At 69.8% G+C, this 56,531-nt stretch carries 50 protein-coding genes (2 of these 50 running past the window's edge); 29 read left to right on the top strand and 21 right to left on the bottom strand.

The annotated features are described in order from the left end of the window. Both menD and AC1DB1_RS03460 read left to right on the top strand, forming a co-directional pair. Positions 1-919, top strand: partial view of a 2-succinyl-5-enolpyruvyl-6-hydroxy-3-cyclohexene-1-carboxylic-acid synthase gene (menD, locus tag AC1DB1_RS03465; protein WP_477199796.1) — the 3' portion only. It extends 896 nt beyond the left edge of the window; 919 of the gene's 1,815 nt are visible here — the last part of the coding sequence; its start codon lies off the left edge, out of view; it ends in the stop codon at positions 917-919. 118 nt (positions 920-1,037) lie between these two features. Next, a complete protein-coding gene (locus AC1DB1_RS03460; RefSeq protein WP_477200078.1) occupies positions 1,038-1,583 on the top strand; it encodes a thioesterase family protein in 546 nt (181 codons plus the stop codon). 76 nt (positions 1,584-1,659) lie between these two features. Here the strand turns inward: AC1DB1_RS03460 and AC1DB1_RS03455 are convergent, their stop codons facing one another. Then, complete coding sequence (locus AC1DB1_RS03455) at positions 1,660-3,030, bottom strand: FAD-binding oxidoreductase (RefSeq protein WP_477199795.1); 1,371 nt, start codon at positions 3,028-3,030, stop codon at positions 1,660-1,662. Positions 3,031-3,107: 77 nt separating this feature from the next. Between AC1DB1_RS03455 and AC1DB1_RS03450 the strand changes: the two genes are divergently transcribed. Beyond that, on the top strand, positions 3,108-4,088 hold the full coding sequence (locus AC1DB1_RS03450) for a DNA-3-methyladenine glycosylase family protein (RefSeq protein WP_477199794.1): 981 nt from the start codon (positions 3,108-3,110) through the stop codon (positions 4,086-4,088). Between the two features lie 106 nt (positions 4,089-4,194). Here AC1DB1_RS03450 and AC1DB1_RS03445 read toward each other — a convergent pair whose 3' ends face one another. The 3 genes from AC1DB1_RS03445 to AC1DB1_RS03435 all read right to left on the bottom strand — a co-directional run bounded on the left by AC1DB1_RS03445 (position 4,195) and on the right by AC1DB1_RS03435 (position 7,405). Beyond that, positions 4,195-4,761, bottom strand: a complete 567-nt coding sequence (locus AC1DB1_RS03445; protein ID WP_271176712.1) for an SRPBCC family protein — start codon at positions 4,759-4,761, stop codon at positions 4,195-4,197. A gap of 128 nt (positions 4,762-4,889) precedes the next feature. Continuing rightward, positions 4,890-6,491 (bottom strand): phytoene desaturase family protein, encoded by a 1,602-nt coding sequence (locus tag AC1DB1_RS03440; RefSeq protein ID WP_477199793.1) that lies wholly within the window; start codon positions 6,489-6,491, stop codon positions 4,890-4,892. Continuing rightward, positions 6,488-7,405 (bottom strand): LysR family transcriptional regulator, encoded by a 918-nt coding sequence (locus AC1DB1_RS03435; RefSeq protein ID WP_477199792.1) that lies wholly within the window; start codon positions 7,403-7,405, stop codon positions 6,488-6,490. The genes AC1DB1_RS03440 and AC1DB1_RS03435 overlap by 4 nt, the downstream gene beginning before the upstream one ends. 177 nt (positions 7,406-7,582) lie before the next feature. Between AC1DB1_RS03435 and AC1DB1_RS03430 the strand changes: the two genes are divergently transcribed. After that, complete coding sequence (locus AC1DB1_RS03430) at positions 7,583-11,284, top strand: proline dehydrogenase family protein (protein ID WP_477199791.1); 3,702 nt, start codon at positions 7,583-7,585, stop codon at positions 11,282-11,284. 35 nt (positions 11,285-11,319) lie between these two features. After that, complete coding sequence (locus AC1DB1_RS03425) at positions 11,320-12,147, top strand: aldo/keto reductase (protein ID WP_477199790.1); 828 nt, start codon at positions 11,320-11,322, stop codon at positions 12,145-12,147. Positions 12,148-12,153: 6 nt separating this feature from the next. On the opposite strand, the gene AC1DB1_RS03420 is transcribed toward AC1DB1_RS03425, so the two are convergent. The 5 genes from AC1DB1_RS03420 to AC1DB1_RS03400 all read right to left on the bottom strand — a co-directional run bounded on the left by AC1DB1_RS03420 (position 12,154) and on the right by AC1DB1_RS03400 (position 15,777). After that, complete coding sequence (locus AC1DB1_RS03420; RefSeq protein WP_373877127.1) at positions 12,154-12,528, bottom strand: GntR family transcriptional regulator; 375 nt, start codon at positions 12,526-12,528, stop codon at positions 12,154-12,156. Then, positions 12,525-14,039 carry a sensor histidine kinase gene (locus AC1DB1_RS03415; RefSeq protein WP_477199789.1) on the bottom strand — a complete coding sequence of 505 codons (1,515 nt, stop codon included), beginning with the start codon at positions 14,037-14,039 and terminating at the stop codon, positions 12,525-12,527. Before AC1DB1_RS03415 ends, AC1DB1_RS03420 begins: the two co-directional genes overlap by 4 nt. Positions 14,040-14,046: 7 nt before the next feature. Next, complete coding sequence (locus AC1DB1_RS03410; RefSeq protein ID WP_271176718.1) at positions 14,047-14,739, bottom strand: response regulator transcription factor; 693 nt, start codon at positions 14,737-14,739, stop codon at positions 14,047-14,049. A 93-nt stretch (positions 14,740-14,832) separates the two neighbouring features. Beyond that, on the bottom strand, positions 14,833-15,264 hold the full coding sequence (locus tag AC1DB1_RS03405) for an SRPBCC domain-containing protein (protein WP_477199788.1): 432 nt from the start codon (positions 15,262-15,264) through the stop codon (positions 14,833-14,835). A 75-nt stretch (positions 15,265-15,339) separates the two neighbouring features. Next, a complete protein-coding gene (locus AC1DB1_RS03400; RefSeq protein ID WP_271176720.1) occupies positions 15,340-15,777 on the bottom strand; it encodes an Lrp/AsnC family transcriptional regulator in 438 nt (145 codons plus the stop codon). Positions 15,778-15,992: 215 nt separating this feature from the next. Between AC1DB1_RS03400 and ddaH the strand changes: the two genes are divergently transcribed. The 3 genes from ddaH (at position 15,993) to AC1DB1_RS03385 (ending at position 19,815) form a co-directional block, all read left to right on the top strand. Beyond that, positions 15,993-16,853 (top strand): dimethylargininase, encoded by an 861-nt coding sequence (gene ddaH, locus AC1DB1_RS03395; protein ID WP_477199787.1) that lies wholly within the window; start codon positions 15,993-15,995, stop codon positions 16,851-16,853. 11 nt (positions 16,854-16,864) lie between these two features. Beyond that, a complete protein-coding gene (rocD, locus tag AC1DB1_RS03390; RefSeq protein WP_477199786.1) occupies positions 16,865-18,163 on the top strand; it encodes an ornithine--oxo-acid transaminase in 1,299 nt (432 codons plus the stop codon). Between the two features lie 173 nt (positions 18,164-18,336). Next, positions 18,337-19,815, top strand: a complete 1,479-nt coding sequence (locus AC1DB1_RS03385) for a peptide MFS transporter (protein ID WP_271176723.1) — start codon at positions 18,337-18,339, stop codon at positions 19,813-19,815. 12 nt (positions 19,816-19,827) lie between these two features. Here AC1DB1_RS03385 and AC1DB1_RS03380 read toward each other — a convergent pair whose 3' ends face one another. Further along, positions 19,828-20,106 (bottom strand): DUF3072 domain-containing protein, encoded by a 279-nt coding sequence (locus tag AC1DB1_RS03380; protein WP_477199785.1) that lies wholly within the window; start codon positions 20,104-20,106, stop codon positions 19,828-19,830. A gap of 106 nt (positions 20,107-20,212) precedes the next feature. Here AC1DB1_RS03380 and AC1DB1_RS03375 point away from each other — a divergent pair, with 106 nt between their 5' ends. The 12 genes from AC1DB1_RS03375 (at position 20,213) to AC1DB1_RS03320 (ending at position 32,979) form a co-directional block, all read left to right on the top strand. Beyond that, positions 20,213-20,890 (top strand): MOSC domain-containing protein, encoded by a 678-nt coding sequence (locus AC1DB1_RS03375; RefSeq protein ID WP_271176725.1) that lies wholly within the window; start codon positions 20,213-20,215, stop codon positions 20,888-20,890. 41 nt (positions 20,891-20,931) lie between these two features. Further along, positions 20,932-21,474: a hypothetical protein gene (locus AC1DB1_RS03370; RefSeq protein WP_477199784.1), complete on the top strand. Its 543-nt coding sequence runs from the start codon at positions 20,932-20,934 to the stop codon at positions 21,472-21,474. A 56-nt stretch (positions 21,475-21,530) separates the two neighbouring features. Then, entirely contained in the window at positions 21,531-22,400 is an 870-nt protein-coding gene (locus tag AC1DB1_RS03365) for a LysR family transcriptional regulator (RefSeq protein WP_271176727.1), read from the top strand. A gap of 151 nt (positions 22,401-22,551) precedes the next feature. Then, on the top strand, positions 22,552-23,841 hold the full coding sequence (locus AC1DB1_RS03360) for a sugar ABC transporter substrate-binding protein (RefSeq protein WP_477199783.1): 1,290 nt from the start codon (positions 22,552-22,554) through the stop codon (positions 23,839-23,841). A 3-nt stretch (positions 23,842-23,844) separates the two neighbouring features. Then, the gene (locus tag AC1DB1_RS03355; protein ID WP_477199782.1) at positions 23,845-24,819 is read left to right on the top strand and encodes a carbohydrate ABC transporter permease; all 975 of its coding nucleotides are present in this window, start codon (positions 23,845-23,847) and stop codon (positions 24,817-24,819) included. Beyond that, positions 24,816-25,643, top strand: coding sequence for a carbohydrate ABC transporter permease (locus AC1DB1_RS03350; protein ID WP_477199781.1), 828 nt, complete (start codon positions 24,816-24,818; stop codon positions 25,641-25,643). Before AC1DB1_RS03355 ends, AC1DB1_RS03350 begins: the two co-directional genes overlap by 4 nt. Then, complete coding sequence (locus AC1DB1_RS03345) at positions 25,640-27,187, top strand: glycoside hydrolase family 3 protein (RefSeq protein WP_477199780.1); 1,548 nt, start codon at positions 25,640-25,642, stop codon at positions 27,185-27,187. The genes AC1DB1_RS03350 and AC1DB1_RS03345 overlap by 4 nt, the downstream gene beginning before the upstream one ends. Further along, positions 27,184-28,440, top strand: coding sequence for an anhydro-N-acetylmuramic acid kinase (locus AC1DB1_RS03340; protein ID WP_477199779.1), 1,257 nt, complete (start codon positions 27,184-27,186; stop codon positions 28,438-28,440). The genes AC1DB1_RS03345 and AC1DB1_RS03340 overlap by 4 nt, the downstream gene beginning before the upstream one ends. Further along, positions 28,437-29,366: an N-acetylglucosamine kinase gene (locus AC1DB1_RS03335; RefSeq protein ID WP_477199778.1), complete on the top strand. Its 930-nt coding sequence runs from the start codon at positions 28,437-28,439 to the stop codon at positions 29,364-29,366. The genes AC1DB1_RS03340 and AC1DB1_RS03335 overlap by 4 nt, the downstream gene beginning before the upstream one ends. Beyond that, on the top strand, positions 29,359-30,330 hold the full coding sequence (gene murQ / locus AC1DB1_RS03330; protein WP_477199777.1) for an N-acetylmuramic acid 6-phosphate etherase: 972 nt from the start codon (positions 29,359-29,361) through the stop codon (positions 30,328-30,330). Before AC1DB1_RS03335 ends, murQ begins: the two co-directional genes overlap by 8 nt. Continuing rightward, positions 30,320-31,321 carry a MurR/RpiR family transcriptional regulator gene (locus AC1DB1_RS03325; protein WP_477199776.1) on the top strand — a complete coding sequence of 334 codons (1,002 nt, stop codon included), beginning with the start codon at positions 30,320-30,322 and terminating at the stop codon, positions 31,319-31,321. The genes murQ and AC1DB1_RS03325 overlap by 11 nt, the downstream gene beginning before the upstream one ends. Beyond that, a complete protein-coding gene (locus AC1DB1_RS03320; protein ID WP_477199775.1) occupies positions 31,318-32,979 on the top strand; it encodes a beta-N-acetylhexosaminidase in 1,662 nt (553 codons plus the stop codon). The genes AC1DB1_RS03325 and AC1DB1_RS03320 overlap by 4 nt, the downstream gene beginning before the upstream one ends. A 153-nt stretch (positions 32,980-33,132) precedes the next feature. Here the strand turns inward: AC1DB1_RS03320 and AC1DB1_RS03315 are convergent, their stop codons facing one another. Then, on the bottom strand, positions 33,133-33,993 hold the full coding sequence (locus AC1DB1_RS03315; RefSeq protein WP_271177135.1) for an aldo/keto reductase: 861 nt from the start codon (positions 33,991-33,993) through the stop codon (positions 33,133-33,135). Between the two features lie 26 nt (positions 33,994-34,019). Next, positions 34,020-34,991 carry an aldo/keto reductase gene (locus AC1DB1_RS03310; RefSeq protein ID WP_271176737.1) on the bottom strand — a complete coding sequence of 324 codons (972 nt, stop codon included), beginning with the start codon at positions 34,989-34,991 and terminating at the stop codon, positions 34,020-34,022. A 166-nt stretch (positions 34,992-35,157) separates the two neighbouring features. Here AC1DB1_RS03310 and AC1DB1_RS03305 point away from each other — a divergent pair, with 166 nt between their 5' ends. After that, entirely contained in the window at positions 35,158-35,790 is a 633-nt protein-coding gene (locus AC1DB1_RS03305; RefSeq protein WP_477199774.1) for an MBL fold metallo-hydrolase, read from the top strand. A gap of 101 nt (positions 35,791-35,891) precedes the next feature. On the opposite strand, the gene AC1DB1_RS03300 is transcribed toward AC1DB1_RS03305, so the two are convergent. The 5 genes from AC1DB1_RS03300 to AC1DB1_RS03280 form a co-directional block, all read right to left on the bottom strand. Then, positions 35,892-36,179 (bottom strand): hypothetical protein, encoded by a 288-nt coding sequence (locus AC1DB1_RS03300; RefSeq protein ID WP_271176739.1) that lies wholly within the window; start codon positions 36,177-36,179, stop codon positions 35,892-35,894. 72 nt (positions 36,180-36,251) lie between these two features. Beyond that, positions 36,252-36,509: a glutaredoxin family protein gene (locus AC1DB1_RS03295; protein ID WP_271176740.1), complete on the bottom strand. Its 258-nt coding sequence runs from the start codon at positions 36,507-36,509 to the stop codon at positions 36,252-36,254. A gap of 109 nt (positions 36,510-36,618) precedes the next feature. Then, the gene (locus tag AC1DB1_RS03290; protein ID WP_477199773.1) at positions 36,619-39,132 is read right to left on the bottom strand and encodes an alpha-L-rhamnosidase-related protein; all 2,514 of its coding nucleotides are present in this window, start codon (positions 39,130-39,132) and stop codon (positions 36,619-36,621) included. Positions 39,133-39,199: 67 nt separating this feature from the next. Next, positions 39,200-40,102 (bottom strand): nucleotidyltransferase domain-containing protein, encoded by a 903-nt coding sequence (locus AC1DB1_RS03285; protein WP_477199772.1) that lies wholly within the window; start codon positions 40,100-40,102, stop codon positions 39,200-39,202. Positions 40,103-40,406: 304 nt separating this feature from the next. Continuing rightward, the gene (locus AC1DB1_RS03280) at positions 40,407-41,426 is read right to left on the bottom strand and encodes a LacI family DNA-binding transcriptional regulator (RefSeq protein WP_477199771.1); all 1,020 of its coding nucleotides are present in this window, start codon (positions 41,424-41,426) and stop codon (positions 40,407-40,409) included. Between the two features lie 319 nt (positions 41,427-41,745). On the opposite strand from AC1DB1_RS03280, the gene AC1DB1_RS03275 reads away from it, so the two are divergent. From AC1DB1_RS03275 to AC1DB1_RS03245, 7 genes are all read left to right on the top strand, one after another. Next, on the top strand, positions 41,746-43,053 hold the full coding sequence (locus AC1DB1_RS03275; RefSeq protein ID WP_477199770.1) for an ABC transporter substrate-binding protein: 1,308 nt from the start codon (positions 41,746-41,748) through the stop codon (positions 43,051-43,053). 115 nt (positions 43,054-43,168) lie between these two features. Next, positions 43,169-44,113, top strand: coding sequence for a carbohydrate ABC transporter permease (locus AC1DB1_RS03270; RefSeq protein ID WP_271176745.1), 945 nt, complete (start codon positions 43,169-43,171; stop codon positions 44,111-44,113). After that, complete coding sequence (locus tag AC1DB1_RS03265; protein ID WP_271176746.1) at positions 44,110-44,943, top strand: carbohydrate ABC transporter permease; 834 nt, start codon at positions 44,110-44,112, stop codon at positions 44,941-44,943. The genes AC1DB1_RS03270 and AC1DB1_RS03265 overlap by 4 nt, the downstream gene beginning before the upstream one ends. Positions 44,944-45,011: 68 nt before the next feature. Continuing rightward, on the top strand, positions 45,012-47,282 hold the full coding sequence (locus AC1DB1_RS03260) for an alpha-L-rhamnosidase (RefSeq protein ID WP_477199769.1): 2,271 nt from the start codon (positions 45,012-45,014) through the stop codon (positions 47,280-47,282). A gap of 54 nt (positions 47,283-47,336) precedes the next feature. Then, the gene (rhaI, locus tag AC1DB1_RS03255) at positions 47,337-48,500 is read left to right on the top strand and encodes an L-rhamnose isomerase (protein ID WP_477199768.1); all 1,164 of its coding nucleotides are present in this window, start codon (positions 47,337-47,339) and stop codon (positions 48,498-48,500) included. 2 nt (positions 48,501-48,502) lie between these two features. Next, complete coding sequence (locus tag AC1DB1_RS03250; RefSeq protein WP_477199767.1) at positions 48,503-50,539, top strand: bifunctional aldolase/short-chain dehydrogenase; 2,037 nt, start codon at positions 48,503-48,505, stop codon at positions 50,537-50,539. An 11-nt stretch (positions 50,540-50,550) separates the two neighbouring features. Then, positions 50,551-52,041: a rhamnulokinase gene (locus tag AC1DB1_RS03245; protein ID WP_477199766.1), complete on the top strand. Its 1,491-nt coding sequence runs from the start codon at positions 50,551-50,553 to the stop codon at positions 52,039-52,041. Positions 52,042-52,089: 48 nt separating this feature from the next. Here AC1DB1_RS03245 and AC1DB1_RS03240 read toward each other — a convergent pair whose 3' ends face one another. The 3 genes from AC1DB1_RS03240 to AC1DB1_RS03230 all read right to left on the bottom strand — a co-directional run bounded on the left by AC1DB1_RS03240 (position 52,090) and on the right by AC1DB1_RS03230 (position 54,313). Further along, positions 52,090-52,383 (bottom strand): putative quinol monooxygenase, encoded by a 294-nt coding sequence (locus AC1DB1_RS03240; RefSeq protein WP_477199765.1) that lies wholly within the window; start codon positions 52,381-52,383, stop codon positions 52,090-52,092. Positions 52,384-52,577: 194 nt separating this feature from the next. Next, positions 52,578-53,876 (bottom strand): MFS transporter, encoded by a 1,299-nt coding sequence (locus AC1DB1_RS03235; protein ID WP_477200077.1) that lies wholly within the window; start codon positions 53,874-53,876, stop codon positions 52,578-52,580. Between the two features lie 5 nt (positions 53,877-53,881). Beyond that, positions 53,882-54,313, bottom strand: coding sequence for a MarR family winged helix-turn-helix transcriptional regulator (locus tag AC1DB1_RS03230; protein WP_271176752.1), 432 nt, complete (start codon positions 54,311-54,313; stop codon positions 53,882-53,884). Between the two features lie 72 nt (positions 54,314-54,385). Between AC1DB1_RS03230 and AC1DB1_RS03225 the strand changes: the two genes are divergently transcribed. Then, positions 54,386-55,234: an alpha/beta fold hydrolase gene (locus tag AC1DB1_RS03225; protein ID WP_477199764.1), complete on the top strand. Its 849-nt coding sequence runs from the start codon at positions 54,386-54,388 to the stop codon at positions 55,232-55,234. A 200-nt stretch (positions 55,235-55,434) separates the two neighbouring features. On the opposite strand, the gene AC1DB1_RS03220 is transcribed toward AC1DB1_RS03225, so the two are convergent. After that, positions 55,435-56,531, bottom strand: the 3' portion of a protein-coding gene (locus tag AC1DB1_RS03220) for a cation:proton antiporter (RefSeq protein WP_477199763.1). 670 nt of this gene lie beyond the right edge of the window; 1,097 of the gene's 1,767 nt are visible here — the last part of the coding sequence; its start codon lies off the right edge, out of view; the stop codon is at positions 55,435-55,437.

Genomic DNA, 56,531 nt, shown 5'->3' with positions numbered 1-56,531 from the left:
CCGCGTCGAACGCGCCGTCGTCTTCGGGCATCCGACCCTTAGCCGTGAGGTTCCGGCACTGCTCATGCGCGACGACGTCGAGGTCGTCGTCGTCGCGCCGCGCGGCGAGCAGGCGTACAACCCGGCGCACCGCGCGCAGATCGTCGGCGGTGTGACCGTTCCTCCGACGGCCGACCCGCGATCGCCGGAGGCACGTGCCTGGGTGGGGAGCTGGGTGTTCGCGAGCAGACGGCTGATCGAGGCCGCCGAGCTCGCGGCGGATCCGGGAGCCGCCGCGCCCGACGTCGACAAGGCGCGCTCGTTCGATCCTTCCGACGCGCTCGCCTTCGCCAAGGCCGAGCTCGCGGCGGTGCGCGTGCCCATCACGCGTCCGCTGCTCGCCGAGGCCCTGTGGCGCTACACCTGGCCGCACGACCGTCTCGTCTTCGGGGCATCCCGCCTCATCCGGGATGCCGACCGGATCGTCCCCGGCAAGAAGCTGCGGGTGCACGCGAACCGTGGGCTCGCCGGGATCGACGGCACGATCGCCACCGCACTCGGCGTGGCGATCGCAAGCCAGGCGTCTGCAGAACAGACGGGGACCCCCTCGGGCGTGACGCGCGTGCTGATGGGGGACCTGACGCTGCTGCACGACGTCGGCGCCCTACTCATCGGCGAGGGCGAGTGGCGCCCGCACCTGCAGGTGGTCGTGGGCAACGACGGCGGCGGAACGATCTTCGATGGGCTCGAGGTCGCGAAGAGCGCGCCCGCCACAGCCTTCGAGCGGGTGCTGTACACGCCGCAACACGTGGATGTCGCCGCGCTCGCCGCGGCGTACGGCTGGGACCACCGCGTCGTGCGCACCAAGGGCGAGCTCGACCAGGCGCTCTCCGCGCCGCCGGCCGGCGTCAGCATCGTCGAGGTGCCACTCGCGCGCTAGGTCGTGCGCCACGTCTCCGGAGCTACAACCGGCTCGCGGCCCCGCGCCGCTCGGATTGGAGGCTGTCCACAACGGAAGTGAGAGTCCGTTGGCGGCTGGCTAGCATGACCGCGTGCACATGATCTTTCGAACGATGCTTCACGCGCTGATCTCGCGGTTCGGCGCACGACTGGGACACTGGGACGTCGCGCGTACGAAGTTCCGCGTACTGCCGACGGATCTCGACATCCTGAAGCACATGAACAACGGCGTATATCTCTCCATCGCCGACATCGGACGGTTCGACCTGCTCACCCGCAACGGGGTGTGGGCGATCTTCAAGATGCGCGGCTGGTACCCCGTCGTGGCGTCGGAGACGATCTCGTTCCGCAAGTCGCTGGAGCTGTGGCAGCCGTTCGTCGTCGAGTCGCGCATCCTCGGCTTCGACGAGCGGGCGGTCTACGTCGAGCAGCGGTTCACCGTCGATGGCGAGATCTACACGCAGGCGTTCATCCGAGGCCGATTCCTCAAGCGCGGCGGCGGCATCGTCACGAACGAGGAACTGCTGGAGGCCGTCGGCACGGCACCGACGGACGTCAGCGTTCCCGCGTGGCTGCTCGAATGGGGCGGCCGTGCGGCGCTCCCGTCGACGCGCGCCGAAGCGCCCAGCGTCTGGGCGGACTGAGACCGGCGCCCGCTAGCGGACGCCTGTCCCGAAGCGGACGCCGGCCTGGAAGCGAACGCCGGTCCCGAAGGGTCGGCTACCGCGGTTCGAAGGCGAACACGCCCTGCGGATCCCACTCCGCGCGCACCGCCGCCAGCCGGTCCAGCACTGCCGGTGGCCAGGTCTTCTCGAACGCCGCCCTGTCCACGAGCCCCGCCGACCAGTTCACGTTGGTGATGGCGGAGACCCGGTCGCTCACGGCCTCCGTGATCAGGGCGGCGCGCTCGGGAGCGAGCTCGGCGAAGGTGCCGGGATCCGCCGCGAGCGTCGACAGCGTGTAGAGGCTGTCGCGGCCGCCGACGGCGGTGCCTTCCTCCGGGTCGCGGCTGGTCGCTCCGCCCAGCTGGCGGATCTCCACCGCGAGGAACGGCGAACCCGAGGCCGGAGTGACCAGCTCGAAGAGGGCCCGGCCGGTGTCCTGATCGAAGGAGTCCAGCATCAGGCCGCGGATCCAGCTGGGCGCACCCGCCTCGGGGTCGTTGTGGATGGTCGCGATCGCGGTGGTCGGCATCTCGGCCACGAAGTCGAGGTACACGGGTGCCGCCGCACGCAGCGGAGCGATGAGCCGCTCGCCTTCCGCCGGGTCGCCCGGATACGCGAACCGCACGCTGAACACGAAGTGCCCGCGCAGTGGCGGGGGCGGGCCTTCCATGTCGGGCACGTGAAGGAAGACCGCCGAGGTCGTCGCCTCGACGGGCAGCGCCGCCGACCAGTCGATCCACGACTGGAAGGCCTGCTCGACCGCGTCGCCGTCGAAGAAGAGGCTGCCCCCGTAAAGCGTGCGCAGGGGAACGAGCTCGAGCGTCATCTCCGTGACGACCCCCAGGCCGCCCTTGCCCCCGCGGAGCGCCCAGAACAGCTCCGGGTTGGTCGCGCCATCGGCCGTGACGACCTCGCCGTCGGCGGTGACCACGCGGAACGCGCGCACCCAGTCGGCGGTGAAACCGTGGCTGCGGGCGAGCGGCCCGAGGCCGCCACCGAGCGTGTAGCCGACCGCTCCCACGCTCGTGGACGATCCCGTGACCGGCACCAGGCCGAACTCGGCTGCGGCAGTGATGACCGGAGCCCAGCGCACGCCGGCGCCGATGCGGGCGAGCCGCGCATCCGGATCGATCTCGAGCGAGTCGAGTGCGCGGGTCGAGATGATGAGTCCGTCGGTGATCGGCGTCTCCGCGCCGTGCCCGGTGGCCTGGATGCGCACGCCGAGCCCGTGCTCGCGCGCGAAACGCAGAGCCTCGGCGATGTCGGCGTCGGACGTGACCGCGACCACGACATCCGGATCATGCCGGATGACCGGGTTGAAGCAGGCCACTTCGGCCGCGAGGCCCTCGTCCCCGCGCAGATAGACAGTGCCCCCGATGGCGTCGCGCAGCTGCGCGATCGATTCCTGTGTCAGTGATTTCCCCATGGGGCGAGGGTAGAGGAGGGCACCGACATGGCGGAAGAGCCCAGGGCGCGGTCGGTCGGCTGACGTACGATTCCAGCATGACCACCGTGACGCCGTCCTCTCCCGGGTTCCGGGCGACGTCGTCAGCGACGCCCGAGCCTCCGGATGCGTCCACCGTCTACGCGCCGCGCGATCCGGTGGACGTGCGGGCGACCCTCGGCATCATCGGCCGCGGTCCCTACGATCCGACGACCATCTGGGATGCGCTCGGGGTGTGGCGCACCTTCCGCACGCCGGCGGGGTCGGCGACGGTGCGCATCCGGTACCCGGCGGCCGACGGTTCCATCGCGGCGGCAGCCTGGGGTGACGGCGCGGAGTGGGCGATCGACGCGGTGCCCGGACTGCTCGGCCGCGACGACGACTGGAGCTCGCTGGACGTGCGGGGCACGCCGTTGCTGCACGACAGCCGCCGCCGCAACCCGGGCCTGCGTCTCACGCGCACCGGGCGCCTGATCGAGGCGCTCATCCCGGCGATCATCGAGCAGCGCGTGACCAGCCTCGAGGCGTACAACTCATGGGCGCGGCTGATCCGCTGGTACGGCGAGCCGGCGTCAGGACCGGCTCCCGCCGAGCTCCGCGTGGTGCCGACCGTGGCGCAGTGGCGGGGCATCCCGTCGTGGGAGTGGCACCGGGCGGGCGTCGACCCCGGCCGCGCGCGCACCGTGATGTCGGCGCTCGCCGTGTCGGGGTCACTGGAGCGGGCGGCGGATCGGGCGGCCACGCTGCCGGATGCCGCCCGAGCGCTGCGCACGGTGACGGGCATCGGCGTGTGGACGGCCGCGGAGACGCTGCAACGCACGCACGCCGACCCGGACGCGGTGAGCGTCGGCGACTACCATCTCGCACACTACGTGGGGGAGGCGCTGATCGGCCGCCGCGTCGACGACGACGGCATGCTCGAACTGCTCGAGCCCTGGGCTGGCCAGCGGCAGCGGGTGATCCGGCTGATCCTGGCGAGCGGGCATCGCTTCACGCGACGCGGGCCGCGGGTGACGCTGCAGGATCACCGCTGGCACTGACCGGAGTTCCCCACCCGCGATCGAGTCCGAACTTGTTGCGTGCGACACGCCCCTTACGAGTGCAACAAGTTCGGACTCGATCGTAGGTGGTGCCTGCGCAGGCGGGTCAGCCCGCGGTGCCGTTCCGTTCCTGCTCCACCGCATGCAGGGTCGCGTGCTCGACCCGGATGTCCTTGTCGAGCTCGCGGCACAGGTTCTGGTAGTGCTCCAGCATCGCCGGGTGGTAGTCGTTCCAGTCCGGCATCGGGCGGCCGGCGCGCGCGGCGATCAGCCGGTCGAGGTAGTAGTCCCAGCCGACGCCGACGTCCGCCTCCTCGGTGAGCGACCGGAGTCGCTGCGCGAAGGTCAGCGTCGTGTGACCGCTCGACTCGGTGAGGTGCCAGTACATCCGCCACGAGTCGCCGGCCGGACCGACGTCGGCCGCGAACTTGTGCGGCGCGACGCACTCGAGGATGGAGACGTTCTCCCACGGAGCGTCGTCGCCTTCGGCGGTCATCCGGAACCGCACGGCTCCGGTGGAGGGGAGCCCGGTGTACTCGCCCACCCATTCGGCGAGTCGCGGAGAACGGGTGAAGTACGACCACACGTCTTCGATCGGCGCCTTGAAGATCCTGTCGAGGACCACGTAGACCCCGTCGTCTTTGCGAACGAGGCGACCTGTTGGTTGCGGCATCATGATGAACCTCCCGCTGAATCCTCACACTAGTCACGTCTCCGCGATAAGGGCAGAGGGCGTGCGAGGGTTCTCAGGGGCGGATGGCCCGCACTGACCTCGCGCTCAGGATTCGGCGGGTCTCGCGCTCAGGATTCGAGCACCGCCATGGCCGCGTTGTGCCCGCCGATGCCGCTGACCGCGCCGCCCCGTCGCGCACCGGATCCGCAGAGCAGGATGCGCTCGTGCCGCGTCGCGACGCCCCAGCGCTGGGCCGGCGTCGACAGCGCGTCGTCGTCCTCGGCGAACGGCCACGACAGCGGGCCGTGGAAGATGTTGCCGCCCGGCATGTTGAGCGCCTGCTCGATGTCGCGCGTCGTCTTGGTCTCGATGCAAGGGTTGCCGTCGGCGTCGGTGAGCAGCAGCTCCTCGATCGGTTCCGCGAGCACGGAGTTGAGCGAGGCCAGCACGGCGGCCTGCAGCCGCTCGCGCGTGGCGTCGTTGTTCTCGTCGTTCAGCCAGCGGTCGGGCGTGTGCAGCCCGAACACTGTGATCGTCTGCGCGCCGCCGGCGGCCAGCTCCGGGTCCAGGATGCTCGGGTCGGTCAGCGAGTGGCAGTAGATCTCGCACGGGATGAGCTCGGGCATCACGCCGCGGACCGCACCCGCGTACGCGGTCTCGAGCTGTGTGTAGGTCTCGTTGATGTGGAAGGTTCCGCCGAATGCGGCGGCCGGATCGACCGATTCGTCCCGCAGACGCGGGAGACGCTCGAGAAGCAGATTCACCTTCACCTGGGCGCCCTCGGCGTGCGGCCGCCCGGGCTCCCGCTCGTCGCCGAGCAGCGCGTCGAGCACCTCGGGCGCGACGTTGGCCAGCACGTGGCGGCCGATCACCCGCCGCTCGTGCTTCTTGCGCCGATAATCCACGGTGCCGTCCGGGTCGATCGCCGTCACCTCGGCGCCGGTCACGATGCGCGCGCCGGCCTCGCGGGCGGCCCGCGCGAGTTCGGTGGTGACGCTGCCCATGCCGCCGATCGGCACGTCCCATGCGCCGGTGCCGCCGCCGATCACGTGATAGAGGAAGCAGCGGTTCTGGCCGAGCCCGGGGTCGTCGACGCTCGCGAAGGTGCCGATGAGGGCATCCGTGGCGACGACGCCGCGCACCAGGTCGTTCGACACCCTGGACTCGATGAACTCGCCGATCGGGCGCTCGACGATGGCGTTCCACAGCTCGTCGTCGCCGACCAGCGCCTTCGCCTCGCTCCGGGTGAGGAGCGGTTCGGTGACCGTAGGCCAGAGGGCGCGCGCGAGTTCGCCGGTGGATTCGTAGACCGAGGCGAACGCATCCGTGTCGTCGGCGGCGCCGATGCTCGCGAACGAGCGGGCGGTCGCTGCGGCATCCGTGTTGTCGATCAGCAGGCCGGAGCCGTCGCGCGCGCCCGGTACCGGCGTGTAGGAGGAGTAGCGGCGGCGCGCGAGGGAGATGCGCAGGCCGAGATCGTCGATGATCCGCTGCGGCAGCAGGCTGACGAGGTAGGAGTAGCGGGAGAGCCACGCGCCGACGCCGTCGAACGCCTGTGCGCTCACGGCCGCCCCGCCGGTGTTCTGCAGCCGTTCGAGCACGATCACGCTCAGCCCCGCCTTGGCGAGATAGGCGGCGGCGGTGAGGCCGTTGTGCCCGCCTCCCACGATCACCACGTCGTGCGTGGGTTCCGGAGTCTCCTCGGGTGCGGTGGCGTCGGCGTCGGTCATGCTTCAGAGCTTAAAGGGGAACCGGCCGGAACCGCGCGGGCGAGCGCGTCGCGGCACGCGACGACACCGGGACGGCCGGCGGAGGAGCGCCGGGCAGCGGTGAAGACCGTGCGGTGCGGGTTGTCGGGGAGCTCGACGAGCTCGACGCTCGGGCGCTCGTCCGCCCACACGAGATCCGGCAGGAGACCGACCGCGTTACCCGACCGGATGAGCCGGATGTGCGCGACCAGATCGGCGGTCTCGTAGCGCACATCCGGCTCGAATCCGGCCTCACGGCAGCGTTGGACCGCCCACGTGCGTGCCGCCGTCCCCAGCGGCTCCATCACCCACGGCAGGTCTGCCGCCTCGGCCAGCGACGATGCCCGGATGCGCGCCTTCAGCTCCGCGCTGCTCGCGAGCCGGATGGGGTCGGTCGCCAGGGCGACCCGGTCGAGCCCGGTGCGCAGTCCGCGCGTGCTCCCCGGGTACTGCTCGGCGATCACCAGGTCGAAATCGCGGGCCGCGACCTCGAAGAGCCCCTGCTCCGGCTCCCGCTCGGTGACTTCGACGCGGAGGTCGGGGTACTCGCCGGCCAGGATGCTCAGCGCGCGCGGCACGATCGCGTGCGCCGCCGACTGGAAGACGGCGATCCGCACGACGCCGGTCACAGTGGTGAGCGACGTCGTGAGCTCCGATTCGGCCTCGTCGAGAAGATCCAGGATGTCGGCGGTGTGCCGCACGAGGATCTCCGCCTGCGGAGTGAGCTGCACGCGGCGGCCGACCTTCTGCAGGAGCTGGACGCCGCACTCCTTCTCGAGTGCGGAGAGCTGCTGCGACACCGATGACGGGCTGTAGGAGAGCGCCTGGGCGACGGCGGTCACCGTGCCGCGGGCATCGAGTTCGAGCAGCAGCCGCAGTTTGCGCACATCCAGCATCGGTACTCCCTTGTCCGGCTCACCAACAATTGTTCGGTTGAGTCAAACGATATCGTTCGACAACATTCGCTTCTGCTTATCCGATCCAACCCGCACACTGTTCTCCACAGGCCGGATTCATCCCCGTGTCGGCCTCACCTCAGGGATACCCGGACAGCGAGGAATACAGTCGTGAGCATGGTCGATCACACGGATGGCGTCGAGACGCGCCCGTCGCAGGTTGCGGCAGAGGCCGTCGAGCTGGTTCGCACCTGGCTGAAGCAGAGCAGCGCAGCCGGTGCGGGCAGCGGTGCGGTGGGCGCCGGCTCCTCCGGAAAAGAAGACCCGGCGGCGCAGCGGCTGGCCGGCGTGCTGAAAGACCCGAAAGGCCTGGACTTCGCGGTCGGCTTCGTCGACGGCGTCGCGCGCCCGCAAGACCTGTTCGTCGCCGGGTACAACCTGCAGCGCGTCGCCAAGCACATCCCGGCGTTCCTGCCCTGGTACATGCGCTTCGCCATCTGGCTCGGCGGAGTGTTCGGCCCCGTGCTGCCGTGGATCGTCATCCCGGTCGCCCGTCGCGTACTGCGCGGAATGGTCGGGCATCTCGTGGTCGACGCCACCCCGCAGAAGCTCGGACCGGCGATCGAGCATCTCCGCCGACCGACCGACCCGACGGGCCATGGAGCGCGCCTGAACCTCAACCTGCTCGGCGAGGCGGTGCTCGGCGAGCAGGAGGCGGCTCGGCGACTCGAGGGCACGCACGCGCTCCTCGCGCGCGACGATGTCGACTACGTCTCCATCAAGGTGTCCTCGATCGCCTCGCAGCTGTCCATGTGGTCGTTCGATGAGACCGTGGCGCGCGTCGTCGAGCGGCTCACCCCGCTCTACCAGCTCGCCGCATCGTCGCCGAAGCCGAAGTTCATCAATCTCGACATGGAGGAGTACCGCGATCTCGACCTGACGGTCGCCGTCTTCACGGGCATCCTGAACAAGCCGCAGTTCGCCGGGCTCGAGGCCGGCATCGTGCTGCAGGCCTATCTGCCGGATGCCCTGGATGCGCTGCAGACGCTCACCGAGTGGGCGACGGCGCGGCGCGCGAAGGGCGGTGCCGCCATCAAGGTTCGCGTCGTCAAGGGGGCGAACCTCGCGATGGAGCGCGTCGACGCGGCGATCCACGACTGGCCGCTGGCGACCTACCCGAGCAAGCAGAACACCGACACCAACTACAAGCGAGTGCTCGACTGGGCGCTCACCCCCGAGCACACGAACGCGGTCACGATCGGCGTCGCCGGGCACAATCTGTTCGACGTGGCGTACGCGTGGATCCTCGCGTCACGTCGCGGCGTGACCGACCGCATCGACTTCGAGATGCTGCTCGGCATGGCGACGGCGCAGGCCGAGGCGGTCAAGAAGACGGTCGGCAGCCTGCTGCTCTACACACCCGTGGTCAACCCGGCGGAGTTCGACGTCGCCATCTCGTACCTGATCCGACGGCTCGAAGAGAACGCCAGCCAGGAGAACTTCATGTCGGCCGTGTTCGAACTCGATTCGAACGCCGCGCTGTTCGAGCGGGAGAAGCAGCGCTTCCTCGCGTCGGTGGCCGACCTCGAGGCCGAGCAGGCGCAGGCACCACGCGGGATCGCGCCGCTGCCGAATCGTCGGCAGGATCGGGCGCGCGAGTGGGAGGACCTGAGTGTCGACGGCCTCACCCGTCCGCCGGCTCCCGCGGAAGCGCCGGTGACGGGCGACGACGGACTGACGAGCGTCGTGCTCGGGTTGCAGCGCGGTTCGCGCGGTGACGGCGCTGTCGAACAGGGTCTCGGTGGCGAGGCGCCCGCCGCCGGCGAGGCGCCCGTGACCGGGGGAGCCGCCTTCCACAACGCGGCCGACACCGACCCGTCGCTGGCGGCGAACCGCGCGTGGGGGCGCAAGATCCTCGCCCGTTCGACGAACTCCGATCTGGGCTCGGCGACGATCGCCGCGGCGTCGGTGACCCATCCGGAACAACTCGAGACCGTCATCAGCACCGTTCAGTCCAACGGAGACGCCTGGGGGCGTCGCAGCGGGGCCGACCGTGCCGCGATCCTCGACAGGGCGGGCCTCGCACTCGCGGCCAACCGTGATCGCCTCATCGAGATCATGGCTGCCGAGACCGGCAAGACCATCGCCGAGGCCGATCCGGAGGTCAGCGAGGCCGTCGACTTCGCGCACTACTACGCGACGCTGGCGCGCGAACTCGACACCGTGCAGGGCGCGCGCTTCGTGCCGTCCAAGCTCACCGTCGTCACGCCGCCGTGGAACTTCCCGGTGGCGATCCCGGCCGGATCGGTGCTCTCCGCGCTCGCCGCGGGCAGCGGCGTGATCATCAAGCCCGCGCCGCAGGCCAAGCGCTCGGGCGCGGTGATGGTCGAGGCGCTGTGGGAGGCAGGGATCCCGCGCGAGCTCCTCGCCCTCGTCGACGTCGCCGAGGACGATCTCGGCCAGCGCCTCATCGCGGACCCGCGGGTCGACCGGGTGATCCTCACCGGTGCGTACGAGACCGCGAAGCTCTTCCGATCCTGGCGGCCCGACCTTCCGCTGCTCGCCGAGACGAGCGGCAAGAACGCGATCATCGTCACCCCGAGCGCCGACTACGACCTCGCGGTGTCCGACATCGTCAAGAGCGCCTTCGGCCATGCCGGGCAGAAGTGCTCCGCGGCCAGCCTGGTGATCCTCGTCGGCTCGGTCGCGAAGTCCGATCGCTTCCGGCACCAGTTGATCGACGCCGTGACCAGTCTCCGCGTGGGCTACCCGGCCGACCCCACCTCGCAGATGGGTCCGCTCGTCGAACCGGCGTCGGGAAAGCTGCTCCACGCTCTCACCACGCTCGGCGCATCCGAGGAGTGGCTGGTGCAGCCGCGCCAGCTCGACGACACCGGGCGGCTGTGGTCACCCGGCGTGCGCGCGGGCGTGCAGCCGGGATCGTACTTCCACCTCACGGAGTTCTTCGGCCCGGTGCTCGGCATCATGACGGCCCGCACGCTCGATGAGGCGATCCGGTACCAGAACGCCATCGAGTACGGCCTCACCTCGGGCCTGCACTCCCTCGACTCCGAGGAACTGGCGCACTGGCTCGACGGAGTCGAGGCGGGCAACCTCTACGTCAACCGCGGGATCACGGGCGCCATCGTGCGGCGCCAGCCGTTCGGCGGCTGGAAGCGGTCGTCGGTCGGCGCCGGCACGAAGGCCGGTGGCCCGAACTACCTGATCGGCCTCGGCTCGTGGGAGGCGGAGACGGGCAATTCGAGTGCGAGCCTTCATCTGCGCGGCCTCGACCCGCGGGTGTCCGACCTGATCGAGTCCGGACAGCCCGCGATGGACTACACGGCGTTCGACCTCGTGCGCCGGTCCGCTCTGAGCGACGCGATCGCCGCCGCCACCGAGTTCCACGTCGTCAAAGACGTCTCCGGTGTCGGAGTGGAACGCAACCTGTTCCGCTATCGACCGGTTCCGGTGACCATCCGGCTCAGCGAAGGGTCGGGGCTGGCGCCGCTGCTGCGACTCGTCGCCGCTGGCACGGTCGCCCGCTCGCCGTTCACCGTGAGCAGCGCCATCAAGCTCCCGCGGGCGACCCACCACCTGCTCCGGGAGCGAGGGGTGGAGATCGTGATCGAGAACGATGCGGCCTGGCTCGCACGCGCGGCGGCCGGGTCGCTGCGCACGCATCGCATCCGGTTGATCGGAGGCGACGCGAAGGCGCTCGCCGCCGCCCTGGGCGGCACTCCGGATGTCGCGATCTACGCCAACCCCGTCACGCCGTCCGGACGCGTCGAGGTGCTGCCCTTCCTGCACGAGCAGGCGATCTCGATCACGGCCCACCGTTTCGGCAACCCCTCGCAGCTGAGCGACGGCGTCATCTGATGAAACGCCACGAGGCGCGCGCGTAGCCTGGTGCCATGACGATCCCCACGCTTCCGCTCAACAACGGCACCAGCATCCCCCAGCTCGGGCTCGGAACCTCCCCGCTCGACGACACGGATGTCGAGCGCGTCATCATCGAGGCCGTCGAGATCGGCTACCGTCACGTCGACACCGCCGCCAAATACGGCAACGAGGTCGGCGTCGGGCGCGGCCTGCGCAACAGCGGCATCGCGCGCGGGGACGTCTTCGTCACGACGAAGCTCGACGGGCCGTACCAGGGCGACGACCGGGCCATCGCCGGCCTCGAAGCCTCCCTCGAGCGCCTCGGGCTCGAGTACGTCGACCTGCTCCTCATCCACTGGCCGCTGCCCGCACGCGGAGAGTTCGTCTCGACGTGGCGCACATTCGAGAAGCTCGCAGCCGACGGCAAGGCACGGGCGATCGGGGTGTCCAACTTCAAGCCGGCCCACCTCGACCGGCTGATCGGCGAGACCGGAACGACCCCCGCGGTCAACCAGATCCAGCTGAGTCCGGCGATCACCCGCCGGGAGCAGCGGCAGTACAACGCCGAGCACGGCATCGTCACCGAGTCGTGGAGCCCCCTCGGTTCCGGAACGGACCTGCTCGCGTCGCCCGTGCTCGCCGAGATCGGGCGCAAGTACGACAAGAGCCCCGGCCAGGTGGTGCTCCGCTGGCACCTCGACAACGGCCTCGTCGCCATCCCGCGCAGCGCCAACCCGCAGCGGCTCGCGCAGAATATCGATGTCTTCGATTTCGCGCTCGACGCCGACGATCTCGCCGCCCTCGACACACTCGACCAGGGCCCGGATGCGGGCGTCGACTCCGACCGCTCCGGTCACTGACCCGCGCTAAAGGCCTCGGGCGTCGAGCGCGGCCCGGGCCAGCGCGAGCGCGGCGTCCGTCGACAGTCCCAGGCTCGCGGCGCGTTCCGCGAACGCTGCGGCGGCCTCGGCGCCCTCGCGTTCCGCATCCGAGGTGGCCGCGACGAACGTCCCCGCGCGCCCGCGCGTGACCACCACCCCGTCGTGCTCCAGCTCGCGATACGCGCGCGCCACCGTGTTCGCCGCGAGTCCCAGCGACTCCGCCAGCGCGCGCACCGGCGGAAGGCGGGACCCGACCGGCAGGCTCCCCGAGCGGGCGCCGCCCGCGATCCCGCGCTTGAGCTGTTCGAACGGTGGAACGGACGACGCCGCGTCCACCGTGAACTCCAGACCCTCGATCACTCGTCCGCTCCCGTCTCCGCGCCGACCAGTGGCAGTACCACCGTCACCACCAGCCCCGTCGCACCACCATCCCCGTTCGCCAGCGCGACCGAGCCGCCGGCGGAGCCCGCCAGCGCCCCCACGATCGCGAGGCCGAGCCCGCCGCCCGAATGACCGGTGCGCGAGGCCTCCGCCCGCGTGAACCGGTCGAGCGCGACGGGGATGAACTCCTCCGGCATCCCTGGACCGCTGTCGCGCACCGTCAGCACGACCGTCGTGGCCGTCGTCGTGAGCTCGGCGGTGACCCAGCCCTCGGCATCCGCGGCCGCGTCGTGCGCCTCGCCGTCGTGCGCCTCGCCCTCTGGCGTCGCCGCGTCTTCCGCTGCCGCCTCCTGGGCCGCCGCCTCCTGGGCCTCGGTGATGGCCCGGATCGCGTTGCCCAGCAGGTTGTCGAGGATGCGGCCGACATCGGTGGGGGAGAGCGCCACCACGAGATCGGCGGTCGATCGCCCGCGCGGCGTGTAGTCGAAGTCGATCGAGATCTGGTGCGCGTCGTCGTCGCTCGAGCGCGAGGCGATCAGCCGCGCCCGGTCGATCGCGTCCGCGAGCTCATCGGTGAGGGTGCGCCAGTCTGTTCGCCCGCTCGACGGCCCCGCCTCGATGCGGGACAGCGCGAGCAGGTTGTTGGCGAGCCGGCCGAGGCGCAGCGCAGTCGCGTGCGACGCCCGGATGTCGGTGAGCAGGGCATCCGGGTCGCCGACGTCGAGCTCGGCCAGCTCCAGCTGACCTCGCAGCACGGCGAGGGGCGTGCGCAGCTCGTGGCTGGCATCCGAGACCATCTGGCGCTCGCGATCGGCGGAGGCGCGCAGCCGCCGGATGAGGTCGTTGAGGGTCGTCGCGAGCTCGGCGAGCTCGTCGCGGGCCGGCCCGACCGGCAGGAGACCCGTCGAGGAGACGTCGGCGATGCGCTCGGCCTGCTCCCGCATCCGGCTGACCGGACGCAGCGCCGTGCGCGCCAGCAGCCACGAGGCCGCGCCGAAACCGACGACGAGGATCCCGGCGCCGACGAGCAGCGCACCGGTCAGCCGGTCGAGGATGAGGTTCGTCGTCTCCGAGTTGCGGGCAGCGATCACGTGGATCGTTCCCGCGCTCGTCTCGACCTCGCGCACCAGCACGAGGTACTCCTCGTCGCCGACCTGCACCGTCTTCGGGTCGTCTCCCAGTGCGACGAGCCGCGAGACCCGGTCCTCGAGGGCCTCAGGAAGGGTCGAGGCGAGCATCACGTTGCCCGGGCCGACGATCGCCAGCTCCTGGCCCCCGCCCGGCAGGTCGAAGGGACCGGCCGGATTGTTCTTGAGTGCCGCAGCGGGCGCGGCGACGTCGTTGTCGAGCAGCGTCACCGTGGCGTTGTGCAGGATGGCCGCGACGCCGAGGCGCACGACCTCCACCGCGACGAGGCCGAACAGCGTGGCCACGATGAGACTCCCGATCGTGATGCGTGCCGTGATCGAGAGCCGGCGCAGCCACTTCATCGGCGGCTCACGGGGTCGCGGTCGCGGCGTTCTTGGCGTCGAGGCGGTAGCCCCGGCCGCGTTCGGTGATGATGGCCAGCCCCGCGTCCGCCAGTTCGAGCTTCTTACGGAGGTACGAGACGTACTGGTCGATCACGTTGGTGCCGATGTTCTCGCTGGTTCCCCAGACGGTCTCCAGGATGTCGGAACGGGCCAGGGTCTTGTCGGGGTTCGTGGCGAACAGCCGGAGCAGCGTGAACTCGCGCCGGCTGAGGGGCATCTCGTGCCCGGCGACGAGCGCGCGGTGCTCGTGCGAGTCGATCGTGAGCTTGCCCACGACGACCTGCGGTCGCATCCCGCTCGGCTCGCGCCGCAACAGCGCCCGGATGCGCGCGGCCAGCTCGGCGAACGCGAACGGTTTGGTCAGGTAGTCGTCGGCGCCCGAGTCGAGACCGTGCACGCGGTCTTCGATGGCGTCGCGCGCGGTCAGCAGCAGGATCGGCATCGGGTTCGTCGCCTCACGGATGTGGCGGCACAGTTCGAAGCCGCTCATCCCGGGCAGCATGACATCGATCGCGGCGGCGGAGAAGCTGTCGGCGCGCAGGGCGATCAGCGCGTCCACTCCGTTGGTGACGAGGGTCACCTCGTAGCCCTCGGCGGTCAGGCCGCGCTCGACGAGGCCTCCCATGTCCGGATCGTCTTCAACAACCAGCAGCTTCATGGGATCATCGTGCCACCGTTTGCCGTGGCCGCGCTTGAAGTCGGTGAGTACGCGCTGGGTGCTTGCTGAACCTTCTCGCAGGGTGGCGGTGGCTCAGCGGGCGTCGCCCTCGACCACCGTGCGCATCCCCTCGAGTGTCGTCGACCAGTTGGTGGACATGCGCTCAGCCTCGGCCGCGTCGGCGCAGCCGTCCTGCGTGATGGTCACGGCGGTCCCGTCGCCGTCGGGCGACAGGGCGTACGTGACGTTCTGATAGCTGGCCGGCTCGTCCGGCTTGCCACTCAGCGGGCTGTAGTAGCTCGTGACGAGCCGGGTCGGGGGAGTGATCTCGAGGATCACGCCCTTGTCCTCGTAGGGCTTGCCCTCCCACTCGCCGCGGTAGACGATCGGGCTGCCCTGCCGCCAGTCCGTCTCGACCTGCGTTCCGTAGAGGTACTCGGCGATGGTCGCGGGGTCGGTCACCGCATGCCACACGGTGTCCGGGGCGGCATCGATGCGGATGCGGGCTTCTGCTGTCTCGGTCATGTCACCATGCTGCGCGCATCCGGCCGGAAGGGCTTGAACAAACGCGACGGCCGACGGCGATGGCCGGCGCCCGGGTCAGTCGTGGCCGCGATGGATGAGCCGCGAGAGCACGATGGCGCTGCGGGTGTGGTCCACGTTCGGCGCCAGCCGCACGCGCTCGAGAGCGGCCTCCAGGCTCGGGATGTCGCGCGAGCGGATGTGCACGATCGCATCCGCACTGCCCGTGACGGTTCCGGCATCCACGACCTCCGGCACCGCCGACAGGATGCGCAGAAGCTCGTCGGGAGCGACGGTGCCACGACAGAACAGCTCGACGTACGCCTCCGTGCTCATCCCGTCGATCGTCGGGTCGACCTGGATCGTGAACCCGCGGATCACCCCGTCGGCCACCAGCCGATCCACTCGGCGCTTGACGGCGGAGGCCGACAGGCCGACCACGGAGCCGATGTCTCCATAGCCCGCGCGCGCGTTCTGGCGGAGCAGGTCGAGGATGCTGCGATCAAGGTTGTCCACGGGCGCAAGCATACGGTGGATCGTTGCGTGCACCCAGCGATTTACGCATAATTCCTGCGCGACGTTTCCGTGCGTCGGCATGCGCACGCGTGAGCGTCGGCGGAGCCGTCCCGGCCGCCGGTCGCGCACGAAAGCGCCGTCGCAACCTCAAAGAGCGGTGATTTCGTGCGCGAAAAGCCGGACATGTGAGCACATCCGTGTGTGACACTATCCCCATGTCGATCACCCACGAGGATGCGGAAGCCCGCACGGTCCGCCCCGCGCGCACGGCGACCAGCCGGTCGGTGCTGATGTGCCGGCCCGAGCACTTCACGGTCGTCTACCGCATCAACCCGTGGATGGACCCGCAGCTGCCCACCGACACGAGCCGCGCGGTGGCCCAGTGGGAGCAGCTCTACCGCACATACCTCGACCTGGGCTTCGACGTGCAGCTGATCGATCCGATCGAAGGTCTGCCCGACATGGTCTACGCGGCCAACGGCGGCTTCGTGATCGACAACATCGCCTACGGCGCGAGCTTCACGTTTCCCGAACGGCAGCCGGAGGGCCCCGCGTACATGCGCTGGTTCGCCGACAACGGGTACGAGGTCGCGCAGCCCGAGAGCGTGAACGAAGGCGAAGGCGACTTCCTGCTGGTCGGCGACACGATCCTGGCCGGCACCGGATTCCGCAGCGCCAGCACGAGCCACACAGAACTCGCCCGCATCTACGGCCGCGATGTCGTATCCCTCACCCTCGTCGACCCGAGCTTCTACCACCTCGACACGGCGCTCGCGGTGCTCGACGGCACCCCGGGCCAGGAGCACATCTCGTACCTGCCGTCCGCCTTCGACGACGCGAGTCTCGCCCTCCTGCGCGAGCGCTACCCCGACGCGATCATCGTCAACGACGACGATGCCGCGGTGCTCGGTCTGAACTCGTTCTCCGACGGCTACAACGTCGTCATCGCCTCCCGCGCCGCCGACTACGACCGGCAACTGCGCGAGCACGGCTACAACCCGATCGGCGTCGACCTCTCCGAGCTGCTCCTGGGCGGCGGCGGGGTCAAATGCTGCACCCTCGAACTCCGGCGCTGAAAGGACCGCGCATGACACGCGAGACCGACACTCTCGACACCGGCGTGACCGAGACCGTCGCGCACCACCTGCATCCCGAGACTCCGGCGGCGACCTCCCGCCAGGCCGAGGCCATCGAGCGCGAAGAAGCGCACACCGCGCACAACTACCATCCGCTGCCCGTCGTGGTCGCCGAAGGCGAGGGTGCCTGGGTCACCGACGTCGACGGCCGGCGCTACCTCGACTGCCTCGCTGCCTACTCGGCCGTGAACTTCGGGCACTCGAACCCCGTGCTCCTGGATGCGGCCCGCGCGCAGCTCGACCGCATCACGCTGACGAGTCGTGCCTTCCACAACGACCAGCTCGGCCCGTTCGTCGAGGGCCTCGCGCAGCTCTCCGGCAAAGACATGGTGCTCCCGATGAACACCGGCGCCGAGGCGGTGGAGTCGGGCATCAAGGTCGCCCGTGCCTGGGGCTACCGGGTGAAGGGCGTTCCGGATGGTCTCGCCAACATCATCGTGATGTCGGGCAACTTCCACGGCCGCACGACCACCATCGTCGGATTCTCCGACGACCCGAGCGCGCGCGATGGCTTCGGTCCGTTCACGCCGGGCTTCCGCACCGTTCCGTACGGCGACGCGGATGCCCTCGCGGACGCGATCGACGACAACACGGTCGCCGTGCTCATCGAGCCGATCCAGGGCGAAGCGGGCATCCTCGTTCCGCCCGCTGACTACCTTCCCGCCGTGCGCGCCCTCTGCGACGAGCGCCGCGTGCTCTTCATCGCCGACGAGATCCAGTCGGGTCTCGGCCGAACCGGCGCGACGTTCGCCTGCGACCTGGTCGGCGTCGTGCCCGACCTCTACCTGCTCGGCAAGGCGCTCGGCGGCGGCATCGTGCCCGTCTCGGCCGTCGTCGGCAACGCCGACGTGCTGGGCGTACTGCAGCCGGGCGAGCACGGCTCGACGTTCGGAGGCAACCCCCTCGCGGCCGCGGTCGGTCGCGCCGTCGTCGGGATGCTCGCCACCGGCGAACCACAGGAACGCGCCGCCCTCCTCGGCACCCGACTGCACACCGGGCTCTCACGGCTCGTCGGTCACGGCGTGCTCGAGGTGCGCGGCGCCGGGCTGTGGGCGGGGATCGACATCGATCCCGAGCTCGCCACCGGCCGCGAGGTCTGCGAGCTGCTGATGGAGCGCGGCCTGCTCGCGAAGGACACGCACGGTTCGACCATCCGGCTCGCGCCGCCGATCGTCGTCGATCCCGCCGATCTCGACTGGGTTGTCGATCAGCTCGAGGCCGTGCTGCAAGACCTGTCCGCCGGGCGCTGACGCCCCCGGACAGCGAGCGGATGCGCGGCCGACCCGAAGGCGGCGCATCCGCTTATCTCGTTCGCGGCACCGCGTAGTCACGGCTGTTCCGCCCCGGGATTCGGCGCCGGCGGCCGCCTCTCGCGGACAACCCGTTCTTCCCCTCGAGCGGGGGGAGTGGGAGCATGTCACCCATGAGTAGCGCTCCAACGCGGACCGGCCCGCAACAGCCTCCGGAGAAGGGCAGGACCTTCTTCGGGCAGCCGCGTTCGCTGGCGAACATCTTCGGCGTGGAGATGTGGGAGCGCTTCTCGTTCTACGGCATGCAGGGCATCCTGCTCATCTACCTCTACTACACGGCGGCGCAGGGCGGTCTCGGGATCGACCAGCCGACCGCTGCCGGTGTCGTCGGCGCCTACGGCGGTGCGGTCTATCTGTCGACCATCCTCGGCGCGTGGCTCGCCGACCGGGTGTTCGGGTCGGAGCGCGTGCTGTTCTGGAGCGCCGTCGTGATCATGGCGGGGCACCTCGCCCTGGCGCTGATCCCCGGCGTGGGCGGTGTGATCGCGGGCCTGCTGTTCGTCGCGCTGGGCAGCGGCGGCCTGAAGGCCAACGCCACCCGGATCGTGGGCTCCCTGTACGACGAGCACGACAGCCGTCGCGACGCCGGCTTCTCGATCTTCTACCTCGGCATCAACCTCGGTGCCTTCTTCGGCCCTCTGCTGACCGGCCTGCTGCAGACGACGCTCGGGTTCCACTGGGGGTTCGGACTCGCTGCGGTCGGAATGGCGATCGGCCTGATCCAGTACTCGTTCGGCCGCAAGCGTCTGCCCGACGAGGCGCGCGAGGTGCCGAACCCGCTGCCGGCGTCGCGCCGGCCACTGCTCATCGTCATCGCGCTCGTCGCCGTCGCGGTCGTGGTGGTGCTCGTGCTGGCGCACGTGATCACCGCTCAGAATCTCGCACTGATCGTCATCGGGCTCGTGATCATCGCCGCGATCGCCTACTTCGTGGTCATCCTGAGCTCGAAGCTGCTGAGCGGCGTGGAGCGCAGCCGGATCTTCGCGTTCATCCCGCTGTTCATCACGAACGCGGCGTTCTGGACGTTGTATCAGCAGCAGTTCACGGTGGTGACGATCTACTCGGACGAGCGTCTCGACCGCAACCTGTTCGGCTGGGAGTTCCCGGTGTCGTGGGTGCAGTCGATCAACCCGATCTTCATCATCATCCTGTCGGGCGTCTTCGCGGCGATCTGGACCAAATGGGGCGACAAGCAGCCCTCGACGCCGCTGAAATTCGCGGCGGGAACGGTGGTGATGGGGCTCGCGTTCCTGCTCTTCCTGTTCTGGGCGGGCGGCGGCAAGAACAGCACTCCGCTGCTGGCGATGGTCGGCATCCTGCTCGTGTTCACCATCGCGGAGCTGCTGATCTCTCCGGTGGGCCTGTCGGCGTCGACGAAGCTCGCCCCCCACGCGTTCGAGGCGCAGATGGTGGCGCTGTACTTCCTGTCGGTCGCGCTCGGCACGGCGATGGCCGGCCAGCTCGCCAAGCTCTACTCGCCCGCAACAGAAGGCATCTACTTCGGCATCATCGGCGCCGTGGCGATCGCGATCGGTGTCGTCCTCGGACTGATGAGCCCCTGGGTGCTCAAGCTGATGCGCGGAGTGCGCTGAGCGCCGGTCGCGCTACTGGCCGCGGCCGGTCTTCGCCTGCAGGCGGTCGATCTGCTCCGACGCCTCGGCCTTGGTGAGGTCGGCGGGCAGCTCCTCGCCGGCTTTCCGGGCGAGCGTGTCGAGATAGCTCCGCTGCGGCGCCGTCATGGCCTCGTCGCCGGTCACCCAGTCGCTCGGATCCTTGCTCGCGGGGTTGGCCGCCTGGGGCCCGGATGCGCCCAGGATGTCGTCGTCGTCGGGCGTCGGGGCCGATACGTCGGGCACCTGCGGGTCGTGCTGTTCATCACTCATTGCGTGGACGGTACCCCGTCCGTACTCAGACCTCGACCCCCGCGCGACGGGCTCCCAGGAGGTTCCCCAGCGCCGTCGATGGCGCGCGTGAGGCAGGATGGAGGGCATGGCTGAGCTGCTGGCGGTGTGCCGCGTCGAGAAACTGATCCCGGATGCCGGGAACGTCGGTGTCACCGCGATCGACAAGCGGCCGGCGACGAAGCCGCTGCGGGTGCGCCCGTACGGTCTGTACGGCGATGTGCAGGCCGACCGCAAGCACCACGGCGGCCTGACGAAGGCCCTCTACGCCTACGCCGAAGAAGACGCGGGCTTCTGGGCGGGCGAGCTGGGGCGCGACATCCCGGCCGGATTGTTCGGCGAGAACCTCCGCACGGCGGGGCTCGACGTGAACGGCGCCGAGATCGGCGAGCGGTGGAGCATCGGAGACGGCCTCGTGGTCGAGGTCACATGCCCGCGCACGCCGTGCGCGACCTTCCAGCGGCGCATGGCCGAACCCCAGTGGGTCAAGCGGTTCACCGACGTGGGGCTGCCCGGCGCCTACCTGCGCATCGTCCACGCGGGAACGATCGCGGCGGGCGACCCCGTCGACGTGGTGTCCCGTCCCGGTCACGGGGTGAGCGTCGCATCCTGGTTCACCGGGGCAGACGAGCTGCAGGCCGACGCCCTGGAAGCGTCGGAGCGTGCGGGCGCGGTGAGGCTGGTGCCCGAGATGCACGAGTCCATCGCGAAGCTGCGCGTACGGATCGCGTCAGCATCCGGTGCGCCGGCGTCCGAGAACCGTTAGGACCGCACACCGGGTGGCCGCGCAGGCGTAGTCCTGAGAGCGTGACTCTCACCAACCTGCTGCCAACCCTCCGCCTCACCCTTCCCGACCCGCTCGACCGCGACCGCTGGCCTGAGTACACGACAGCCACAACGCAGGATGTCGTCATCGCCGGCGTCTCTCTGCTGCGCCTCGCCGAGTGGTGCAGCACGCCATGCGTGCACACCGCGGCGGCCGTGATTCCGGGAACGGGCGGTCGCCCGAGCGAGACCGAGCTGACGTCGGTCGTCGTGGTGCGCGTCGAAGCGGTCTCGGCGCGGCCCGATGGTGGCCTCGCGGTGCGCATCGACGGCGACCTGGACCTCGTCGCGGCGGTCACCGCCGAAGCCCGGCTCATCGGCAGGGTGTCGACGGTCCGGAACACGCGCGTGCGCATCGGCGCAGCCATGCTGGAACTGCCGGGCGACCTGCGCGCCGGCGACCTCGTCACCATGCCGATCGCCGGGGTGGCGCGCCTGCACGACGTCGACCCGCGCCGCCATCCGGCTGCCGAGGCGGCGCCCATCGCGACTCCGGATGCCTCGCCGTCGCACTGCGGACGGTGAGTCGGGCATCGACTGGAGTGGTCATCCATCCCTCCATTCAGTCGTACGATTGCTGAATGGAACTGCGCCAGCTCGAGCACTTCGTCACCGTCGCTGAAGAACGGCATTTCACGCGCGCGGCCGAGCTGCTTCAGATCTCGCAGTCGGGTCTCTCCGCATCCATCCGTTCGCTGGAGCAGGAGCTCGGCACCTCGCTGTTCATCCGCAGCACCCGTCGCGTCGAACTGACGACCGCCGGGCAGGCGCTGCTCGCCGATTCCGTGCGGACCCTCGCCAGCGCCGCCGCCGCGCGCAACGCGGTCGCGGCGGTGCGCGGCCTCGTGCGCGGCCGCCTGACGATCGGCGCCGAGCCGTGCCTCGGGTCCGTCGACCTCCCGGCGGAACTCGCGTCCTTCCGCACCGCCAACCCGGGTGTCGAGGTGCGGCTGCGCTACTCCGGTTCCATCGAGCTCGTGGATGCCGTGGCCGGCGGTCGCGTCGACGTCGCGCTCGTGGTCGACACCGGTCACACCCCCGCCGGTGTGCAGCTGCGCCGGCTCAGCACCCAGGAGATGCTCGTGCTCTGCCATCCAGATCACCGGTTCGCGGCCGAGCGGAGCATCCCGTTGGAGAGCCTGCGCGGGGAGCCCCTGATCGGCTTCCAGGAAGGATGGGGCGCGCAGGCCCTTGCGCGCCGCGCCTTCGCGTCGGCCGGGTTCGACTACCGCGCGGCGATGGAGGTCAACGACGTGCATCCGCTGCTCGACCTGGTCGGCTACAACCTGGGCGTCGCGATCGTTCCGGCGAGTTTCGCCCGCAAGCGCCCCGACCAATTGGTGGCGGTCGCGCTGAGCGGCGACGTCCCGGCGTGGAACGTCGCGGTCGCCGTTGCCGAGGAACCGAGCCCCGCCGCCGGGGCCTTCTTGCGTCAGCTGCAGCCCGCCTGACGCGGGCGCGGGCGCGCCTCGAAGCGGTTGTAACAAACTCTTTACACGCCTTGCGTGGAAATAACTTGCAGACTGTCCTCCGATCACGGAGACTATTTCCATCATGTTCCGGGCACTCGCCCACTGACAGTTTCGAAGAGGAGACAGCACCATGAAGAAGCGCTATCTCTCCATCGCTGCACTCGCCATCGCTGCACTCGGGCTCACCGCCTGCTCCAGCGGGACGAGCGGTGACGGAGGATCGGTCGACGCGAAGGGCCAGAAGCTCACCGTGTGGATCATGCAGGGCACCAACCCCGACTCGACCGCCTTCTTCGACAAGGTCGGCACGGAGTTCAAGAAGGAGACCGGCGCCACCCTCGACGTGCAGTTCGTGCAGTGGGCGGATGCGCATGACCGGTTCGTCACGTCGATCGCGGGCAACACGACGCCCGACGTCGCCGAGACCGGAACCACGTGGACGGCGGAGTTCGCGGACGCCGGGGCGCTCGCGCCGATCGGCGACTACGTGAAGAAGGCCGACGTCGAGAGCGACCTGGTCGCCGGGCTCAAGCAGTCGGGTACCTACGACGGCGAGCTGTACGGCATGCCCTGGTACGCCGGAGTGCGCTCGCTCATCTACCGCGCCGACGTCTTCAAGGAGCTCGGCATCGCGGCCCCCACCAGCTGGAAGGAGATCGTCGCCGCCGGCGAGAAGATCAAGGCGGCGAAGCCCGACATGATCCCGTTCGCCGTCCCCGGCAACGCCGAATTCGGCGTGTACCCGTGGGTGTGGGGCGCCGGCGGCGAGGTCGCCACCGAGAAGGGCAAGAAGTGGACCTCGGAGCTCGACAGCGACGCGTCGCGCGAGGGCATCCAGTTCTACACCGACCTGGCCACCAAGTACGGCTTCTCCACTTCCGGTGCCACCACCTGGAAGGAGACCGACGTGCTCGACAACTTCAACCAGGGCAAGGTCGCGATGGCCATCCAGGGTTCGTGGACGCCGGCCACCGTCGTGCAGAAGGCTCCTGAGCTCAAGGGGAAGATCGCGGCGACGCCGATTCCGGGCAAGGACGGCGGCATCAGCCCGTCCGTTCTCGGTGGCTCGCACCTCAGCATCTTCAACACGGCCAAGAACAAGGATCTCGCCTGGTCGTTCGTCAAGATGATGACCACCGGCACCTTCGCCAAGGAGTGGGCATCGCAGACGGGCTACTTCGCCGGCCTCAACTCGCTGGTCAAAGACACCATGAAGTCGGACGACCCGCTGGTGAAGCCCTTCGCGACGCAGCTCGTCGACGGCGGGGCCTCGGTGCCCGTCACGCCGCAGTTCGGCGCGGTGCAGGCCAAGCAGACCACCAACTCCATGATCCAGTCCATCCTCTCGAAGCAGAAGTCGGTCGACCAGGCGACGACCGACGCTGCCAAGGAGATGACCCAGATCCTGAACGACAAGTAGCCCATGTCCGTCGACGTTCGTCCTCAGCCGCCGGCCGTGCACCGCACGGACCCGGCCGGCGGCGAGGCGCCGCGGCGCCGCAAGCGCCCCTTCTTCGTGACCGGCCGGCCGTGGCTGCTGCTCGCGCCCGCACTCGTCGTGCTCGCGGTGCTGCTGCTCTGGCCGCTCGTCCGCGTCGTGATCTTCTCGCTGCAGGACTACGGACTGCGCGAGATCGTCAGCGGCAAGACGAACTTCATCGGGCTCGCAAACTACGCCGAGATCTTCGGCAACTCCACGCTGTGGACCGTGGCGCTGCCCAACACGGTGGTGTTCGCCATCCTGTCCGTCTCGGGCACGGTCATCCTGGGCACGCTCGTCGCTCTGCTGATGGCCTCGCTCGGCACGTTCTGGCGCACCATCGTGGGCAGCGCCATCATGGTCGCCTGGGCGATGCCCGCGGTGACCGGCACCTACGTGTGGGTATGGATCTTCGACGCCGACAACGGCATCGTCAATCAGTTGCTGAAGGGCCTCGGCCTGATGCACGAGTCGTACAACTGGTTCACCAACCCCATCAGCTTCTACGGGATCGTGCTGCTGAACATCATCCATCACGGCTTCCCGTTCGTGGCGATCACCGTGCTGGCCGGGCTCCTCGGGGTGCCCAAGGAGATGCTCGAGGCGGCGGAGGTGGACGGCGCCGGGGCGGCGCGCCGCTTCTTCAGCATCATCGTGCCGTCGCTCAAGCAGGTCTTTGCCGTGGTGATCATCCTGTCGACCATCTGGGACTTCAAGGTGTTCGCGCAGGTCTACCTGATGCCGGGAGGCTCCGGCAGCAACCGCCAGGTGCTCAACCTCGGTGTCTGGTCGTACGTCGAGTCGTTCGGTCAGAACCGCTACGGCTTCGGTTCGGCGATCGCCGTGCTGCTGACCCTGGTGCTCCTCGCCATCACGATCGTCTACGTCCGCACGATGCTGAAGGAGGACAAGCTGTGACCCGGTCCATCCGCGGCAATGTCGGCAAGGGCATCGCGGTCGCCCTCCTCCTCGTCTTCACCCTGTTCCCCGTCTACTGGATGGTCTCCAGCGCCTTCGACAAGAAGGCGTCGAGCGGCGGGCAGTCGCTGGTGCCGAAGGAGTTCACCCTCGACAACTTCACCTACGTGCTCACGAAGGGCGGCTTCGACGTCTTCCTGCGCAACTCGGCGATCGTGGCGATCGCGGTCGTCGTGCTCTCCGCCGCGTTCGCGCTTCTCGCCTCTGTCGCCGTCGCGAGGTTCAAGTTCAAGTTCCGCACGGCCATCCTGTTCATCGTGCTCACCGTGCAGATGGTGCCGCTCGAAGCGCTGGTCATCCCGTTGTTCGTGCAGGTGCGCGACCTCGGCCTGCTCAACCAGCTGCTCGGCCTGGTGATCGTCTACGTGGCGCTGTCGCTCCCGTTCGGGATCTGGATGCTGCGCGGTTTCGTCGCGGCGGTCCCCGTCGAACTCGAGGAGGCGGCGTACCTGGACGGCGCCAGCTGGTGGCGGATGTTCCGCTCGGTGCTCTTCCCGCTGGTCATGCCGGGCCTTGTCGCGACGAGTGTGTTCTCGTTCATCACGGCGTGGAACGAGTTCATCTTCGCGATGACGTTGCTCGGCGGGGCATCCGATCAGTACACCGTCGCGATCGGCCTCAAGCAGTTCTTCGGCGAGCACACCAACGAGTGGGGCTACGTGATGGCGGCGTCGACCATCATCACGATCCCGGTCATGATCTTCTTCGTGCTGGTGCAGCGCAAGCTCTCCAGCGGACTCGTAGCGGGAGCAGTCAAGGGATGAACCACAGCACCGATCCCGCGGTGCGCGCACTGGTCGCCGGCGTGCTCTGGCCCGGATTCCTCGGGACCACGGCGCCGGACTGGCTGCTGCGCGAACTCGACGCCGGCCTCGCCGGCGCGGTGTACTTCGGGCACAACATCGACCACGACGACCAGGAGCAGCTGCCGGCGCTGTCCCGCCGGCTCTCGGAAGCGCGGGCCGGGGTGCTGCTCGGTGTCGACGAGGAGGGCGGCACCGTCACCCGCCTCGAGGCTGCGCACGGCTCGACGCTCCCCGGCGCAGCGCAGCTCGGGCGCGTCGACGATGTGGACGCAACGCGTGCGGTCGGTGCGGAGCTCGCGCGCCGGGTGCGCGCATCCGGAGCGACGGTCGTGCTCGCGCCGGTCGCCGACGTCAACACCAACCCCCGCAACCCGGTGATCGGCGTGCGCTCGTTCGGGTCGAGTGCTGCTCTGGTCTCGCGCCACGTCGTCGCGTCCGTCGAAGGGATTCAGAGCGGAGGCGTCGCGGCCTGCGTGAAGCACTTCCCCGGTCACGGCGACACGTCCGTCGATTCGCACCACGGGCTGCCGCGCGTCGAGCTGGCGCCCGCTGAGATCGAGTCCGACCATCTTCCGCCGTTCCAGGCGGCCATCGACGCTGGGGTGGCCGCGGTGATGACCTCGCACGTGGTGCTCCCGTCGTTCGGCGAGCTGCCGGCGACTCTCAACCCGCGCATCCTGGCCTCGCTGCGGGAGCGCGGTTTCACCGGCGCGATCGTGACGGACGCGCTGGACATGGCGGCGATCCGCGCCGAGTACGGTGCCGGTCGCGGTGCGGTGCTCGCACTCCAGGCGGGCGCGGACCTGCTCTGCATCGGCAACCCGTCGCCGCTCGGTCCCAAGCGCGGCACGACCGACGACCTCGCCGACTACCTCGAAGTGCGGGATGCTCTGCTCCACGCCCTCGACGACGGCGCTCTCGCCGTGGCCGACCTCGAGCGCGCATCCCGAGCGGTCTCTGCGCTGTCGGAGTGGGTGGAGTCGCGTCGGGGGGCCCCGGTCGTGGCGGACGGGTCAGGTGCGGGCTTCGACCGCGCTGCTGGGTTCGACGCTGCGCGGATCGTGCGCGAGGCGATCTCCGTCTCCGGAACGGTCGACCTCAGCGAACGCCCGCTCGCCGTGCTCGACCTCCGCGACCGCGCGACGATCGCTGTCGCGTCGACCGCCGACCCGTTCACGGCCGCCCTCAGTGCGCGCAACGACTGCGTGCGCGTCGGCGTGGGGCCACTCGGCGGCCGCGACGTGGTCGCCGTGCTGGCCGACGCGCTCGCGCAGGTCGAACAGGAGCGCACGATCGTCGCCCTCGTCGACGCGGTGCAGCCGGGATCCCCGCAGCGACGAGCCGTCGGGACGCTCGCCGCGGCGCGACCGGGCAGCGTCGTGGTGAACGCCGGTCTTCCCGGAGCCGAGCCGCTTCCCCTGGCCACCGTCGACGCGTTCGGGGTCAGTCGCCTGACCGCGGAGGTCGTGGCAGGACTGCTGAACGGAGCGATGGTCGCATGAGGATCCTGTCGTTGCAGTCGGGCACGAGCGCAGACGGTATCGATGTCGCGGTCGCCGAGATCGAGGCGCTCGACGCGTCCGCGACACCCGCGCTGAGTCTGCGCCCGTTGCTCGCTCGCACGGTGGACTGGTCGGAGGAGCTGCAGCCGCGACTGCTCGCTGCGATCGCGGGCGAGAGCCTCACTCCTGCCGAGTTCTGCGAGCTCGACACGCGCGCCGGGCAGGAGTTCGCGGCGGCCGCCCGCGCCGCCGCCGCCGAGATCCCCGGGGGTGTCGATCTCGCGGTCTCCCACGGACAGACCCTGTACCACTGGGTCGACGGCGGTCGTGCCCGCGGCACCCTGCAGATCGGCGAGGCATCGTGGATAGCGGAGGCCCTCGACCGGCCGGTGCTGTCGAACGTGCGATCGGCCGACATCGCCGCGGGTGGGGATGGTGCGCCCCTGATGGGACTCTTCGACCGGGCCTGGCTCGCCGGGGAGGCGGAGGCCAGCGGGAGCCCGATCGCCACGGTGAACCTGGGCGGCATCGCCAACGTGCAGATCGTCTCTCCGAGAGGCGGGCTCGTCGCGTTCGACAGCGGCCCCGCCAACTGCCTGATCGACGCTGTCGTCGCCCGTGCGACCGAAGGCCGCCAGACCCGAGACACCGACGGCGCCCTCGCCGAGGCGGGCCGGGTCGACGAAGCGGTGCTCGCGGCCCTTCTCGCGCACCCGTATTTCGTCGCCACGCCGCCCAAGAGCACCGGCCGCGAGACCTTCGACCTCGGCGTCGTGGACCGCGCCGTGGCTTCGGCGGGTTCCGGTGCAGGCTCGGTGCCCGAGCTTCCGCTCGCCGACCTGGTCGCGACGCTCACCGCCCTCACCGCCAGGACGGTCGCCGACGCGGTGCGTTCGGCGACGCCGACGGCCCCGAATCGGGTCGTCGTGTCCGGCGGCGGGGTGCACAATCCGGCCATGCTGCGCGCCCTCACCGCCGTGCTCGGTCTGCACGGCATCGCCGTGACGACGAGCGATGCGTGGGGTGTCGACCCCGACGACAAGGAGTCGCTCCTCTTCGCGCTGATCGGATTCCTCAGCTGGCACGGCGTCCCGGCGGCGCTCCCGGCCACTCCGGCCGGACGTGCCCGGGTGCTCGGCCAGCTCACGCTGACACCGGGCGCGACCCTCGGCCGGCGTCTGGACGGGATCGCCGGGCTGCGCCTCGCTGACACCCGCCTGGCCGGCACCCTGGCGGAAGCGACGATCGCATGACCGCGCGACCAGCCGCCGCGTCCACTGCCGCATCCGTGCTCGCCGTCGACCTCGGCAAGACCAGCTGCCGGGTGCGCCTCACCCAGGGCGGCCGGATGCTCGGCGAGGCCACCGCCCATGGTGCACCGGGGCTCGCCGAGGCCGACGGCGCGCAGCTCTCCTTCCGCGCGATCGCCGAGGGGGTCGGCCGGCTCGAGCACGCGCTCCCCACCGGCACGGCCGTCGGGATCGGCGCGGCCGGCAGCGAGGCGGCTCCGGCCGCCGCACGCCGGCTCATCGAGCTCGTCCGCGAGCGTTTCGACGGACCCGTCGCGATCATCAACGACGCACTCGCAGCGCACGCGGGCGCGTTCGAGGGTGCGCCCGGGACGATGCTCATCGCCGGAACGGGCGCGGTCGTCTTCGCCGTCGACGGGAGCGGAGCCGTCGCGCAGGTCGACGGCTGGGGCCCGTGGCTCGGCGACGAGGGGAGCGGGCAGTGGCTCGGGCGCCACGGGCTGGTCGCCGCACTGCGCGCCCGCGACGGACGAGGACCGCGCACCGCGCTGCTCGCCGACGCGACGGCACTGACCGGCGCCATCGCGTCGCTCCCGCACTGGGTCTCCGAGTCCGGAACCCCTGCCCGCCAGCTCGGCACCTTCGCGCCCACGGTCATCGACCGGGCCGCTGAGGGAGACGCCGTGGCCGTCGAGATCGTCGAGCGTGCGGCCGCGCACCTCGCCGACACCTGCGCGGCCGCCGGGCTGCCGACCGTGTGCGTGGCCGGCGGACTCGCATCCCACCCGTTCTTCGCGGCCCGTGTCCGGGCTGCACTCGACGCGCACGGGCTGCGCGAGACCGCGCCGAAGGGCGACCCGCTCGCCGGCGCGGCATTGATCGCGCTCGAGCGATCGCTGCCCTACGAGGAAAGGATCACCCGTGGCTGAGCCGCAGACCATCGCCGACCTCCGAGAGACCCTCGGAACGCTCGCCACCGAGGCGGTCGGTGAGACCGCCCGCGACCTCGACCTCATGTCGGTGGGCGAGCTGGTCGACGCCATGAACGCCAGCAACGCCGAGGTCCCGACCGCGGTCGCGCGGGTGAGCGCAAGCATCGTCGCCGCTGCGGACGGCGTCTCGGAGCGGATGCGCGCGGGCGGCCGTCTCATCTATGTCGGCGCCGGCACCGCCGGCCGGATGGGCATCCTCGACGCCAGCGAGATCCCGCCGACGTTCGGGGCCCCTCCCGAGTTGGTGGTCGGGGTGATCGCAGGCGGCGAAGAGGCGATCCACACGGCCGTCGAGAACGCCGAGGACGACGAAGACGCCGGTCGCGCCGCGCTCGCAGCGCTCCACCTCGGCCCGCTCGATGCGGTGATCGGGATCTCCGCATCCGGGCGCACCCCCTACGTGCTCGGGGCCATCGACTACGCCACAGCGGCCGGTGCGTTCACGGTGGGGCTCGCCTGCAACGCGGGGTCCGAACTGGGCTCCGCCGCGGAGGTCGCCATCGAGGTCGTGGTCGGCCCGGAGATCCTCACCGGCTCGACCCGGCTCAAATCGGGCACCGCCCAGAAGCTCGTGCTCAACATGATCAGCACGATCGCCATGGTGAGGCTCGGCAAGGTGTACGGCAACCTGATGGTCGACCTGCGAGCCACGAACGCCAAGCTGCGGGCGCGCTCCGAGCGCACCGTTATGCTGGCGACGGGTGTCGACGCGCAGACGGCGACGGCGGCGCTCGATGCGACCGGTGGCTGGATAAAGGCGGCGATCCTGATGAGCGAGACCTCCCTCGACGCCGACACGGCGGTGCGGATGCTCACCGAGCACGGCGGGCGGCTGCGCGATGCGCTGGCGGCCGCGGGCGCGGCTCCGGATGCGCACGGCGGGAGGGCGCATGTCGGTTGATGTGCTCGCCGCGGTCCGTCAGGCGCTCCCGCAGCTGAGCGCGACGGAGGCGCGCGTCGCGCGGGTCGTCATGGACGATCCGGCACGCGTCGTCGACCTCACGATCACCGAGCTGGCGGCCGTCTGCGACGCCTCCCAGGCCACGATCGCCCGCTTCTGCCAGGGGCTCGGCTTCTCCGGCTATCGCGAGTTCCGGCTCGCGGTCGCGTCGTCGACCAGCCGTGAGCAGGTGACGCGGGAGCGCTTCGAGCTGACCGAGAGCGAGATCGACCCGACCGACACGGTGCAGGAGGTCGTGGCGAAGATCGCCTATCAGGAGACCCTCGCGATCGAGAACACGGCCAAGGAGCTCGACGTCGAGACGCTCGACCGTGTGGTGGCGGCGATCGTCACCGCTCCGCGCGTCGACCTCTACGGCGCCGGCTCGAGCAGCCTCACCGCTCAGGACCTGCAGCAGAAGCTCTCCCGCATCGGCATCACGGCGTTCTGCTCGGTCGACCCGCATCTCGCTCTCGCCTCCGCGGCGCTGCAGAAGCCCGGCAACGTCGCGATCGGCGTCTCGCACTCCGGGCTCACGCTCGAGACCAACCACGCGCTGGCCGTCGCCAGGGCCGCGGGCGCCACGACGGTCGCCATCACCAACTTCCCCGACTCGCGCATCGCGGCCGAGAGCGACTATGTGCTCACCACGCAGGCCCGCGAGAGTCTCTACCGGTCGGGCGCGATGTCGAGCCGCATCGCCCAGCTCGCGCTGGTCGACTTCCTGTTCGTGCGCGTCGCGCAGCAGATGTACGACCAGATGACCGAGTCCCTCCGGCTCACCTACGAAGCGGTCAGCAGCCAGCGCCTGGCGCCGGAGCGTCACCGGAACGGGAACGGGAACGGGAACGGGAACGGGAACGGGAACGGGAACGGGAACGGGAACGGGAACGGGAACGGGACCGGCGGTCACGGCTCAAGCGGCGACGGCGCCGGCGGGCACGGCGCGTGAGCGCGGCCGGCCGTCTCCTTCCGAAGCCACGGCACCTGGAGGAGCGCGACGGCGAGTTCGTCGTCGGGCCGCGCACGCGCATCCTGTCGGATGCCTCGACCGCGCGACCTGCCGCCCTCCTGCGATCGGTGCTCACCGCATCCACCGGCTTCGCTCTCGGTGAGCCGGCCGGGCCCGCCAGCCCGGCCGGGACCGTCATCGCGCTCGCCGTGGACCCCGCGCTCGCGGCGGAGGGCTACCGCCTCGTCGTCGACGCCTCCGGGGTCCGGATCACGGGCGGCACGGCCGCCGGGGTCGGGAACGGTGTCCAGGCGTTCCTCCAGTTGCTGCCGTCCGAGGTGTACCGCCGCGCGCCCGTCGGGAGTGCCGACGACGGCGACGCTGTCCACTGGGCCGCGCCCGCCTGCGAGATCGCCGACGAGCCCGCCTTCCGCTGGCGCGGCGTCATGCTCGACGTCGCACGGCACTTCCTGCCGAAGCACGATGTGCTGCGCTTCATCGACCTGATGGCGATGCACCGGCTCAACGTGCTCCACTTCCACCTGACCGACGACCAGGGCTGGCGCATCCAGATTCTGCGCTACCCCCGCCTCACCGAGGTCGGCGCGTGGCGGCGGGAATCCCAGGTCGGCTACGGCGCGGATGCGCCGGGCGACGGGCGCCCGCACGGCGGCTATTACACGCAGCAGGACCTCCGCGAGATCGTCGCGTACGCGGCGGCGCGGGGGATCACGGTCGTCCCCGAGATCGAGTCGCCCGGCCACGTGCAGGCGGCGATCGCCGCGTATCCGGAGCTCGGGGTGACGGGGGAGCGCCTCGACGTCGGCACACGCTGGGGGATCATCCCGAACGTGCTGAACGCCGAGGAGGCCACCGTCGAGTTCTTCACGAACGTGCTCGACGAGGTGCTCGACATCTTCCCGTCGGAGTTCATCGGCGTCGGTGGCGACGAGTGCCCGAAGGGTCAATGGCGCGACGACCCGCGCACCCAGCAACGGATGCGCGAGCTCGGCGTCACGACGGAGGATGCGCTGCAGAGCTGGTTCATCCGCCGCCTCGACGACCACCTCACCGCTCGCGGCCGCCGGCTGTTCGGCTGGGACGAGATCCTGGAGGGCGGCCTCGCGCCGGGCGCCACGGTGGCGTCGTGGCGGGGCGAGACGGGCGCAGTCGCGGCGGCGCGCTCCGGCCACGATGTCGTGCTCTGCCCCGACCAGACGGCCTACCTCAACTACCGGCAGTCCGAGCGGCCCGACGAGCCCATCCCGCTCGTCGTCGTGATCACCGTGCGCGACGTCTACGCGTTCGACCCGGTGCCGCGTTCACTCACCGGCGACGAGCGTGCACACGTGCTCGGTGGGCAGGCCAACCTCTGGACCGAGTACATGGACTCGCCGCGCACGCTCGACTACTTCGCGTTCCCGCGGCTGTGCGCCCTCGCCGAGGCGCTGTGGACGGCGGGCGAGCGCGACTACGACGCCTTCGCCATCCGGCTGGACACGCACCTCGAACGCCTCGACGCTGTCGGGGTCGAGTACCGGCACGCCGACGGCCCGCTGCCCTGGCAGACCCGACCCGGCATCCCGGGCCGCATCGACAGCCGGGATGCGCGCGCCGCCGAGGTCGCCGCGCTCACCGCCAACATCGCCCCCGCGTAGCCCGGCCCTCACACACAATCGAGTCCGAAGTTGTTGCGCTTCGCCGTCGGCGTGTCGCGGCAACAACTTCGGACTCGATTGTGTGTGCTGGCCCGGGTGTGTGCGGGCGCGGATGGGTGCGGGTGGGGCGGGTGGGGCGGGTGGGCGCGGCGCTCAGGCGGCGTCGAGCGCGGCGTACTCCTCGGGGGTGAGGTCGAGGTCGACGGCCGTGACCGAGTCGCGGATCGACTCCGGACGCGAGGCGCCGGGGATCGGGATCACGTGCGGGCTCTTCGCGAGGTGCCAGGCGAGTGCGACCACCTGCGGGCTCACGCCGCGGGCATCCGCCACCTGCTGGAACGGCGCGAACCGGTCTCCGAGCGCGCCCGCCGACTGGATGCCGCCCAGTGGGCTCCACGGAAGGAAGGCGATCCCCAGCTCGTCCGCGAGCACCAGCTCGGGCTCGCTCGACCGGAACGCCGGCGAGAACTGGTTCTGCACCGACGCCAGGCGGCCGCCCAGGATCTGCTGCGCCTGCCGGATCTGCGCCGGGTCCGCGTTCGAGATGCCCGCGAGGCGGATGACGCCCTCGTCCAGCAGGTCGCGGATGGCGCCGACGGAGTCCTCGTACGCGACGTCGGGGTCGGGACGGTGGAACTGGTACAGGCCGATCGCGTCGCCGCCGAGTCGGGCGAGCGAGGCCTTCGCCGCCTCCTTCAGGTACTCCGGTCGTCCGTTGACGGTCCAGCTGCCATCGCCCGGCCGCAGGTGACCGCCCTTCGTCGCGACCAGAACGCCGGATGCGTCCCCGCCCCAGCTGCGGATCGCGCCCGCGATCAGCGACTCGTTGTGACCGACCTCGTCAGCGTGCACGTGGTACGCGTCCGCAGTGTCGAAGAAGGTGACGCCGGCATCCAGTGCTGCGTGGATCGTGGCGATCGACCGCTCGTCGTCCGGGCGGCCCTCGATCGACATCGGCATTCCGCCCAGGCCGATCGCGCTGACCTCGAGGTCGCCGATCCTGCGTGTCTTCATCGTGGTGCCCTCCAGGCTGTCGGCGCTCACCAGGCGTAGTCCTCGGGTGCGGTCTTGTGGCCGGGGAAGATCTCGTCGAGACGGGCGAGCGCCGCGTCGTCGAGCTTCACCTCGAGTGCTCGAACCGCGGCATCCAGCTGTTCGCGGGTGCGCGGTCCGATGATCGGACCGGTCACGGCCGGCTGTGCGAGTAGCCAGGCCAGTGCGATGTCGCCCGGCTCGTGGCCGAGCTCGTCGGCGAAGGCCTCGTACGCCTCGATCGCCTCGCGGTGCGTGGCCAGCGTGTCGGCCGCGCGCCCCTCGAGCCGGCGCTTGCCCTCGTTCTGCTTGCGGATGACGCCGCCGAGCAGGCCACCGTGCAGCGGCGACCACGCGATCACGCCGACCCCGTTGGCCTGGGCGGCGGGCAGCACCTCGAGCTCGACGTCGCGGGTCAGCAGGTTGTAGATCGACTGCTCGCTGACGAGGCCGGTGTAGTTGCGGCGGCGGGCTTCGGCCTGCGCGGTGGCGATGTGCCAGCCGGCGAAGTTGCTCGACCCGGCGTACAGGATCTTGCCCTGCGCGACGGCGGTCTCCATTGCCTGCCAGATCTCGTCCCACGGCGTCGCGCGGTCGACGTGGTGGAACTGGTAGATGTCGATGTGGTCGGTCTGCAGGCGCTTCAGGCTCGCATCCAGCGCGCGCCGGATGTTCAGGGCCGAGAGCCTGCCCTCGTTGGGCCAGTCGCCCATGTCGCCGTAGAGCTTGGTGGCGAGCACCGTGCGCTCGCGCCGGCCGTCGCCCTTCGCGAACCAGTCGCCGACGATCGACTCGGTGGCGCCCTTGCCGCGGTGCTGGCCGTAGACGTTGGCCGTGTCGAAATAGTTGATGCCGTACTCGTGGGCCGCATCCATGATGGCGTGCGAGTCCTCATCGGGGGTCTGGGGCCCGAAGTTCATCGTTCCGAGAACCAGTCGCGAGACTTTCAGGCCGGATCGGCCCAGGTTTGTGTACTCCATAGCCTCAGCATCCGCTCGCACCAATCAGATGTCCAACAGGAGATCTGGATGGCATTCTGCAGCCCGAGTGCTGAATGGGATCCGGGTCTCCGGCGTCGTTTGCGCGGTGCCCGTCGCAGGCTTAGCCTGAGCGCGCATCCGACGGCGCCGCAGGAGACGAGGACCCATGAAGCAGCTCACCGACGGCGTCTTCCAATTGCAGAAGGCGCGGGGCGCGAACGCGTATCTCATCGCGGCGGGTGATCGCTCGGTGGTGATCGACACGGGCATCCGGTCTGGTGGCCCCGGGCTCATCGCCGAGTTGGCGGGCGCACGCCACGAGGTCCCGCCCGTGACGGACATCGTGCTCACCCACTACGACCCCGACCACGCCGGTGCGGCCGCCGCGCTGCAGCGGCAGACGGGGGCGAAGGTGTGGCTCGGGCGGGCGGACGCGGCCATCCTGCGCGGCGAGACGCCGCCGCCGACGCGTTCCCGGCGCATCCTGGCCCTGCGCGTTCAGGCGGACGAGCCGGCCGGCCTCGCCGAGCTGCCCGACGATGCGGAGGCCGAGGTCGTTCCGGAGCTGTTCGCGGTGCCGGCTCCCGGGCACACGCCCGGCCACCACGTGGTGAGCTGGCACGGTGTGGTGTTCTCCGGCGACGCCGTCCGGCTCTCCAAGGGCGCTCTCGAGCAGTTCCCGGCGTTCCTGATCAGCGACACGGGCCAGGCGTTGGAAACGGCGGCCCTGATCGCCGGGATGCGCCCGCGGCTCGTCTGTCCCGGTCACGGCGCGCCGGGCCTGCTCGCCGCCCGCTGACCGCGAGCGGTGCGAAATGTCGCTCAAATCGCAGGGATGACGGACATTCGGCACCGCTCGGCGGCACGGCTATGCGGTGGCGCGAGGGCGCGGCGACGCGGCTAGACCAGCGCGAAGACGAGCGACAGCACGAGCGGGAGCACCCCGATCACGATGAGGATGATGCCGCCGAAGAAGGCGATCGCCGACGGAACGGCGCCGCGCAGCGCGGCGTCCGCCCGGAGCCGCCCGCGAGACTGCAGGCCGAGCACGAGCGCGATCGCTCCGAGCACTCCGGACACCGCGGGGACCGCGATCAGCATCGTTCCGAGCACGACGGCAGCCAGACCGAGCACTGCCGCGCCCGACCACACCGGCCGTTCGGGCGCCGGCTGCGGGCTCGTGTCCATGCGGTCAGCCTAGTGAGCGCGGGGGAGCGCCGACAGACCCGTGGCCGAGCGGCGCTGCGGTGGCAAAGCGCCTCAGCGCGCGGCGAGCGCCTCGGTGAGTTCGGCGTCGGACGGCTCGACGAGGTGGGCGCCGTCGGGGAACACGATCACCGGGATGTTCGTGCGTCCGCTGATCGCGAGGGCGCGGTCGGCGGCCTCCGGCTGGGCGACGAGGTCGATGTACTCGTAGTCGGCGCCGACCCGGTCGAGGAGGGCCTTGGAGCGGATGCAGTCGCGGCACCAGTCCGCGCCGAACACGGTGACGCGGTCGAAAGTCTCAGGCGAAGTCATCCCACGATCCTATTTCGTCGCGGCTGAGAGTTCGGCGCGTGCGACCTGTGCGAAATGTGCGGTGCGAGCGGCGCCCGACCGCACATTTCGCAGAAGTCGATCGCGCGGGCTAGCCCGCGAGCTCGTGCCGGCCGGCGGGCAGGCTCGTCTCCGTCCCGTCCGGTGCCACCGCGACGACCGGCACCGGCGACTCGATCGTCACCGAGGTCGCATCCACGCGCACCTGGATCGACCCGAACGGTGTCGGCACCGAGCCCTCGGCGAACCCGAGCGTGCCGAGCGCCGGCGCCACCCGCGCGGCCGAGAATCCGGGAGCGTCCGGCGTGACGCCGAGCACGTACTGCACCAGGTCTTTCGTCGGGGTGCTGCTCCAGCCGTGCACCGGAGTGCCCCAGCCCCAGCATTCGCCGAAGGTGTCGTAGCCGTCGACCAGGAACTGCGACCAGCGCCGGATGAGCGTCACGAGGTCGCCGGCCCGGCCGGCTTCGGCGACCGCGTCGTGCACCAGATAGCTGTAGAACGGCTCCGCGATGACCACCTCGTGCTCGGCATCCCAGTCGATCCGCTGCACGCCCTTCATCTGGTCGGCGATCTTCTGCTGGTCGTACGAGCCGTCTTCGTTGCCGATCCAGGAGCGCACGACGAGCGTCGCCGGGTCGGTGACCGCGTCGATGATGCGGTTCCAGCGCGAACGCGGCGCGAGTCCGGACACGATCGCGGTGGCTCCCGCCGCCTGCGATGCGGCAGGCTGCACGACACCGTCGACGATGTGGTCGACGTACGTCCCGCGCGCCTCATCCCAGAAGTCCTCGAAACCGCCGGCGGCCCGCGCGTGCAGGTCGTCGGCCCAGGCCGCCGCCCCCTGGTTGCCGACGAAGCGGCTCAGCTCGGCGAACTCGCGCAACCCGCGGGCCCACAGTGCGGTGAGGAGGCTGCTGCGCCCGGTGACGAGCACGCTCGACCAGTCGACGAGGTTCCATTCCGGAACGTCGGCGATGGTGCCGCGCTCGTCCACGTACGGGAGGTACCAGCGGAGGATGCGCTCCACCGTCGGCAGCAGTGCGCGGAGCTCCTGCTCGTCGCCGATGTAGCGGTAGAGGTTGTGCACGCCGTGCACCCAGTGCATCGACCAGTCCGGGATCGTGAACCCGCCGGACGACTCGATCTCGCCGACCACGCTCATCGGCAGGATCCCGTCGTAGCGCGGCGAGTTGCCGAGGGCGATGTAGTTGCGGGCCATCCGCCAGTCGTCGTTCGTCGTGAGGTGGACGAGTTGGTGGACCACGCCGTCGCCCACCCAGGCACGCTGTTCCCGCGTGGGGCAGTCGGTGAACGCATCCTGCGCGTTCGCCTGCACGGTACGGATGCCCGCCGCGTAGAGTGCGTCGATCTCCGGGTCGTCGGAGCGGAAGAAGGCCGCTCCGACCTGCGGGTACAGGCGCTCCTGCACCTCGATGCCGTCGATCACGGCCTCCGCGTCGCCTCCGGTCACCAGGAGGTGCGCGAAGCGCATGCCGTTGACCTCGAACGCGTCGAAGCGGTCGTCGTGCCCGCGCGCGATGTAGCGGGCGCCCGTTTTCGGGATCGAGAAGCTCTCCGCCTCGTCCGAGCGGTGCGGGCGCTCGCGGTACAGCAGGTCGACAGTGGTTCCGGCGGCCGCGCGCAGCGACACGTGCACGGTACCCACGACGACGCGACCGAAGTCGAGGCTGACGATCGTGCCGGTACCGGCGCCGGATGGCACGGCCACCGGGAAGGACGCGGTCGCGTCGGCTGAGACGTCACGGCCATCGAGAGCCCGACGCACCCGCGACACCGGATGCTCGTCCGCGGCATCGGTGATCGGCAGGGCCGCGCTCACCCGGACCACGGCCGGGGTGACGAGCGCCCCGCCGACCGGAGCGGTGCCGCGCGGGATGAGCGCCCCGTACGGGTCGGTCGGCGGTTGCGTGCGCCCGAAGCCGCCGATGTGGCTCGCGGGCCGGAGGTGGGCGGTCGGCCAGCCGGAGTCGTCGAAGCCGGGCTGTTCCCAGTCCACAGGGAGGGCCCGCGCATCCACCAGTTCGACCGGAACGCCGTCGAGCCCTTCGAGCGACGGCGCCGTCCACGCGGTCGCACGGTGCACGAGCCACGTGTCGTCGGAGATGAGCCAGTCGTCGCCGAGCCTCGCCTCGAACACGAGCACGCCATCCAGCCCGAGTCCGCCGTTGGCGGCAGCCGGCTGCCAGAACGCCGTCGCGTCGCCGTAGAACGTGACCAGCACCGCGATGGTGTTCGTGCCCTGGCGCAGGAACGGAGCGAGATCGTACTCGTCGTACCGCAACCGGCGGGGCTGGGAGCGCGCCGGCCCGCGCCCGACCTCGGCGCCGTTGACGAAGAGCACGTAGCGGGAGTCCGCGGTGAGGCGCGCCGGCGCGGTCGACGGTACGGCGTCGAGCGAGACGGTGCTCCGGAAGATCGAGCGGTGGAACGGCGCTCGGGCATCGGACGTGCCGAGGCCGACCTCGGAGCCGCCGCCCGACGGGTCGGCGCCGATCCAGTGCGCCCGCCAGCCGATCCCGCCGAAGGCGGAGGCCGGGGAGGCGATGGTCGCGCGGGTGGATTCCAGCGTCTCGGTTGTCATGGTGGCCTGCTTTCTGCGTTGAACGTCAGGGTGGGGTTGACCGTCGAAGGTGGGGCGGGAGGAGAGGTCAGGAGTACTCGGGGGTCTTGGTGCGATAGCGCCAGGCCAGCTCGTTGTCGAGGATGAACGTCGACAGCGTCTCGTCGCGGGGCAGTGCGCCGCCGAAAGCGTCTTCGAGCGTGGCGAGCACCCGGTCCGCAGTTTGGCGGGTCGGATGCTCGACCAGCGCGACGAGGTCGGCGGCGAACCCTTCCGGCTGAGCCCGCAGCTCGCGCACCTGCTTCATGAGTTGCTTCGGGCCGCCGAAGAACGTGTGCTCGCGGGCGAGGAAGGCGCGTCCGGCCGACAGCGCGAGGTGCACCGCGGCGTGGTGGAGGAGGAAGGCGTCCCCGCTCTCGCTCGCCTGATCGAGGAAGTAGCCGCCGTGCAGCCGTGCCTGCGCGACGAACGAGGCGACGCGCGCATCCCAGCCGTCGTCGGCGACGAACCGGATGCGCTCGACGCGCTCGGCGAGATCGTCGACGCGGCTGAAGACGATGCGGGAGGTGGCGAACGAGGCGCGCACCGGATCGTCGCCGCGCTCGGCGGCGTCGTCGAGGTACGACAGCGTCGCGAGCTTCACGTCGAAGTAGCCGTCGGGGTAGTCGATCCCGTCTGTCTCCGTGAACATCAGACGGTTCACTCCGTAGGCCTCGTCCCAGCGCTCCTCGGTCACGACCAGGTAGAGGTCGACGTCGGAATCCGGGCGCTCGGTGCCGCGCGCGAGCGAGCCGGTCACGATGACGCCGAGGGTGCCGGGGTCAGACGCCACGCGGCGCACGTAGCGGTCGAGCGCTTCGTCGTGGTGCTTCACGGCCGACCCCGTTCCGGTCGTCGGCGCATGGCCCATCGGCAGGTGTCCGACCTCGACGGTCGCAGCGGTTCGACCACGACATTCCTTCCGCTCGATGCATCGTTGCGCGATCACCATAGCGCAGATCGTGACCAATTTGAATCGTTCAAATGATCGCGAGGACGAGCGAGCCGGGTCGTTCGCATACGTCAAGTGTCTGCGCTCCCAGGGATTCACTGCGATTCGGGCTGCGAGCGCCCGTGCCGCGCCCGTGCGTATGGCCGACCGATTGATTCGTTTTAGCGCGCACGATCCCGGCCGCCCGAGCCGCGCCGACGATTTGTGGCAATGCACGGGAATGGCGCGGTCAGAGTCGACTTCTGCCACAAATCGCCGACCGCGACAGGCAAGCGCCGCGCGCGCCAGGAGCGCGCCGGCGGCGCTACGCCGGCGGCGCGCTCGCGCTGCTCGCCCGCACCACGAGTTCCGGCTGGTACAGGATCTGCCGCGGCTCGAGGTCGGGGTCGTCCGCTTCTTCGAGCAGGATCTGCACCGCCGTCTCGCCGATCAGCCGGCTCGGCTGCCGGATCGAGGTCAGCGGGACCACGGAAGCGCTGGCGAACAGGATGTCGTCGTAGCCGACGAGCGCGATCTCGTCGGGGATGGCGATCTCGCCCTGCATGTTGAGCGCCTGGAGCAGGCCGATCGCAAGCAGGTCGTTCGCGGCGAAGATGCCGTCGGGCCGCGCCGACGGCGCACGCTCCACGATCGCCTCGCCGGCTCGTCGGCCCTCCTGCACCGTCAATCCGTTCACGACGATGACCTCGAGCGTGACGCCCGGATGCGCGGCGGCCGCCTGTCGCGCGCCCTGCAGGCGGTCGCTCACCTGGCGGATCTCCGTCGGGCCGCCGACGACTGCGATGCGACGCCGCCCCGACTCGATGAGGTGCGAGACCGCGAGGGCGCCACCCGCGACGTCGTCGACGGAGACCGAACTGAAGGAGAGGTCGTTGCTCACGCGGTCGACGAGCACGGCGGGGATGCCGCGCTGCCGCATCCGGCGCAATCGTGGGACCACATTGCCGACCGGCGAGATCAGCACGCCGCGCACGCGCAGTTCCTCGAACAGGTTGAGGTAGCCCGACTCCCTGTCTTTCTTCTCGTTGCTGTTGCCGGCGATGACCGAGTAGCCCGCGGAGGCCGCGCTGTCTTCGGCGGCCGTCGTGAGCTCGGTGAAGAACGGGTTGCTGCCGCTGAGCGTGATCACGCCGAGCGCGTTGCTGTGACCGACGCGCAGCTGCCTGGCCGCCTCGTTGCGCACGTAGGAGAGCTTCTCCATGGCGAGCGTGACGCGCTCGACAGTGTCGGGGGAGACGATCTCGGGACGGTTGAGCACGTTCGAGACGGTGCCGATCGAGACGCGAGCGAGTGCTGCGACGTCCTTGACGCTGGGCGAAACCATAGCCGTCCTTTCCGCTTCGCATTCTAGGTGGCCCGAGCATTGAAACGTTAACGGCCGCGAACTTCTTTTGTTGTGGCGCGCACCTATTGGCGATCCGTTCATTGAACACCTTATCGGCCGGATGCCCGGCTTGGCCGGGGCCCGCACGCTACGCAATGCGGCCTTCCGCATCATCTCTAAACGGAGAATTCCTCCGTTGCTGAATCGTTACAATTCGCTCTTGACGCACATCCAGGGCGCACCTATCTTCAAATGAAGCGTTTCAATGCGAACCCGAATCCCCCATCGGGAGCTGCGGCGCCAATACAAGGAGGTATTCATGTTCTCTCGTAAGACGACGGCGCGCGCTGTCGCCATATTCGGTGGGGCGGCCCTCGCGGCCCTCACCCTCGTCGGGTGTTCATCGAGCGGTGGCTCGGGATCATCCTCGATCACGCTGATGGCCGGAGGCAACGATCCGGCCGCCACGTCGTTCGCCAACGCGCTGGCGAAGGGGTTCATGAAGGAGAACCCCTCGATCAAGGTGAAGGTGAACACGCGTCCGGCCGGTACGGACGGTGACAACCTGATCAAGACCCGACTGTCCACCGGCACCATGGACGACGTATTCCTGTACAACTCGGGCTCGCTGTTCCAGGCCCTGCACCCCGACACCCAGCTTCAGCCGCTCACCGACGAGTCCTGGGTGAAGAACATCACGGACGACTTCAAGAAGACGGTCAGCACCGACAAGGCCACCTACGGCGCACCGACGGGCACCACCTTCGACGGCGGCGTCATGTACAACAAGAAGGTCTACGAGAAGCTCGGGCTCACCGTTCCCAAGACCTGGGACGAGTTCATCAGCAACAGCGAGAAGATCAAGGCCGCCGGGATCACCCCGGTGATCCAGTCGTACGGAGACACCTGGACCAGCCAGCTCTTCGTGCTCGCCGACTTCGCCAACATCAGTGCGGCCGACCCGAACTGGGCCGACGACTACACGAACAACAAGGCGAAGTACTCGAACCCGCCCGCGCTGGCCGGCTTCACGCACACGCAGGAGATCTTCGACAAGGGTCTGATGAACAAGGACTACGCGTCGCTCACCAACGTGAACGCACTGAAGATGCTCGCGACCGGTGCCGGCGCCCAGTACCCGATGATCACCGCGGTGATCAGCAACGTGCTGCAGTCCAACCCCGACCAGGTCAACGACATCGGCTACTTCGCCATGCCGACCGAGTCGGGCGACCCGAGCGCGACCGTGTGGGAGCCGGGCGGCGCCTACATCCCGAAGTCGACGACCGGCGACAAGCTGACGTCGGCGAAGAAGCTCGTCGCCTTCATCAACTCTCCCGCAGGCTGCGACATCCAGAACAAGGCCGCAACAGCGGCCGGTCCGTTCGCGATCAGCACCTGCACGGTCCCGGATGACGCGCCGGGCCTCGTGAAGGATGAGCTGGCGTACCAGGATGCCAAGAAGACCGGTCTGGCGCTCGAGTTCCTCTCCCCGATCAAGGGACCGAACCTCGAGAAGATCCTCATCCAGGTCGGCTCCGGCATCTCCACCGGTAAGGCGGGTGCGGCCCTCTACGACAACGACGTGAAGGCTCAGGCCCAGCAGCTCGGACTCAAGGGCTGGTAAGCCTCACACCGATGCAGCGCCTCCGGGCGTAGCGTCTCAGCACCAGGGGCCACGGCCACCCGGCCGTGGCCCCTGGTGCAACGCACCGCAGATCCATACTCGACGAGGAGTAAACATGTCGACGGCAACACCTGCGACCGCCATCCAAGCGGCCGACATCGTCACAGAGGGGCGCGTCGCTCACGGCCCCAAGAAGCGGCGACCGATCAAGTCGTACTACCCGACCTGGTTCTTCATACCGGCCCTGGTGCTGTACGTGGTCTTCTTCGCTCTCCCGACATTCTCGTCGTTCTACTTCTCGCTGACCCGCTGGTCGCTGTTCGACTCGACGTTCATCGGGTTCGACAACTTCGTGCAGTTCTTCAGCGACCCCCAGCTGTACACGAGCTTCATCCACACCCTGATCTACGCCGTGCTCACGTCGGGCGCCAAGGTGATCATCGGGTTCTTCCTGGCGCTGCTCCTCACGAGCCCCGTCATCGGCCGCGGCTACCTCCGCGCCGTCGTCTTCTTCCCGGTGCTGATCTCGACCATCGGCGTCGGCATCATGTTCAAGTCGCTCCTCGACCCGTTCCACGGAATGGTGAACGCGGTGCTCGGCTTCTTCGGGCTCCCGCAGCCCGGCTGGTTCACCGACCCGAACCTCGCGCTCTACACGATCGCCGGTGTCGACATCTGGAAGGGCGTCGGAATCGCGACGCTCATCTTCATGGCCGGCATCGTCGCCATCCCGACCGAGTACTTCGAGGCGGCGCGCATCGACGGCGCCGGGTACTGGAAGATCCTGCGCCAGATCACCATCCCGCTCTCCCGGGGTGCGACCGCGACCGTGATCATCCTGTCGCTCATCGGCGGCCTCCGGTCGTTCGACATCATCTGGGCGACCACCGGCGGCGGCCCCGGCTTCACCAGCGACGTTCTCGCCTCCGTGATCTACAAGCAGTACCAGGCGGGATTCTTCGGCCTCTCGACCGCCGGCAACGTGGTGCTGTTCCTCGTGGTCACGGTGATCATGGTCCCCCTCTCGTACTTCCTCAACCGAAAGCAGGTGGAACTGTGACCCGCGAACGCACCAGGGCCTGGATCGTCGGCACCATCGCGATCCTCGTTTCCATCGTCGTCTTCCTCGTCCCGTTCGCGTTCGTGCTACTGCAGGCCGCCAAGTCGCCGTCGGAGGCCTCGGACCTCGCCTTCTCCTGGCCGAAGCAGTTCATGTTCTTCCAGAACCTGGTGGACACCCTGACCTCGAACGACGGAGTCATCGGGCGCGCCATCATCAACAGCGCTGTGCTCACGATCTTCTCGGTTCTGCTGATGGTGATCATCTCGGCGATGGCCGGCTACATCCTGGCCCGCAAGCGCAGCAAGTGGGGACCCGTCGTCAACTTCTTCGTGCTGGCCGGCCTCATCGTGCCTCCCGCCGTCGTGCCGACCATCTGGGTGCTGCAGGGTCTCAAGCTGTTCGGGACGCTGCCGGGCATGATCCTGGTGGAGACCACCTTCGGGCTGTCGTTCTGCATCCTGCTCTTCCGCGCGTTCGTCGGGAACATCCCGCGCGAGCTCGACGAGGCGGCCGTGCTCGACGGCGCCGGCCCGGTGCGGATGTTCCTGCGGGTTGTGCTTCCGCTGCTCCGGCCGGTGATCGTCACGGTGATCGTCGTGCAGGCCGTCTTCGTCTTCAACGACTTCGCCGGTCCGCTGTACTTCCTGCCGGGCGACCAGAACGTGACCGTGCAGCTCGCGCTGTACACCTTCTCCGGCCAGAACCTGAGCTTCTACAACCTGCTCTTCATGGCCATCTTCCTCATCACCATCCCGCCGCTCGTCGCCTACATCTTCTTCAACAGGCAGATCGTCGCCGGCATGACCAGCGGTGCCGTCAAGGGCTGACCCGCCCGCCGACGCCACCGCACCAACGACCCATCCGTCACCGACCGAAACACAATGGAGAATTCTCAATGAACTGGCAAGCTCGCATGATCGCAGCCGATGACGACTTCAACGGAGCACCGCTGCTCCGCAGCGAATTCACGCTCGACGAAGGCCACGGAGCCGTGACCGGCGCGACGCTGACGCTCACCGCCCAGGGCGTCGTCGAGGCGTGGCTGAACGGCCGGCCGGTCTCCGACGACCTGCTGACGCCCGGCTGGAGCAGCTACGAGTGGCGCCTCCGTTACGCCACCTACGACGTGACCGGCCTGATCGACGACACGAGCGTCCTCGGTCTCGCCCTCGGCAACGGCTGGTTCCGGGGCCGCCTGGGCTGGTCGGGACGTGGAGAGTTCTACGGCACGGAGCTCGGCGCCTTCGCGCAGCTCGAGGTGACGTTCGCCGACGGCGCGACGCAGACCGTCGTCACCGACGAGAGCTGGACGGCCGGCCCGAGCGCGGTGCTCGCCAACGACCTGTACGACGGCGAGACCATCGACGCCCGCCGCCGCGACGACGCCTGGCGCCGGCCCGGATTCTCCGGTGAGGGCTGGGTGGGAGTGCACGCCCTCGACGTCGACACCTCGATCCTCACCCCGTATGTCGGCCCGAAGGTCACCCGCTGGAACGAGCTGCCGGTGAAGGCGATCACGACGTCGCCGTCCGGTAAGACGCTGATCGACTTCGGGCAGAATCTGGTCGGCTGGGTGCGCGTCAGCGTGCAGGGTCCCGAGGGCTCCGAGGTGTCGATCAAGCACGCCGAGGTGCTCGAGCACGGTGAGCTGGGCACGCGCCCGCTGCGCACGGCCCTGGCGACCGACCGCTACATCCTGAGCGGTGGCGAGGACGTCTTCGAGCCGACGTTCACCTTCCACGGCTTCCGCTACGCCGAGATCACCGGATGGCCGGGCGAGCTGAAGCCCGAGGATCTCACGGCGGTCGCGATCGGCTCCGACCTCGAACGGATCGGCACCTTCCGCAGTTCCGACCCGATGCTGAACCAGTTCCACGAGAACGTCGTGTGGGGGATGCGCGGCAACTTCGTCGACGTGCCCACCGACTGCCCGCAGCGCGACGAGCGCCTCGGCTGGACCGGCGACATCGCCGCCTTCGCGCCGACCGCCGCCTTCCTGTACGACATCGACGCCTTCCTCAGTGACTGGCTGCGCGACCTCGCGCTCGAGCAGGAGCACCAGGACGACGTCATCCCGTACGTGGTCCCCGACGTTCTCAAGTACCTCGAGAAGCCGGGCGGCTTCCCCGAGACCGACTCCACCGCGATCTGGAGCGACGCCGGCGTCTGGGTCCCGTGGACCCTCTACCAGGCCTACGGCGACAAAGAGGTGCTGGCGAACCAGTTCGCCTCGATGACCGGGCATGTGCGCCGCGTGCACTCCAAGCTCTCGGCGAACGGCCTGTGGGACACGGGCTTCCAGTTCGGCGACTGGCTCGACCCGGATGCCCCGCCGGAGGACCCCGCCAAGGCCAAGGCCGACACCGGGGTGGTGGCGACGGCGTGCGCCTTCCACTCGGCGACGATCGTCGCCGAGACGGCGAAGATCCTCGGCCGCGACGCCGAGTACGCCGAGTTCTCGACGATCGCCGCCGACCTCCGTGCCGCGTTCAACGAGCACTACGTCGACAACGGGCGAGTGTTCAGCGACTGCACCACGGTGTACGCGCTCGCGATCGTCTTCGACCTGCTCGACGCAGCGGATGAGGCCGTGGCGGGCGACCGCCTCGCCGAACTCGCCGCGGAGGCCGGCTACCGCATCTCGACCGGATTCGCCGGCACTCCGTTCATCACCGATGCGCTCACCCGCACCGGCCACCTGGACGACGCATACAAGCTGCTCCTCGAGAAGGAGTGCCCGTCGTGGCTCTACCCGGTCACCATGGGTGCCACCACGGTGTGGGAGCGCTGGGACTCGATGCTGCCGGACGGCACCATCAACCCGGGGGAGATGACCTCGTTCAACCACTACGCCCTCGGCGCCGTGGCCGACTGGATGCACCGCGTCGTCGGCGGGATCGCCCCGCTGGCTCCCGGATACTCCTCCGTGCTCATCGCGCCCCAGCCCGGCGGCGGTCTCACCGAGGCCGAGACCGCGCTCGAGACCCCCGCCGGCCGTGTTGCTGTGCAGTGGACCGTTTCGGACGACCAGCTCAGCGTCACGGCTGAGATTCCCGAGGGCGTCACCGGCGTCCTCCGTCTTCCCGGTCAGGACGACCGTGCGATCGAGGGAGGCCGGGTGTCGGTGACGGTGCCCGTTCTCGACACGGTCGGCGCCCGCTCCTAGACCCCGACACCACCGACGCCGGCTCCACCGCGAACCAGAAACGAATGAACTGACATGACTGATCTCACCGACATCACAACGCCGCTCGCCGCGCAGGCGATCGAACTGCCGTCTTGGGCGTTCGGTAACTCAGGCACCCGGTTCAAGGTGTTCGGGTCGCCGGGGACGCCGCGCGATCCGTTCGAGAAGATCTCGGATGCCGCGCAGGTGCACAAGCACACCGGCCTTGCGCCCACGGTCGCGTTGCACATCCCGTGGGACCTGGTGGACTCCTACTCCGACCTGCGCAAGCACGCGGAGGACAACGGGGTCGGGCTCGGCACCGTCAACTCGAACACCTTCCAGGACGACGACTACAAGCTGGGCTCGGTGACGCACTCCGACCCCAAGATCCGCCAGAAGGCGATCGACCACCACTTCGCGTGCATCGACGTGATGAACGAGACGGGGTCGCGAGACCTCAAGATCTGGCTGGCCGACGGCACCAACTATCCGGGTCAGGATGACATCAGGGCCCGCCAGGATCGCCTCGCCGATTCGCTCGCGAAGATCTACGAGCGGATCGGCGAGGACCAGCGTCTCGTCCTCGAGTACAAGTTCTTCGAGCCGGCGTTCTATCACACGGATGTCCCGGACTGGGGGACCAGCTACGCCCACACCGCCGCGCTCGGTGACCGCGCGTTCGTCTGCCTCGACACCGGCCACCACGCGCCGGGCACGAACATCGAGTTCATCGTCGCGCAGCTGCTGCGCCTCGGAAAGCTGGGCTCGTTCGATTTCAACTCGCGGTTCTACGCCGACGACGACCTCATCGTGGGTGCCGCCGACCCGTTCCAGCTGTTCCGCATCCTGTACGAGGTCATCCGCGGCGGCGGCTACGCCAATCCGGATGTCGCGTTCATGCTCGACCAGTGCCACAACATCGAGAAGAAGATCCCCGGCCAGATCCGGTCGGTGCTCAACGTGCAGGAGATGACGGCCAGGGCACTGCTCGTCGACACCGAGGCGTTGAAGAAGGCGCAGGCCTGCGGCGACGTTCTCGGCGCCAACGGCATCCTGATGGACGCGTTCTACTCGGATGTGCGCCCGGCGCTCGCCGAATGGCGCGAGTCCCGCGGTCTGCCGGGTGACCCGATGAAGGCGTACGCCGCATCCGGATACCAGGAGAAGATCGAGGCCGACCGCGTCGGCGGCACCCAGGCCGGCTGGGGGGCGTGAGCATGGCGAATCCTGCTGTCGCCGATCTGATCGCGCGCTCCAACAGGCTGGGCTCCGACCCGCGTAACACCAACTACGCCGGCGGCAACACGTCGGCCAAGGGCACCGAGACCGACCCGGTCACCGGCGAGCCGGTGGAGCTGCTCTGGGTCAAGGGCTCCGGCGGCGACCTCGGCACGCTCACGGAGCCGGGGCTCGCGGTGCTGCGCCTCGACCGGCTGCGCGCGCTGGCCGACGTGTACCCGGGCGTCGAGCGCGAGGACGAGATGGTCGCCGCGTTCGACTACACCCTGCACGGAAAGGGCGGCGCTGCACCGTCGATCGACACCGCGATGCACGGGCTCGTGGATGCGGCGCATGTCGACCACCTGCATCCGGACTCCGGCATCGCGATCGCGACCGCCGCCGACGGAGAGGAGCTGACGCAGAAGGCGTTCGGCTCGCGTGTCGCATGGGTGCCGTGGCGTCGTCCCGGGTTCCAGCTGGGGCTCGACATCGCGGCGATCAAGCGCGACAACCCGGATGCCGTCGGTGCGATCCTCGGCGGTCACGGCATCACCGCGTGGGGCGACACCTCTGAGGAGGCCGAGGCCAACTCGCTGTGGATCATCGAGACCGCCGCCGCGTACATCGCGGAGCACGGGCGTCCGGAGCCGTTCGGAACCGGCTTGGCCGGTTACGAGCCGCTGGAGCCCGCCGAGCGCCTGGCCAAGGCTGCCGCTCTGGCCCCGCACATCCGGGCGCTGGCCTCGACCGACCGCGCACAGGTGGGCCACTTCACCGACGCCGACGTCGTGCTCGACTTCCTCGCGTCGTCGGAGCACCCGCGCCTCGCCGCGCTCGGCACCTCGTGTCCCGACCACTTCCTGCGCACCAAGGTGAAGCCGCTCGTGCTCGATCTCCCGGCCGACGCGTCGATCGAGGACTCCGTCGCGCGCCTGGAGGACCTGCACGAGCAGTACCGCGCCGACTACCAGGCGTACTACGACCGCCATGCGACGCCGGACTCCCCGGCCATCCGCGGCGCCGACCCGGCGATCGTGCTGATCCCCGGCGTCGGGATGTTCTCCTACGGCGCGAACAAGCAGACCGCGCGCGTCGCCGGCGAGTTCTACATCAACGCCATCAACGTGATGCGCGGCGCCGAGTCGCTCTCGACCTACGCCCCGATCGACGAGGCGGAGAAGTTCCGCATCGAGTACTGGGCGCTCGAAGAGGCCAAGCTGCAGCGGATGCCCACGCCGAAGCCGCTCGCATCGCGGATCGCGCTCGTGACCGGCGCCGCCTCCGGAATCGGCAAGGCGATCGCCACCCGGCTCGCGGCCGAGGGCGCGTGCGTCGTGATCGCCGACCTCGACCTCGAGAAGGCGCAGGCCGCCGCTGCCGAGATCGGGTCGACGGATGTCGCGATCGGTGTGGTCGCGAACGTCACCGACGAGTCGGCGGTGCAGCACGCGGTGGATGCGGCCCTGCTCGCGTTCGGCGGCCTCGACCTGGTCGTCAACAACGCCGGGCTCTCGCTGTCGAAGTCGCTGCTGGAGACGACGGTGGCCGACTGGGACCTGCAGCACAACGTGATGGCGAAGGGCTCGTTCCTCGTGTCGCGGGCGGCGGCCCGGGTGCTGATCGACCAGAAGCTCGGCGGCGACATCGTCTACATCTCGTCGAAGAACTCGATCTTCGCGGGGCCCAACAACATCGCGTACTCGGCCACGAAGGCCGACCAGGCGCACCAGGTGCGACTGCTGGCCGCGGAACTCGGCGACCACGGCATCCGGGTGAACGGGATCAACCCCGACGGGGTCGTGCGCGGCTCCGGCATCTTCGCCGGCGGCTGGGGCGCCAAGCGTGCTGCGGTCTACGGGGTGCCGGAGGAGGAGCTGGGCCAGTACTACGCGCAGCGCACGCTGCTGAAGCGGGAGGTGCTCCCCGAACACGTGGCCAACGCGGTGTTCGTGCTCTGCTCGTCCGATCTCGACCACACCACCGGCCTGCACATCCCTGTGGATGCCGGTGTCGCGGCGGCTTTCTTGCGATGAGCGCGACGGCGATGAGTCGCACGGGAACGGTCGCCGCGGTCGATCTGGGCGCGACCAGCGGCCGGGTGATGCTCGGACGGGTCGGGCCGAACGAGCTGGCCCTCACCGAGGCCGCGCGGTTCCCGAACACGCCGGTGCAGCTCTGGGAGGGCGACCGCCCGGGGCTGCACTGGAACATCGTCGAGCTGTTCCGCAGTGTGAGCGACGGGCTGGGGTCGGCGCTGCGAGCAGAGCCGGGCATCCTGAGCGTCGGGGTCGATGCGTGGGCGGTCGACTACGGGCTGCTCCGCGGCGGAGTGCTGCAGAGCGTTCCGTACCACTACCGCGACGAGCGGTCGGCGCCGGGCACGGCACTCGTCCACGACCGGGTGACGGCGGCCGCGCTGTATCAGCAGAACGGGCTGCAGTACCTGCCGTTCAACTCGCTCTACCAGCTCGCCGTCGACCGGGTCGACGGGCGCCTGGCAGACGTGGATGCTCTGCTGCTCATCCCGGACCTGTTCACGTACTGGCTGAGCGGCTCGGCGATCGCGGAACGTACGAACGCGTCGACGACGGGGTTGCTCACCGCCGCCGGAGCGTGGAATCTGCCGCTGATCGATGCGCTGGAATTGCCGCGCGGGCTGTTCCAGCCGGTGGTCGAGGCGGGGACGACGGTCGGCTCGCTGCTGCCGAGCGTGCTGTCGCAGGTGGGTGCCGGGTCGTCGGGTGCGGGTGCGGGTGCGGGTCGGCCGGCGCGTGCGGGCGGGCCGGTGGTCACCGCGGTGGGGTCGCACGACACGGCGTCCGCCGTGGTGGCCGTGCCGATGGGCTCGACGAACGCGGCGTACATCTCGTGCGGAACCTGGGGTCTCGTGGGTGTCGAGCTCGAGCATCCGGTGCTCACCGAGACGGCCCGCGCGGCGAACTTCACGAACGAGGGCGGCGTCGACGGTCGGGTGCGATTCCTGCACAACGTCATGGGCCTGTGGCTGCTGAGCGAGTCGATCCGCACCTGGCAGGCGCGCGGGATCGACGCGGACCTGGTGACGCTGCTGGCGCGTGCGGAGGAATCGACGTCGCCGGTACCGATTTTCGACGCGGATGATCCGCGATTCCTGGCGCCGGGGGATCTGCCCGCCCGCATCGACGAGTGGTGCGCGGAGCACGGCGTTCGGGCGCCGCAGAACCCGGTGGAGTACGTGCGCAGCATCGTCGAGAGCCTCGCGGACGCGTTCGCGCGCGCGGTCGAGGCGGCCGGCGCGCTGTCGGGCAGGGCCATCGACACGGTGCACATCGTCGGCGGGGGAGCGCGCAATCGGCTGCTCTGCCAGTTGGTGGCCGACCGCACTGGGCTGCCGGTGCTGGCCGGACCGGTGGAGGCGACGGCGCTCGGCAATGTGCTCGTGCAGGCGCGGGCGCAAGGGCTGGTGGCGGGCGACCTCGAGACGCTGCGGGCGCTGGTCGCTCGCGTGTTCGCGCCGGCGCTCTTCGAGCCGCGTCACGCGGCCGTGCGCCGCTGAGGGCCCGTGTGCCGCTACACGGCCGTGCGCCGCTGAGCGCTGTGGCGGCTAGAGCGCGACGGCGTCGGCGAAGCGGGTGAGGGTCGGCGGCTCGGCGAGGTAGGCGCCGAGGCCGGACGCTCCGGGGCCCGCGCGCCAGGCGCGGTACGCGTCGTCGTGGTCGAGAGACTCCCAGTGCTCGATCGCGATCACGTGGGAGGGGTCTACGACATCCGTGACGACCTGCACACCGAGGCAGCCGTCGAACGCGCGCGTATCGGCGAGGATGTCGAGCAGCGCGCGGGGTCCGTCGTCGAGATGGTCGGCGGCGAAGCGCATGTCGAGCAGCGAGGTGACTGTCATGCCTCCGACGCTACTCCGGCCCGGCCCGCCCGCCCGGCCCGGCCCGCCCGCCCGGCCCGGCCCGGCCGGCCCGGCCACCGCTCGATCGTCGTTTGCCACTTGATGCGGTTCATCGGGCTGCCGGACCGCATCGACTGGCAAACGACGGCCGGCGGGAGTGCGGGAGGGGCGTGTGGACGAGGGCGGGGGCGCGCTCAGGAGGCGCGGGCCGCCGTCACCTCGGTCTCGGCGAGCTCCTCGCGCACCTCGGCACGGGCATCCAGTGTCAGTCGGGGCCGCCACGCGGTGAAACGGAGCCGCAGGTTGCGGTACTTCACCAGGTACACGACGCCGACCAGCGCCGCAGCGAATCCGGATGCCGCCCCGACCCCGAGCGCCCACCGGGCTCCGAACGTGTCGGCCACCCAGCCGACGATGGGGGCGCCGATGGGCGTTCCGCCCATGAAGATCGCCATGTAGATCGCCATCACGCGTCCGCGCAACTGCGGATCCGTGGTCATCTGCACCGTTCCGTTGGCCGTGGTCATGAGGGTCTGCGACGAGACGCCGATGATGATCAGCGCGAGTGCGAACAGCCAGTACTCGGGCATCACGGCCGCGATGGCGCATCCGAAACCGAAGAACGCGGCCCCGGCGAAGAGCAGCGAGACGCGTGGGCGCTCCCGCCGTGCCGACAGCAGTGCACCGACGACCGATCCGATCGCCATGATCGACGAGAGCAGGCCGAACTCGCCCGCCCCCTTGTGGAACACGCTCACCGACATCGTCGAGATGAAGATCGGGAAGTTCAGGCCGAAGGTCCCGATCAGGAACACCATCACGAGGATCACCATGATGTCGGGGCGGCGGCGCACGTAGCGGAAGCCCTCGATCAGCCCACCGCGCTTCTTCGACGCGCGCTCGGAGCGGTACAGCTTGTCGACCTTCAGGAACTTCAGCGAGAGCAATACCGCGCCGAACGTCGCCGCGTTGATCAGGAACACCCAGCCCGCGCCGACGACCGCCGTGAGCAGTCCGGCCACGGCGGGGCCGATCAGTCGCGCTGTGTTGAACGACGCCGAGTTGAGCGCCACCGCGTTCGAGAGGTTCGGGCCGGCGACGAGCTCGGAGACGAACGTCTGCCGGGCGGGGGCGTCGAAGGCGGCGACGCAGCCGAGCAGCGCCGCGAACACGTAGACGTGCCACAACTGCACCGCTCCGCTGATCGTCAGGATGCCCAGGCCGAGACCCAGCGCGCCCATCGCGCCCTGCGTCGCCATCAGCAGCTTGCGGCGGTCGAGGCGGTCGGCCGCCCATCCGGTGACGGGAAGCAGCAGCAGCGCCGGTGCGAACTGCAGCGCCATCACGAAACCGACGGCCGCTGCGTTGTTGTGGGTGAGCTGGGTGAGCACGATCCAGTCCTGGGCCGTGCGCTGCATCCAGGTGCCGACGTTGGACACGATCGCTCCGCCGGCCCAGATGCGATAGTTCACGCCCGACAGGGAGCGGAACATCGCGCTCACGAATCAGCCAGCTCTCGCAGGATGGTCGCGGCCTCGGCCAGGGTGGCGCGCTGCTCGGGGGTGAGCGTGCGGAGGCGTTTGTGCAGCCAGGCGTCGCGGCGGCGGCGGGTCTCCGTGACCAGGGCGCGGCCGGCATCCGTCACCTCGACGACGACCTTGCGGCCGTCATCCGGATCGGGGGTGCGGCGGATGTACCCGGCCGCCTCGAGGTGGTTGACCGTGCGATTCATCGACGGCGGGGTGACCCGCTCGTGCTCGCTGAGCTGCCCGATGGTGCGCGGCCCCTCGCGCACGACGAACGCCAGCGCCGACGTCTGCGTGTCGCTGAGCTCGTCGTCGGCCTTCTCCGCTCGGAGCCGCCGTGACAGGCGTGCAACGCCGACCCGCAGCGCGCTGCTGAGGTCGTGAGTGGTGAGTCGGGCCGTCATAGATTGTTAGCCTAACAAATTAGGCACGCTAAATAAATCCCGTTCGCTCAGCGCGTGCGCCAGAATGAGCGCGTGCCCACCTACAACGACGCTCACGGCATCGCGATCACCTACGATGTCTGGCCCGTCGACGATCCCCGGGCGATCGTGCAGGTCGCGCACGGAGTGGGCGAGCACTCCGGCCGCTACCGCGCGCTCGCCGAGCACCTCAACGCGAACGGCTACACCGTCTACGTCGACGACCACCGCGGGCACGGCCGAACGGGCATGGCGCAGTGGGGCGACGCCTCCAAGCTCGGCCGGCTCGGTCCAGGAGGACTCCGCGCGACCGTCGACGCGCTGCACGGCTTCAGCCGGCTGATCCGCGACCAGAACCCGGATGCTCCGCTCGTCATCTTCGGGCACAGCTGGGGTTCCCTCATGGTGCAGCTGATCCTCAACAAGCACTCCGACGAGTACGACGCGGCGGTGCTCTCCGGAACCGCGTACCGGATGCTCGGCTCCATGGACAGCGGCTACAACCTCAACAAGCGGTTCGCGCACCTCGGCACCACGGGCGCCGAATGGCTGAGCCGCGATCCGGCCGTCGCTCAGGCGTTCGTCGACGACGAGCTCACCACGTCGACGCCGCTGCCGAAACTGTTCGGACCGGTGGACGCCTCACGACTGCTCGGCCGCCCGGCGCGGTCGTTCGCGCGGGACGTCCCCCTGCTCATCCAGGTCGGAGGCGACGACCCGCTCGGCGGCGAGCCCAGCGCGCGGCGGCTCGAGCAGGCGTACCGGTCGCGTTCCGGGCTCACGGATGTGACCACGATCGTGTACCCGGGCGCCCGCCACGAGATCTACAACGAGACCAACCGCGACGAGGTCATGGCCGACCTCACGGCGTGGCTCGGCGCCAGGATCGCCCGCCGCGACTGACGCCGGGCGCAGGTCTCTCACCCGTTATCCACAGGTCAGCTCGGTCACTGAAGAGTGAATGGTCACTAGTTGTCGCGAAAACGGGGATTTCGGCCCGCGAAGCGACAACAAGTGACCACTCGCTCCCGCGGGGCAGCGTGAACAAGGGAGGGAGAGGGCCCGACTAGCGCGGGCAACCCCTGCCGCGCCCGGGCAACCTCTCACTGCCCGAGCGGCCGGCCCTTCAGCTCGATGCTGATCTGGTCGGCGTCCAGGTTGTCGAGCGCATTGTTGAGGATGTCCGCGTCGAACGTGCCGTCGTCGCGGGCATCGAGCAGGGCCGTCCGTTGCGCCTCGATGATCTCGATGGTCACGCGCTTCATGTCCGCGAATCGCTGCGCCGGCGGCTGCTCGGGATCCTGCGCAGCGTCGGCAGCCGTATCGGTCTGGTCCTCGAGCGGCACCGGATGAGCATCCCGGATCGTGTTCTCGATCGTCGTGAGCAACTCGAGCACACGACGGCGTTCCTGCTTCTCGGCCTCCACATCCGGGCCGGCCGGCTTGATCCAGCGCACGAACCAGGCGAGCGTGCCGCCCTGGATCAGCAGGGAGAACGCCGCGACCATGAACGCGACCAGGATCAGGAACGACCTGTCCGGCGTTCCCGTCACAGGGAGCGTCTGAGCGGCCGCGAGCGTGACGGCCCCGCGCATCCCGGCCCAGACGAGCACCCCGCCCTCGCGCCAGCCGAGGGGAGCGGCGAGCAGGTAGTCGATGTCGGCGATGGCGCGGCGGGTGCGGGTCTTGACGCGCTCGATCTGCTCCGGATTCGGCGCGGGCCGGTTGGCGGGAGCCGGGCGGTTCGCGAGCGCCGCGCGGCGGGCGAGCTCCACCTGCCGTTCGTCGGCGGCCGCGCTGCCGGCCTCAGGGAGTGCGAGGGTGCCGTCGAGCCGCTGCTGCATGACGTCGAGCCTCGGCTTGAACTGCGCGCTGCGGCGTGCACGTCGCCGCAGCCCGGCCAGCAGCGGAGCGATGTACGCCGCCCGCACGACCAGGGTCAGGATGAGCGCGCCGAAGGCGACGACCACCGCGGGGCCCACTCCGTCGTTCCTGTACTGCACGTCGGTGACGATCGCCGAGAGTTCGAGCCCCATCAGCAGGAAGATCGCGCCCTCGAGCACCAGCTCGACCACGCGCCAGTTCTGGCTGTCGGAGAGCCGGTGCTGCGGCGAGAGGCGGCGGGCGGCTCCGTGCCCGGTGACGAGGCCGGCGACCACGGCCGCCACGAGCCCGGATGCACCCAGCAGCTCCGCCGGGA

The organism is Leifsonia sp. 10N434 (assembly GCF_056394405.1).
This window is presented reverse-complemented; position numbering and strand designations above follow the sequence as displayed.

Bases quoted from the DNA above. Each gene is read 5' to 3' on its own strand.
- AC1DB1_RS03460 (WP_477200078.1), top strand. From the start codon at position 1,038: ATGATCTTTCGAACGATGCTTCACGCGCTGATCTCGCGGTTCGGCGCA.
- AC1DB1_RS03455 (WP_477199795.1), bottom strand. From the start codon at position 3,030: ATGGGGAAATCACTGACACAGGAATCGATCGCGCAGCTGCGCGACGCC.
- AC1DB1_RS03450 (WP_477199794.1), top strand. From the start codon at position 3,108: ATGACCACCGTGACGCCGTCCTCTCCCGGGTTCCGGGCGACGTCGTCA.
- AC1DB1_RS03445 (WP_271176712.1), bottom strand. From the start codon at position 4,761: ATGCCGCAACCAACAGGTCGCCTCGTTCGCAAAGACGACGGGGTCTAC.
- AC1DB1_RS03440 (WP_477199793.1), bottom strand. From the start codon at position 6,491: ATGACCGACGCCGACGCCACCGCACCCGAGGAGACTCCGGAACCCACG.
- AC1DB1_RS03435 (WP_477199792.1), bottom strand. From the start codon at position 7,405: ATGCTGGATGTGCGCAAACTGCGGCTGCTGCTCGAACTCGATGCCCGC.
- AC1DB1_RS03430 (WP_477199791.1), top strand. From the start codon at position 7,583: ATGGTCGATCACACGGATGGCGTCGAGACGCGCCCGTCGCAGGTTGCG.
- AC1DB1_RS03425 (WP_477199790.1), top strand. From the start codon at position 11,320: ATGACGATCCCCACGCTTCCGCTCAACAACGGCACCAGCATCCCCCAG.
- AC1DB1_RS03415 (WP_477199789.1), bottom strand. From the start codon at position 14,039: ATGAAGTGGCTGCGCCGGCTCTCGATCACGGCACGCATCACGATCGGG.
- AC1DB1_RS03410 (WP_271176718.1), bottom strand. From the start codon at position 14,739: ATGAAGCTGCTGGTTGTTGAAGACGATCCGGACATGGGAGGCCTCGTC.
- AC1DB1_RS03405 (WP_477199788.1), bottom strand. From the start codon at position 15,264: ATGACCGAGACAGCAGAAGCCCGCATCCGCATCGATGCCGCCCCGGAC.
- ddaH (WP_477199787.1), top strand. From the start codon at position 15,993: ATGTCGATCACCCACGAGGATGCGGAAGCCCGCACGGTCCGCCCCGCG.
- rocD (WP_477199786.1), top strand. From the start codon at position 16,865: ATGACACGCGAGACCGACACTCTCGACACCGGCGTGACCGAGACCGTC.
- AC1DB1_RS03385 (WP_271176723.1), top strand. From the start codon at position 18,337: ATGAGTAGCGCTCCAACGCGGACCGGCCCGCAACAGCCTCCGGAGAAG.
- AC1DB1_RS03380 (WP_477199785.1), bottom strand. From the start codon at position 20,106: ATGAGTGATGAACAGCACGACCCGCAGGTGCCCGACGTATCGGCCCCG.
- AC1DB1_RS03375 (WP_271176725.1), top strand. From the start codon at position 20,213: ATGGCTGAGCTGCTGGCGGTGTGCCGCGTCGAGAAACTGATCCCGGAT.
- AC1DB1_RS03365 (WP_271176727.1), top strand. From the start codon at position 21,531: ATGGAACTGCGCCAGCTCGAGCACTTCGTCACCGTCGCTGAAGAACGG.
- AC1DB1_RS03360 (WP_477199783.1), top strand. From the start codon at position 22,552: ATGAAGAAGCGCTATCTCTCCATCGCTGCACTCGCCATCGCTGCACTC.
- AC1DB1_RS03355 (WP_477199782.1), top strand. From the start codon at position 23,845: ATGTCCGTCGACGTTCGTCCTCAGCCGCCGGCCGTGCACCGCACGGAC.
- AC1DB1_RS03345 (WP_477199780.1), top strand. From the start codon at position 25,640: ATGAACCACAGCACCGATCCCGCGGTGCGCGCACTGGTCGCCGGCGTG.
- AC1DB1_RS03340 (WP_477199779.1), top strand. From the start codon at position 27,184: ATGAGGATCCTGTCGTTGCAGTCGGGCACGAGCGCAGACGGTATCGAT.
- AC1DB1_RS03335 (WP_477199778.1), top strand. From the start codon at position 28,437: ATGACCGCGCGACCAGCCGCCGCGTCCACTGCCGCATCCGTGCTCGCC.
- AC1DB1_RS03325 (WP_477199776.1), top strand. From the start codon at position 30,320: ATGTCGGTTGATGTGCTCGCCGCGGTCCGTCAGGCGCTCCCGCAGCTG.
- AC1DB1_RS03315 (WP_271177135.1), bottom strand. From the start codon at position 33,993: ATGAAGACACGCAGGATCGGCGACCTCGAGGTCAGCGCGATCGGCCTG.
- AC1DB1_RS03310 (WP_271176737.1), bottom strand. From the start codon at position 34,991: ATGGAGTACACAAACCTGGGCCGATCCGGCCTGAAAGTCTCGCGACTG.
- AC1DB1_RS03305 (WP_477199774.1), top strand. From the start codon at position 35,158: ATGAAGCAGCTCACCGACGGCGTCTTCCAATTGCAGAAGGCGCGGGGC.
- AC1DB1_RS03300 (WP_271176739.1), bottom strand. From the start codon at position 36,179: ATGGACACGAGCCCGCAGCCGGCGCCCGAACGGCCGGTGTGGTCGGGC.
- AC1DB1_RS03295 (WP_271176740.1), bottom strand. From the start codon at position 36,509: ATGACTTCGCCTGAGACTTTCGACCGCGTCACCGTGTTCGGCGCGGAC.
- AC1DB1_RS03290 (WP_477199773.1), bottom strand. From the start codon at position 39,132: ATGACAACCGAGACGCTGGAATCCACCCGCGCGACCATCGCCTCCCCG.
- AC1DB1_RS03285 (WP_477199772.1), bottom strand. From the start codon at position 40,102: ATGGTGATCGCGCAACGATGCATCGAGCGGAAGGAATGTCGTGGTCGA.
- AC1DB1_RS03280 (WP_477199771.1), bottom strand. From the start codon at position 41,426: ATGGTTTCGCCCAGCGTCAAGGACGTCGCAGCACTCGCTCGCGTCTCG.
- AC1DB1_RS03275 (WP_477199770.1), top strand. From the start codon at position 41,746: ATGTTCTCTCGTAAGACGACGGCGCGCGCTGTCGCCATATTCGGTGGG.
- AC1DB1_RS03270 (WP_271176745.1), top strand. From the start codon at position 43,169: ATGTCGACGGCAACACCTGCGACCGCCATCCAAGCGGCCGACATCGTC.
- AC1DB1_RS03260 (WP_477199769.1), top strand. From the start codon at position 45,012: ATGAACTGGCAAGCTCGCATGATCGCAGCCGATGACGACTTCAACGGA.
- rhaI (WP_477199768.1), top strand. From the start codon at position 47,337: ATGACTGATCTCACCGACATCACAACGCCGCTCGCCGCGCAGGCGATC.
- AC1DB1_RS03250 (WP_477199767.1), top strand. From the start codon at position 48,503: ATGGCGAATCCTGCTGTCGCCGATCTGATCGCGCGCTCCAACAGGCTG.
- AC1DB1_RS03245 (WP_477199766.1), top strand. From the start codon at position 50,551: ATGAGTCGCACGGGAACGGTCGCCGCGGTCGATCTGGGCGCGACCAGC.
- AC1DB1_RS03240 (WP_477199765.1), bottom strand. From the start codon at position 52,383: ATGACAGTCACCTCGCTGCTCGACATGCGCTTCGCCGCCGACCATCTC.
- AC1DB1_RS03235 (WP_477200077.1), bottom strand. From the start codon at position 53,876: ATGTTCCGCTCCCTGTCGGGCGTGAACTATCGCATCTGGGCCGGCGGA.
- AC1DB1_RS03230 (WP_271176752.1), bottom strand. From the start codon at position 54,313: ATGACGGCCCGACTCACCACTCACGACCTCAGCAGCGCGCTGCGGGTC.